The sequence below is a fragment of the Micromonospora sp. NPDC049047 genome, from assembly GCF_040649135.1.
Lineage (GTDB): Bacteria > Actinomycetota > Actinomycetes > Mycobacteriales > Micromonosporaceae > Micromonospora.
Window position 1 is genome coordinate 171,730 of the sequence record NZ_JBEZEY010000005.1, and the last position, 57,671, is coordinate 229,400.

The window sequence follows — 57,671 nt, forward strand, 5'->3', positions numbered from 1 at the left end:
CGTGGGGATGCCGGTCCAGTGCGAGTGGATCGGCGGGATGTCGGCCACCGCCCCGATGTCCAGTGCCTTCGCGCGGAAGGCTTCCAGGGTCTGTGGACCGCCGCTGATGTTCGCCCACTGCACCTCGAAGGTCAGCTTCTCCGCCTCGCCGGAGAACTCGATCGCCTTCTGGTGCTCCTTGTCTCCGATGACGAGCGTGGTGCCCTTCGGTACGGCCTGCGGCAGCGGCGCACCGGCGGCCAGGGCGACGGCGGGCGTCTGGTCGCCGGCGCAGGCGGTCAGGCCCAGCGTGACGACGCCGAGGGTGGCGGACAGGATGGCCCGGCGATCCAGGAGGGGTGGTGATGTCATGTGCGACTCCTTCGTAGCTGGTGGCATGACGGGACCGCGCCCCACGGGGTCGAGCGCGGTGCCGTCGCCGTGACTGCGGATCAGCGGCTCGGCGAGCGAGATCGCGTGCTGGCCGCCGGGCACCCGTCGGGTGGTCCGGCGGTGGGCTCGGCGCGCATCTGTTGATCGGTGCGAGCGGGCGGCTGCCGGTCGTCGTCGAGCCGGCAACGCGCGGGTGGCAGAGGTGGGTGGCGCGGGCTCAGCGGCAGCAGCCGCAGGCGGCGGTCCAACCGCGGCAGCATCCCCGCGACACCGCGATGGCGGTGCCCCGAAGCAGGGTGTGCTGGCTGGTCATGGATACGACGCTAACCCACATATCCTATGTGTCAACTAGGATTTCACGCGCTGGGACGTGCGCGGGCGAAAATGTATCGACATGCGTGTATGTTTGCGTGAGGGGTGCGCCGACGCCGGCCCGGACCCGAGGGAGCCAGTGCCATGACCATGCCACGTCGAGGACGCGTGCCTGCCCCGGTCCGCTCGCTCCTCGCCGCAGTGACCCTCCTCGCGGCGGGGGTGCTCGCCACCCCCGGTCCGGTCCGCGCCGCCGATCCGCCACCGCGGGTGGACAACCCGTACGCCGGAGCCCGGGTCTACGTCGATCCCGAGTGGGCCGCGCACGCCGGTGCCGAGCCCGGCGGCGCAGCGGTCGCCGGCCAGCCGACCGCGGTCTGGCTGGACCGGATCGCCCGGATCGAGGGCACGGCCGGGAGGTTGGGCCTGCGCGAGCACCTGGATTCGGCCCTGGCACAGCGGGCCGACCTCGTCCAGTTGACCCTCTACAACCTGCCCGCCCGTGACTGCGGGCGGCAGGCCCCACAGGGTGAGCTGTCGATCGAGGACATCGGCCGGTACCAGACCGAGTTCATCGACCCGATCGTCGAGATCCTCGCCGCTCCGCGCTACGCCGGGCTGCGGATCGTCGTCTTCGTCGAGCCGAACTCCCTGCCCGACCTCGTCGCCAACACCGGCAACTGGCCCGGCGCCACAGCGGCCTGCGACGAGGTGCTGGCGCGCGGCACCTACCTGGACGCGATCGGGTACGCCCTGGCCCGGCTCGGCACCGTACCCAACGCCTACCCGTACCTGGACATCAGTCACCACGGCGAGGTCGGCTGGCCGGAGGACTCCGCGACGCTGGCGGCGCTGCTACACCGGGCCGCGACCGCCGCCGGCAGCACTGTGGCAAACGTGCACGGCTTCGTCGCCAACACCGCCAACTACTCGGTCCTGCACGAGGAATACTTCCGCGCCGACGATGTCATTAACGGCCAGTCGGTGTACCAGTCGAGGTGGGTCGACTGGAACCCCTTCGTCGACGAGCTGCCCTACGTGCGACACCTGCGTGCGCTGCTGACCGGGGTGGGCTTCGCCCCGGCGGCGGGTGTCGTGGTGGACACTTCGCGCAACGGGTGGGGTGGTCCGGGCCGACCCACCGGGCCGGCGGCCGCCAGCGACGTGAACAGTTACGTCGACGGCAGCCGGATCGACCGGCGGGCCTTCGTCCGGAACTGGTGCAACCAGGACGGTGCCGGCCTCGGCCCGCGGCCCATCGCCGAACCGGAGCCGGGCATCGACGCGTACGCGTGGGTCAAGCCGCCCGGCGAGTCCGACGGCACCGCCGGGAGCCCGAACCCCGATGAGCCGTACGAGCCGTTGTGCGACGCGTACTACGTCCCGCCGCGCGCTTCCCCGTACGACACCGGGGCGCTGCCGGCCGCCCCGCCGGCCGGCGAGTGGTTCCCGGCACACTTCCGTCAGCTGCTGACAAACGCCTGGCCGCCGGTGTGACAGTCGGTCCGGATCGAGGACCAGCATCGGATTCACTAACCTGGCCGACGTGACGGCATTCGACTGGACCACCCTGTCGGCGGCGAGGAACGCGAAACTGGACGCGGTTCCAGAGATGATCAATCACGCGTTGCGGTTTCTGGAGGACCTTCTCGAAGAAACCAACCACGTGTGCACCTTCACGCTCACCGACGGACCGCTGCTGGGCGACGTGACCACCGCCGTGAACGCGCTGCTGCCGAGCGACTGCGGGGTCGCCCGGCTGACGCCGGTCAGCTCCTGGTCCGAGCTGGTCCACGCGGCGCTACCCGGGTTGTTCCTGCCCGGGCGGCCGGCGTACGTGTGGGCCGAGAAGATGCCGGCCCGGCAGTTGGCCGAGGCGGTCACCGGCTGGGTCGTGGCGCTGCTGCGCCGGATCTGGCCCGGCTCCGTCGAATCCTGGGAACTCACCGTCGACACCAGCCACTGGTACGAAGCCGTCTACGTCGACCTCGTCGTTCGGGTGGACGCCCGGGTGTGGCTGCTGCACCTCGGTCTCAGCGACTGACCGCACCCGGCCTCGCGGAACTGGCCGACCAGGTGGCGGTGAGCCCCGCGACGGGGCGCGGCATAGGCTTCGGCGATGAGTGGCGTGTTGAGCGGTACCCGAGACTCGATGAATCCCCTTCGCCAGCTCACCATCGATCAGCTCCGCGAACGGACCAGCCTCAAGTGGCGGGAGTACCCAGACGACGTGCTGCCGCTCTGGGTCGCGGAGATGGACGTGCCGCTTGCCGAGCCGGTCGTGCGGGCGGTCACCGACGCCCTCGCGCGGGGCGACACCGGCTACCCCGCCGGGACGGCGTACCCGCAGGCGCTTGCCGAGTTCGCCCGGCGGCGGTGGGGGTGGGACGGGCTGGCGGTACAGCGCACCGCGCTGGTGCCCGACGTGATGCACGGTGTCGTCGAGGCGTTGCGGCTGGTCACCGGGCCGGGCGACGCGGTGGTCGTCAACTGCCCGGTCTACCCGCCGTTCTACGAGTTCGTGGGGCACGCCGGTCGCCGGATCGTGGAGGCACCGCTCGGCGCCGACCTGCGGCTCGACCTCGGCGCCTTGGAGGAGGCGTTCCACCGGGCGCGGGCCGGTGGCCGGCCGGCGGCGTACCTGCTGTGCAGCCCGCACAACCCGACCGGTGTCCTGCACACAGCGGACGAGTTGGCGGCCGTCGCCAGCTTGGCCGGGCGGCACGGGGTGCGGGTGGTCGCCGACGAGATCCACGCCCCGGTGGTGGTCGGGGGAGAGCGCTTCGTGCCGTACCTCTCGGTGCCCGGCGCGGAGAACGGCCTGTCGCTGATGTCCGCCTCGAAGGGGTGGAACCTGGCCGGCCTGCGCGCCGCGCTGCTCATCGCCGGCCCGGCGGCGGCCGCGGACCTCGCCCGCGTTCCGTTCGAGGCCAGCGTCAGCACCAGCCATATCGGTGTCATCGCCCACACCGCGGCCTTCCGCGACGGTGAAGAGTGGCTCGACGCCCTGGTGGCCGGCCTGGACGACAACCGTCGGCTCCTCGCCGCGCTGCTCGGTGAGCACCTGCCGGCCATCGGTTACCAACCGGGTCAGGCCACCTATCTCGCCTGGCTCGACTGCCGCCCCCTGGGCCTCGGCGACGATCCCGCGGCGGTGTTCCTCGACAGTGGGCGGGTGGCGCTCAACCCGGGTTCGGCGTTCGGCACCGGCGGCGGCGGGCACGTTCGGCTGAATCTGGCCACCGCGCCGGAGGTGATCGCCGAGGCGGTAAGCCGGATGGCGAGCGCGGTGACCGGATAGGCCAGGTCAACCTCGGTCACCGTGGTGACGAGCGGGTCGCCAGCGAGAGCGTGGCGGGGCGGCGACAATCGACAGCGTGCCACCTGCCTTCGTGCTGCACCACCACCGCAAGCCACGACCGCACTTCGACCTGCGGCTTGAGGAGGCCGGTGTGCTGCGTTCCTGGGCGGTACCCCGCGGCCTGCCGGACGACCCTCGCGGCAACCGGCTCGCGATCGCCGTGGCGGACCACCACCTTGACCACCTCACCTACGAGGACGCCGACAAGTCGATCGCCGACATCGGCACCTGGGAGGAGCACGACCGCGACGAACGCCGCCTGCTGTTCACGCTGCACGGCCGCGCGGGCCGACGACGGTACGCGCTCATCCGCACGAGCGAGGGGTGGTTGCTGCACCTGACGAAGGAGCAACCCTCGGACGAGTGAGAGCACCGGATGTTTCGCTCTCGCGTGACGGGTAATCAGGCGCACCGGCGCGGCCGTGGGTGCAACAGTGTCACGGAGTGAGGGAGTGCGTGCTATGTCTGATCCGCAGCCCACCATCGTTCTCGTACACGGGGCGTTCGCCGAGTCGGCGAGCTGGAACGGCGTGATCGAGCGGTTGGGCGCCGCGTACAACGTGGTCGCCGCCGCCAACCCGCTGCGCGAGCTCGCCGGCGACGCCGCCTACCTGCGGGACGTGGTACGCGGGATCGGCGGCCCGGTCGTCCTGGTCGGACACTCCTACGCTGGCATGGTGATCACGCAGGCCGCCGCCGGCGAGACACTGGTGCGGGCCCTCGTGTACGTGAACGCCTTCAGCCCGGACACCGGTGAGTCGGCGCTGTCGCTGTCCGGGATGTTTCCCGGCAGCACGCTCGCCGACACGCTCGTGCAGTACCCACTGTCGACCGGCGGCAACGAGGTGGCGATCGGCCAGGACACCTTCCACAAGCAGTTCGTCGCGGACGTGTCGGCGGACACCGCCGCGCTGATGGCCCGGACCCAGCGGCCGATCACCGAGAAGGCCCTGGGTGACGGGCTCACCGGCGACCCGGCCTGGCGATCGCTGCCCAGTTGGTTCGTGTTCGGCGACGCCGACAACAACATCCCGGTCGCCGCACACCGGTTCATGGCCGAGCGGGCCCAACCGCGGGGCCAGCGTGAGATCGCCGGTGGTTCGCACGCCATGGTGGTGGCCCGGCCGGGCGAGGTCGCCGAGACGATCATCGAGGCGGTCCGGGGCGTGGGCGGCTGACGTCCGCTCCCGGCGCTGACGAGGATCCGGGACTACGCGGGCGGTTCGACCGCCTCGACGAGGACCTGGAGCACGTGCCGGTACGGCTGCCCGGTGGCCCGGCTCATGCCCATCTCGCAGGTCCGGTTGCAGGAGGCGTACGCGTCGTGGTCACGCTCGTTGATCTCAGCGGCCTGCGCCGCGGTGGCCCCGGCGGTCACCTCGGGGTGCAGCAGCCCCCGGTCGCCGGCGAAGGCGCAGCAGCCCCAGCTGTCCGGCACGGTCACCGTGTCGGCGACCGCGCCGGCCACCGTGCGCAGGTCGTCGACGCCGTCGAGGTGCACTGTGGAGCAGGTGGGGTGCAGGGCCAGTGAGCCCAGCCGCCGGGGCTCCGGCAGCGCCGGCAGCAGGTGCTCGGCGGTGAACGTGACGCTGTCGACGAAGCGCAGGTCGCGGTAGCGCGCCCGGTCCTCCTCGGCGAGCGCGGCGGTCAGCTGGGTCAGCCCGTGGGTGCAGGACGACGCGTCGCACACGACGGGCAGCCGGCCCTGGTCGCTGGCCGCCCAGAGCGTGGCGAGGGTCCGCTCGGCCATCTCGCGGTGCCCGGCCGGGTACCCCTTTGACTGCCAGGGCGTTCCGCAGCACAGACCCGACGTGCCGGCCGGTACGACGACCGGCACCCCGGCCAGCTCGCACAGGCGCAGGAACGCCGCCGCCGCGCCGCCGGCCGGGCCGTCCTGGGGGGCGAAGAGGCTGCCGACGCAGGCCGCGAAGAACACCGCCCGGGCGTCCGGCGCGTTGCGGGGTGCGGGGCGGGGCGCGCCGGCGCGCGGCATGTCGTCGCTCCACTCCGGTACGAGTTCGGTGCCGCCGAGCCCACGGAGCACCCCGGTGGCGGCGCGGGTCAGCGGTGCCGGTACGGCGTGCGCGGCGGTCAGGCCCACCCGGACACCTGTCACGGCGGCCTGCCAGTGCCGGGCGGCGGTGCGGGCGGTGCGCTGGGCGCGCGGGCTGTGCCGCTCGGCGCGCAGCCGCTTCATCGCCACCCCGGTGTCGATGCCGACCGGGCAGGCGGTGACGCAGAGGCTGTCCGCGGCGCAACTGTCCACCGCGGCGTACGCGTAGTCGGCGCTCAGTTCGCGGCGGCGCTCCTCGTCACCGGCGGCGGTGGCCAGGGCGATCTGCCGTTGCAGGACGATGCGCTGCCGGGGGGTGGTGGTGACGTCGGCGGTGGGGCAGACCGGCTCGCAGTAACCGCACTCCACGCAGGCGTCCAACTCGGGGTCGACAGTCGGGACGGCCTTGAGCTGGCGCAGGTGCACTGTCGGGTCGTCGTTGAGCAGCACGCCGGGGTTGAGCAGGCCGCTCGGATCGCACAACCGCTTGAGCTCGCGCATCACGTCGTACAGTTCGTCGCCGTACTGGCGGCGGACGAAGGGGGCCATGGCCCGTCCGGTGCCGTGCTCGGCCTTGAGGGTGCCCCCTTCGGCAAGCACGAGGTCGACCATGTCGTCGGTGAACCGGGCGTAGCGGTCGATCTCGGCCGCCGTGTCGAAGGACTGGGTCAACATGAAGTGCAGGTTGCCGTCGCGGGCGTGTCCGAAGATCACCGCGTCCGGATAGCCGTGCCGCTCGAACAGGCGGATCAGCCCATCACAGGTGCCGGTCAGCCGTGGCATCGGCACCGCGATGTCCTCGAGCAGGGCCGTGGTGCCGGGCGCGCGGGCACCGGCGACCGCCGTGTAGAGGCCCTTGCGCAGGTGCCAGAGCCTGGCCCGTTCGCGCGGGTCGTGGGTCAGCCCGGTGCCGGTGACGGCGGGCAGCCGGTCGAGCACGGGCTGGGCGTCGGCGAGCGTGGCGGCCAGCCGTTCCGCGCTGTCCTCGGCGAACTCCACGAGCAGCGCGGCGTGCCCGCTCACCGTCAGCCCACGCAGGGCCGGGCTCGCGTCCGGGTCGCGCTGGCTGACCCGCAACGCGGCCGCGTCGAGCAGTTCGGCGGTACGCGCACCGACGGCCAGCAGGGCGGGCAGCGCGTCGGTGGCGGCGCTGAGGCCGGGCAGGATCAGCAGTCCGGTGGCGGCGTGTTTGTGGATCTCGACGGTCCGGAAGACGGCCCCGGCCACGAAGCCGAGGGTGCCCTCGCTGCCGATCATCAGGTGGGCGAGCATGTCGACCGGGCTGTCGTGGTCGAGCAGGGAGTTCAGCCCGTACCCCATTGTGTTCTTCATCGCGAACAGCCGCTCGATGGTGGCGCGTGCGCCGGGTGCCGAGCGCACCCGGTCACGCAGCCGCAGCAGCCCGGCGTGCAGCTCGGGTTCGTCGGCGCGCAGCCGGTCGTCGGCGTCGCGGACGGCGGAGTCGACAACGGTGCCGGACGGCAGCACGAAGCGCAGCGACTCCATGGTGCGGTACGCGTTGTCGGTGGTCCCGCAGGTCATTCCGCTGGAGTTGTTGGCCACCATGCCGCCCACCGTGCAGGCGGCCTCGCTGGCCGGGTCGGGGCCGAGCCGGCGGCCGTAGCGGGCCAGCCGGGCGTTGGCCTGCCGGATGGTCAGGCCCGGCTGGAGCCGGATGCGGCGGCCGTCGTCGAGCACCTCGGCGTGCCGCCAGTCGGTCCGGACGTCGACAAGCACCCCCGCGCCGCCGGCCTGCCCGGCGAGGCTGGTGCCGCCGCCGCGCAGGGTCAGCGGGACGCCGGCCTCCCGGGCGCCGGCCATCAACGCACCCACCTCGGCCGCCGTGGCGGCGCGCACCACGGCCTGCGGCTCGAACAGGTACGGCGAGGCGTCGTGCGCCGCGGCTAGCCTCCGGGGCAGCTCGGCGCTGGCCCGGGTCGGATCGGCGAGGCGCGCGCGCAGCAAGTCGGCGACCTCGCGGGCGCGGACGCCGGCGGCGCTCGGCGCGGGAACGACTGTGCTCATTTGCGGATCCTCCCGGAAGGGGTGGTCAGTCGGCGACGATCAGCAACCGCTCGGGCGCGGTGTCGGCCGGCGCCGGCAGCCGCAGCGGCTGGCGACCGGGGGTGATGCTGCCGAGCACGGAGGCGTGCCGCGCCCCGGTGCCCGAGGGCAGGGTGCCCGGCAGCCCGTGCACTGTCAGATAGCCGAGCAGCGCGAAGGCCAGCGCCTCCTTGGCGTCCGAGGCGACACCGACCTCGTCGCTCGACGTCAGGTAGACGTCGGGCAGCTCGTCGACGAGCAGGCCCATCAGGGTCGGGTTGTGTGCCCCGCCGCCGGAGACGACGAGCCGGGTGACGCCGTGCGCCCGGCAGGCGTCGGCCACCGTGACCGCCGTCAGCCGGGTGAGCGTGGCCAGCACGTCGTTCGGCTCCGGCGTGGGGGCGTCGGCGAGGGCGGCGAGCAGGTACGGCAGGTGGAACAGTTCCTTGCCGGTGCTCTTCGGGCTGGGCTGCCGGTAGTACGGCTCGTCGAGCAGCCGCCGCAGCAGCACCTGGTTCACCTGCCCGGCCGCGGCCCCGCGCCCGTCCCGGTCGTACTCCTCGGCGCCGCCGCTGAAGTGGCGCGCGGCGGCGTCGAGGAGCGCGTTTGCCGGCCCGGTGTCGAACGCGAGCGGGTCCGCGTCCGGCGCGACGACAGTGATGTTGGCGATGCCGCCGAGGTTGAGCGCGGCGGGGACGCCGGGCAGGCCCCGCAGCAGCAGCGCGTCGAAGAGGGCGACCAGGGGCGCGCCCTGGCCGCCCGCGGCGACGTCGCGGCTGCGCAGGTCGGCCACCACCGGCAGGCCGGTGGCCTCCGCGATCCAGGCCGGCTGCCCCAGTTGCAGGGTGCCCCGCACCACCGGGCCGTCGACCCAGTGGTGCATGGTCTGCCCGTGCGACACGACCAGGTCGGCGTCGTTGCCGCACAGCTGCGCGAGTGCCCGCACGCCGGCCTCGGCGAAGGCCTGGCCGATGCCGGTGTCCAGCACGCAGATCGCCTCGGTGCTTGTCGACGCGGGCGGCAACGCGGCGGCGATGTGGGTGCGCAGCCGCTCCGGGTACGGGTGGCTGAGTCGGCCCAGCGGCCGCATCCGCAGGGTGTCACCGCTGAGGTCGAACTCGGCGGCGGCGGCTTCGATGCCGTCGTAGGAGGTGCCGGACATCAGGCCGATCACGCGCATCACGGTCTCCTTCACGCCCGGCCGGCGGGCTCTGCCGCCGGGTCGTCGGCCTCGTCGGCCCGCCGGTGGTCGTAGGGCGCTGCCGGGGCCGCGTGGAAGCGGCTGGACACCGCGCCGACCAGCAGGGTGATCAGGACTCCGATCGGCACCAGCCACTGCGCGGCGATGGCGGTGGGGACGGTGTTCCCCGCCGTCGTGACGTCGATCTTGACATAGCGGACGATGTAGGTCATCACCGCCACCGTGACGAGGAAGGCGACGAACGCGTCGACCTGGTTGGCCCGGCTGACCAGGCGACCGAGCAGGAAGGCGCCGAGCAGCGCTCCGTAGGTGTAGCCCGCGATGGTCAGACCGGTCAGGTAGACGTTTCCGGTGCTGGAACTGAACGCGCAGGCGAAGACCGCCATCAGCACCGCCCAGACGAGGGTCATCACCCGGGCCAGCCGGAGCATCACGTCGTCCGACGGGGTCTTCCGGAAGAAGCTGTGGATGAAGTCGGCGACAGTGGAGTTCGACATCGAGTTCAGCGCCGACGACAGCGAGCCCATCGCGGCACCGAGGATGCCGGCCACCAGCAGACCCGAGATGCCCACCGGCAGGGCGTGCAGGATGAAGCTCGGGTACAGGTTGTCGCTGCTGGCCAGGCCGAGTTCCTTGAAGGTCTGACCCTTGTTGTACGACCACAGCAGCGCGCCGACCAGGGAGAACGCCGCGAACTGGATGACCACGAAGATGCCCGAGGAGATCATCGCCTGCTGCCCCTCGCGCAGCGTCCGGGTGGACAGGATGCGCTGGACGATCAGCTGGTCCGACCCGTGGCTGGCCATCGCGAAGATCGCGCCACCGATGATCGCGGTCGGCAGGGCGAACGGGCTGGTGAGCACGTGCGCGAGGTCGAAGTTGGTGTCGAAGAGCTGGAACTTGCCGGCGTCGAGCGCCTGCGAGTAGCCGTCGAAGCCGACGGCGTGGCTGAGCACCGCGATGGCCAGGATCGCCCCACCGAGGTAGAGCCCCATCTGGATCGCGTCGGTCCAGATCACCGCCTTGATGCCACCGAGATAGGTGTAAACCACAGTGATGAGGGTCAGAACGATGATAATGGCCTGGTAGCCGACATTCAGCCCGAACTCGTCGAGGAGCAGCTTGATCGGGATGGCCGACGCGAACAGCCGTACGCCCTCGGCGAGCAGACGGGTGAAGACGAAGGTGACCGACGCCAGACCCTGGAGCTTCAGGCCGAACCGCTCACCGAGGTACTGGTAGGCACTGACGAAGCCACCACGCTTGTAGAGCGGGATGAGCACCGCGGCCACGACGACGCGACCGATCACGTAGCCCAGCGCCAGCTCGACGTTGCCGAACCCCTGCCCGCTGTAGGCGCCACCGGGAACGCTGATCACGGTCAGCACGCTGGTTTCGGTGGCGACCACCGAGAACGAGACGGTCCACCAGGGCAGTCGCCCCTCGCCCACGAAGTAGTCCTTGGCGGACTTCTGCCTACCGGACAGGCGTAGTCCGACGTAGGCGATCACCACGAGGTACAGCACGATCACGACAAGGTCGAGTTGACGCACGGCTCGCTCCCTACCAGGGGTTGTCAATAAGTGACGCTGGTCTACCGTAGCGCGAAACTTTTTGCCACCACCGCTCCGGGCTGGCTACGCTGTGCTCCCAGCCTGCTGGTATGGGGGCACGGTGGCCCGCCGGGGTCGCCACCCATCCGCCACCGCGCCTCAGCCTCATCGCGGCGAGTCGCGAGCACGCGCCAGACGTCGACCGCACCGGCGCGCGATCGCCCGCCGGCTGGCGACTGAACACCAGCGAGAGGAACGAACACCCCGTGGACCTCAGCACCCTCGGCACCGAGACCCGCAACGACAAGACCACCGACCTCGACCGGATGTCTCCCACCGAGTTGCTCCTCGCCATGAACGACGAGGACCACACTGTCGCGCAGGCCGTCCGCCGGGCCGTGCCGGACATCGCGGCCGCCGTCGACGTCGTCGTGGCGTCGCTGCGCCAGGGCGGGCGACTGATCTACCTCGGCGCCGGCACCAGCGGCCGGATCGGCATGCTCGACGCCGTCGAGATCCCGCCGACCTTCGGTACCTCGCCCGACCAGGTCGTCGGCCTGCTCGCCGGCGGGGCGGGAGCCTTCACTGTCGCCGTCGAGGGCGCGGAGGACAGCCCGGCCGGTGCCGTCGCCGACCTCGACGCCCTCGGCCTGACCTCCCGCGACACAGTCGTCGGGCTCGCCGCCAGCGGCCGTACCCCGTACGTGGTCGGCGGGTTGGCGCACGCCCGCGCGCTCGGCGCGTCGACCGTCTCGGTGGCCTGCAACACCGACGCGGTGATCAGCCGGTACGCCGATGTCGCAGTCGAGGTGCCCACCGGCCCCGAGGTGCTCACCGGCTCGACCCGGCTCAAGGCCGGCACCGCCGAGAAGCTCGTCTGCAACATGCTCTCGACCGCCGCGATGGCCCGGCTCGGCAAGGTCTACGGCAATCTGATGGTGGACATGAACGCCACGAACGAGAAGCTCGTCGACCGGGCGCGACGGATCGTCGCCGAGGCCGCCGACACCGACCTCGACACCGCCAGCCGGGCGCTGGACCAGGCGCACGGACACGCGAAGACGGCCATCGTGCTGCTGCTTGCGGGTTGCACCGCGGAGGAGGCCGCCGCGCGGCTGCGCGCCGCCGACGACGACGTCCGGGCGGCCGTCGCGGCCTGACCCACAGCCGTCGCCCCCCGACGCTTCGGCGCGGGGGTGGACCGCCACGAAGCGCCCCGTCCAACCTGGACGGGGCGCTTCGTCAGATCAGCCGACCTGTGGGTCGGTCACGGTGCGGTCCGGGTCACCATCGAGGCCGGGCGGGGTGGCCACCTCGATCCGAGGTGACCGATCCGGCGGGAGGTGGGCGAGGTCGGCGATCACGACGACATCCACGTCTCCGTCGATCATCGTCTGCTCGACGGTCTCCCACGGTGCGCGGACGATTCCCGCCAATCGGTAGGAGTGCCGGTCGAGGTGCGCAAGGCACCTCGTGACGGCGGGCTCGGACGGCTCGACGGTGGCGGGGACCCAGATGACTGCGATTTCCATGTGACTCTCCTGATCAGTGTCGTGGCTGCGACTGGGTGATCAGAAGGTGCTGTGGTGGCGGGGGACCCCGCTCCACCGGTCGGCCGGTAGCGCGCCGGTCGACGGCGGCGACTGTGGCACCCGGTCGTAGCGGTGCGGTGAACAGCGAAGCTTCCGCAGTCGACGAGGGAGGATCGACACCGCCGGTGCCGGTGCCGGCCGGTGCCGACGAGAATGCCAGCGCGAACACCGGTAGGCCTGAGCGGGGACGCGCGGGCGGACCGGGCGTCGGTTCCGCGGCGACGGTCGCCGCCGGCCGCGGCCGATCCGGTGCCCGGTCGGCAGACGTTTCCTGGACGCCACCGAAAGAGACCGTCGCCGTCGACGGGGGTGGCGACGGCTGCGGGGCAACGTGTGCGGCCGGCGAATCCGCGGCCGAGCTATCCGCGGTGGGCGGGGCGGCTGTGGTCGACGGGAGGGCTGCGGTCGACGGTGGGACATCGGACAGCCGGGTCGGCGTGCCGGTGGGGATCGCGGTCGGCGCGGGCAGGGAGACGGCCGAGGGCAGCGGCAGTGGGATCGCGGTCGGCAGCGGCAGGGAGGCGGCCGACGGCAGTGGGATCGCGCTCGGCAGCGGCAGGGAGGCGGCCGACGGCAGCGGCAGGGGGACGGTCAGCTGGGCCTCGACCACGGCGGGCACCTCGACAGTGATGGTCTGTGGCGCGGAGGCCCCGTCCACCGGCGGCACGGCGGTTGGCAGCGGCAGCGGCGTGTCGGCGTGGGCGGGGTTGGCACCCAGGGCCGCGCCGAGCGCGACCGCGCCGAGCGCGACCGCGGGAAGGCTGTGCCGTGCCCGCATCAGACGGAGGCTGCCGAGGACCGTGTGGTGCGCGTCGGCCGGTCAGATCCGCCAGCCCGGTGCCGCTGGCCGATCGGTAGCCTCTCGCCCCGTGCCGTTCCCTCCACGTGTGGTTCTTGCCCCGAGACACCTGGGACTACACCTGCTGTCGATGTCTGCGCCGGCAATACGACTGAATGCGCCAACGGCTCGCCACGACGGGGCGGCGGTGGGCGGTGGCGATGGCGTCGCGCGGACATACCGTTTCGCGGAGGCCGACGGCGTCCGCGAAACGGCCTGTCCTGCTCACTCCGCGATCCGGGTCCGCATGGTCCAGTGGAACTCCGGCACCTGTCGCTCGTCGTCGTCGGGCTGGTCGTCGGCTCGTTCGAAGTGCTCGTAGCCACCGAGATGCGGAACCTTGACGCGGGTCGCGTCCGCCACGATGGCGGCCGCGCGAGCCTCGGGTGGCAGGTCTGCCGGGCCGCCGATGAGCATCCCGTCGAATCTCGGTGCGGGAGGGGCTTCCGTCAGGTCGTCCATCCGTTGCCTCCATGGCTGATTCGCCGGCTGGGTCTTCTCCATCGTGGCGGTAACACCGGAGGTCCGGATACCCGTAAGTGACCCCTATCGAGCGGCGGCGGCCCTACGAGCGCCCGGACACCGAGGAGTCCGAGCCGGCCACGGACCGGAGGTTCATCGCCGCGGCCGTGGACGCCGGTTGCCAGCTGATCTCGGCGGCGTTACGTTGAGATCTCATCGACGAACGTCTACTCCGCACGCTACGGGGGCCGCATGTCCACGTCTGTCACGCGTCGCACCGTCCTGGCCGGTGGGGCCGGTGCCGCCATCGGCCTGGCCCTGCCCGGTCACGCCGCCCACGCCGGTGACCACCATCCGACAAGCGTGCGCTTCACCCTCGACGCGACAACGCTCGACGGCGGTGAGCAGGTCACCTCGGTCACCCTCGACACCAGCCGGCTCGGGCCGATCGACCCGGCCGGGCTGACCCCCGCCACGTTCAGCGTGCACGCCAAGGCCACCAGCCCGATCCCGATCGCCCCCGGCGATCAGATCTTCAGCGAGTACGACCTGGACCGTACGGTGACCGCGGCCCGGCTCGACCGGCACGGCAACATCGTGCTTGAGCTGAGCCACGCCGAAGGTCAACCCGGCGGTGGCACCCTCGGCTACATCCTGAGCAAGGGCCGCAACGTCCGGTTGGACCTCGTCTACACCATCACGCAGCACACCCCGATCGCCCGACGCCACGGCTCGCCGGTCACCATCACCCGCTTCGTGCAGGGCCGGCTGTCGAATCCCGAGGTGGACGCCTTCAGCTACCACGTCTGCGGCTCGGGCCTGAAGTACCGGCTGTATTCCCCCGACCACTCGGCCCGGCCCGGTCGGCGACCGCTGATCGTCTGGCTGCACGGCGCCGGCGAGGGTGCGTCGCTGCCCGACGACTACTACGACAACGAGACCACGCTGCGTGCCAACCGGGGGGCGCTGGGCTTCGCCACGCCGCAGGCGCAGCGGATCTTCTCCGGCGCGTACGTGGTGGCCCCGCAGAGCACGTCCTACTGGATGGAGGACGGCCCCCGGTTCGCCCCGCTGATCCGTGAGATCGTCCGGGACCTCGTCCGCCGCAAGCGCGTCGACCCCGATCGGATCTACGTGGTCGGGTGCAGCAACGGTGGCTACATGTCCCTGGAGATGACAGTGGCCTATCCCGACCTGTTCGCCGCGTCGGTGCCGATCTGCGGCGTCGTCGAGCCGCTCGACGGGGTGGGCCCGCCGCTTGTCACCGACGCGGAGCTGGCGGCGATCCGCACCCCGACCTGGTTGGTCACCTCGCGCGACGACGACACCGTGCCGCCCGAGACCAACACGATCCACGCCCACGACCTCATCCCGGGATCGTTGATCAGCCTGTACGACCACGTCGTCTGGAACGGCTACCAGTTCCCCGGCCACTGGTCCTGGATCTACGTGGCCCGTAACGACCCGAGCCGCAACGGCACCCACATCTGGCAGTGGATGGCCCGCCGCCGTCGGTGATCGGCGGGTCCCGGGTCGAACAGGTGCGTCGAGCCCACCGCCAGCGCCACGATCCGGGCCCGGCCGTGACCGGGGGCGGCCGACCGAATCCGGTCGGCCGCCCCCTGCTCAGATCAACACCAGGTAAGTGTCGAGTTGACCCGCGTGACGTTGCTGATCGTGTTGTTGGCCCCGCCGCACGGGCTCTGGGTGATGTTGGTGCCGCTGACTGTCAGGTTCTGGAACCGGATGCCCGACGAGATCGGGAACTCGGTCCGCGCCGCGATCCGTACCTCGCCACCGCCGGTCACCGTCCCGGAAACACCGGCGATGACGACGTTGTAGCAGTTCTCCACCAGGATCGCGTTGTTTCCGGTGTTCGAGATCGTCACCCGGTCGATGACCGCGCCACCGGACTCCGACACGCAGAAGATCCCACGTCCGCCCCCGGATGCGAGCACGGTGCCGACCCGGATGTTCGTCGGATACGAGTTGCCCACCCGGCCGTTGCGGTTGGCCATCCGGAACGCCGCGTACCCGGTGCCGGTCCCGGCGCCCTGCGCGTCGACAGTGCCCACCGTGGCGTTGATCGTGTCGTTGAGCAGCAGACCGGAGTCCCGGGTGTTGCGCGCGGTGACCGTGCCGATGGTCAGACCGTCCACGCCGTACGTCTCCACCCCGTGCGTACCGGTCCCCGAGACGTACACGTTGTCGATGCGGACGTTGCGCACCTTGACCGCCCGGTCGCCACCGTGGTTGTCGATGCGGACCCCGAGGCCCGCCGACAGCCGCATGTCGATCTGCCCGAGGGTCAGGTTGTTCACGTTGCGCATGAAGATCCCGTACAACGGCGAACCGGTGAGCGTGAGGTTCTGCACCTCGACGTCAGTGGTTCCCCGCGAGTACACCGGTGCCTGGTCGCCAGAGCCCGACCCGGTCACGTTGATCGTGCCGCACACGGCGAGTGTGGTGTACGACGGCAGTGACAGCCGCGAGCCCGCACTCATCGAGCCGGAGCCACGAACCACCACCCGCTGCTTCGACGTCCGGCCCGAGGACAGTGAGTTGACCGCCGCCTGCATCGCCGCGAGCATGTCCGCTCCCGAGTAGACAGTCGACGAGCCGTTGCGGGCCGTCCAGGTGCTGCCGCTCAGCACGGCCTCGGCGTTTGTCGACCCGCTGCCACAGCCGGTGGCGGGTGGGGTGCCGACACCGCCGACCGCGACCAGTTGCCACTGCTGGTTGGTGCCGTTGACATCGGCGTACTGACTGATCCGACCGCCGTCGGCGGTGGACCGCTCCCAGACCTCGAGTGCCTTGGCGGAGTGGCGGTTGATCAGCCGGACGTGGCCGCTGTCGGAGTCGAGCACCTGGAACTGCTGGTTGGTGCCGTTGACATCCGACCACTGGCGGTAGTCGGCGCCGTCGGCGGTGTTCCACTCCCAGAGGTCGACGACCTTCCCGCTGTGCCGGGCCTTGAGGCGGTAGTAGCCGCCGCCGGAGGAGACGAACTGGAACTGCTGCCACGCGCCGTCGTTGCGGGACCACTGCTGGATCACCGCGCCGTCAGCCGTGGAGGTGTCCCGGACGTCGAGCACCTTGCCGCTGTTTCGGTTGACCAGGACGTAGTAGGCGTTGGTGTCGATGGTCGCCGCCGCTGCCGGTGGTGCGCCGACCAGAACGGCAGCTGCGGCGCCGACAAGCGCGGTGACCATGGCCAGCGCCGCACCCCTACGCCCGACCCGACGGGCCGTCGGTCTTCTCATGATGGTGCGGGGCATCTGTCCTCCTGGCGGGATCGGCTCCGGAGCGAAGCTGGACGGGTGTGGACGGCCGCGGGCGCCGCGGCCGGTGGCGGCTACTCCAGGTGGAAGGTGGCCGAGGCGCGGTCGGCGCTCGTGCTGACCGCCTCCACGTAGAACAGCCCGTCGCGGTGGCGCACATATCGGCCCGCGTAGTTCTGCGACTCCAGGGAGATCGCGGCGCTGTCGGCGAGGCCGGACTGGCGGCGGAAGCTGGCGTCGCTGCCGAAGAGCGCCGAGCCGTCGTTCTTCTCGACGTAGAGGGCGAAGCCCCGGTGGCGCAGGTAGTACCCGGGGAAGTTCGTCGACTCCAACGACACCGAGCCGCCGCCGGCGAGGCCGTTGACGATCCGGAACTGCGAGTCGGCCAGGTTCGTCACGTTCGGTTCGAGTCGGGCCCGGTAGTCGTAGTGCCGCAGGTAGCTGGTGGCCTGGTCGTGTGACCGCAGCCGAACCGGGGTGGCCCCGTCGGGTACCGGGATGCCGAAGTTGGGGGTGCCGTCGGCGTTCCAGTACACCTTCTGCAGCCGGGTCCGCCGGTTCGGGTCGTTGAGCGGATCGCCGCTGATGTCGCGGTAGTTGCGGTCGTGATAGACCAGGATGTCGGTCTGCCCGTCCTCGGAGACGGTGAACGAGTTGTGGCCGGGACCGTACTGGCTGGTGGCCGCGTTGCTGACGAACACCGGGGTGGGACTCTTGCTCCACGAGGCCGCGTCGAGCAGGTTCGCGGTGCTGGAGGCGCTCAGCATGCCCAGGCAGTAGTTGGCGTCGGTGGCGCTCGCCGAGTAGGTAAGGAAGATGCGGCCGTTGCGCTGGATGACCGCCGGTCCCTCGGCGACCCGGTAGCCGCGGGTCTCCCAGTCGTACGTCGGCACGACGAGGCGGGTCACGGTGCCGGTGATCTGCCAGGGGTTGGCACCCATCCGAGCGAGGTAGACGTTCGAGTTGTTTGACATTCCCGGTTCCTGCTGGGCCCAGGTCAGGTAGCGCACCCCGTTCGCCACGAAGGTCGACGCGTCCAGGCTGAAGGTGTCCCAGGGCGTGGTGATCCGTCCGCGTTCGGTCCACGAACCGGTGAGCGGGTTGGCGCTGGCGTTCTCCAGCGCGTACATCCGGATCCGCCACACGTCATCGGTCCGGCCCGCGGCAAAGTAGACGTACCACCTGTTGTTTATGAAGTGGATCTCTGGTGCCCAGATGTGGGCGCCCATCTCGCCGCTGGTGTGGCGGCTCCAGATCGTCGACTCCGGTGCCGTCGCCAGCCCCTGCAGGGTGGTCGCCCGTCGCAGCACGATCCGGTCGTACTGCGGCACGGTTGCCGTCAGGTAGTAGTAGCCGTCGGTGTGCCGGAAGATGTGCGGGTCGGCCCGCTGGTTCACAAGTGGGTTCGTGTAGTTGACCGCCGGTGCGGCCTGCGCCGGCCCCGCCGCCGGCAGCCCGGCGGAGACGGCGAGCACCGCCAGCACGGCGGCGACCACCGATCGTGCGCGCCGACGACCGGGGACGCGGCCGGTTGGGTCGGTGCGGGGGAGTGGCAGCGGCATCTGTCCTCCGTGCGGTTCGTGAGCGACCCGTCCGTCGGTGCGGCAGTGCCGGCCGACGCGTCGGGGCCGATCCGGTTGATCGCCGCGCGGCGAGTGCGAACCGATTGGATCGCGCCTGGTCGTGACGCCACCGCGGGCGGCCGGCCTGCGGCACTCCGCCGAAGGAGAGACGTGCACGGGACGGGAACATGACGGCGGTGTTGCGCCCAGGTAGCGGTCATAATGTTGGCGTTAACATCGACGTGTGTCAAGGAAACCTGGCCGGTGACCTGCGTGGTCAGATCCCACTGGGACCGCGTCGAAGATCGACCATCGTGCCGGGCGGATCACTCCGCGCCGAGGCGGCCCTTCTGCACCTTGCCGAGCGCGTTGCGGGGCAGGGCCTCGACCAGCCGTACCTGTCGGGGACGCTTGTGCGTCGACAGTTGTCGGGCCACGAACTCGATCAGTTGCGCCGCGTCGATCCCGTCACCCACCACGTACGCCGTCACCTGCTGGCCGAGGTCGGGGTGCGGGGTGCCCACCACCGCGGCCTCGCGGACACCCGGATGCGCCAGCAACGCGTCCTCCACCTCGCCGGCGCCGATCCGGTAACCGCCGCTCTTGATCAGGTCGGTGGCGGCCCGCCCGACGATGCGATGCCAGCCGTCCGGACCGATGGTGGCCACGTCGCCGGTACGGAACCAGCCGTCCGCGGTACGGGCGGCGGCGTCCGCGTCGGGCCGGTTCAGGTACCCGTCGAAGAGGGTCGGGCCAGACACCTCCAGCTCGCCCATCGCCACCCCGTCGGTGGGCACCGGGTGGCCCTGCTCGTCCACGACCCGGGTGCGTACCCCCGGCAGGGGCAGACCGACGGCGCCGGGGCGGCGGGGTCGGTCGGCGGTGGCGCTCACCGTGATCAACGTTTCGGTCATCCCGTAGCGCTCGACGATCTGGTGGCCGGTGAGCCCGGTCAGGTCGGCGAAGACCGTCGGCGGCAGCGCGGCGCTGCCCGACACCAGTAGCCGCGCGGCGCGGAGAGCACGGGCCGAGGTCTCGTCGGCGGCGATCCGGGACCAGATGGTGGGGACACCGAAATAGAGGGAGCCGGCCGCCGCCGCGTACCGCTGGGGGCGGGGTTGGCCCACGTGGTGCAGCCGGCCGCCCACCCGCAGGGGGCCGAGCACGCCGAGCACCAGGCCGTGCACGTGGAACAGCGGCAGGCCGTGTACGAGCAGGTCGTCCGGCGTCCACTGCCAGGCCGTTGCGAGCCCGTCGAGGCAGGCGGCGATGGCTCGGCGGGAGAGTGTCACGCCCTTCGGTGCGCCGGTCGTGCCGCTGGTGTAGAGAATCAGCGCGGTGTCCGCCGGATCGGGCTCCGGGTGGCGGGTGTCCGACCCGCGTTCCAGGTCGATCGGAATTGTCGGTATGCCGGCGGGAGGTTCCCGGCGCTCGCCGCGAGCCGGTACGAGCATCGCCCCGGGCGCCGAGTCCCGCAGAATGTGCCCACGTTCCATCGGTCCGGCGTCGGGCGGGACAGGTATCATCGCGGACCCGGCGAGCAGCGCGCCGACGACACCGACCACAGTGTGCAGGCTGGCGGTCGCGTCGACGGCGACCCGGTCCACACCGCGCAGGTCGTCGGCCACGGCGGCGGCGAACCGTCGCAACTGGACCCACGAGGTCGCCTGGTCGTCGATCCGGATCGCGTCCGGACGTTCGTCTGTCGACGAGAGCAGCCAGCTCAGCAGCACAGGCACGGCACCCTTCTCGTCGTACCCGACCCGGGTCGTCGGGGTGGCCGGCGGACACCTGCCCGACGGTCCGAACCTAGTCGGGCCCACCGGAGGGGACCACCCCTATCGACAGCGTCACGGGTGGCACCGGGCGGGGTGGCGTCGTGGGTCAGCCGAGGTGTTGCCAGGTGGACGTGATGGCGGTTTCCAGTTCGGCGCGGACCCGCTGCGGGTCGGCGGCCATCCGGGCGGCCACCTCGGCATCGGAGTAGAGCATGGTGATCGCGCCGACCAGGGTGCCGACCATGGCACCGACAAGTGCCGAGGCGGCTACCGGATCAAGCGTGCCGGGAAAGGCGTCGAGCAACGCCCGGACGATCTCCCGTTGGCCCTCCAACACCTTGCGCACCGCACCGGCCTGTAGTGCCGGTGTCTGGAGGATCAGGTTGGCGCGGATGCGCTCGGACTGGCCCATGGGGTCGGTGTCCGCGTGCAGCACCGAGTGGAACGCCCGGAGCAGCAGCTGCGCGGGGGTCTCATCCGGGCCCGGGTGCGCCAGCACGGCGGTGAAGAGCTCCAGCTTGAGTGGCGGATCGTCGAAGAGCACGTCCTCTTTGCTGGCGAAGTGGACGAAGAAGGTGCGGGGCGAGACTTCGGCGGCGGCCGTCACGTCGGCGATTGTCGTCTCGTCGTAGCCCTTGCTGGCGAACAGGGCGATCGCCGCGTCGACGAGCGCCTGTCTGGTGCGCGCCTTCTTCCGCTCGCGAAGGCCCATGGTGCCGCTCATCGCTGCATCCTACAATCCTAGACGTTGCAGCCATTGCAAAATTACAACCACTGCACTTAACGTGGGGGCATGGAGAGAACCCTTGAGCGGTTGGGGCGTACCACCGCCCGGCACCCCTGGCTGACGATCGCGGCCTGGGTGGTGAGCGTGCTGGCGTTGCTCGGTGTGGCGCAGGTCGGCGGCGGCGCCTTCGTCAACGAGTTCCGGATCCCCGGCGCCGAGTCGCAGCGCGCCGTCGACCTCACCCAGCGGCACTTCGGCGAACTGGGCGCCGCCAGCGCCGACGTCGTCTGGCACAGCGACAGCGGCCCGCTCCGCGATCCGGCCCACGCCGCCGCCATCCACGCGGTGGTCGCGGACTTCGCCGGGCAGCCGGACGTCCGGTCGGCCGCCGACCCGCTCGCCGAGGGAGGCGGTCAGCTCAGCGCCGACGGCCGCACCGCGATCAGCTCCGTGCAGTACGACAAGGAGCTCGGCGACCTCACCGCCGAGCAGAGCGAACGGCTCGACGTCGCGGCCGACAGGGCGCGTGCCGCCGGGCTGACCGTGGAGTTCCGCGGTCTGGTGGTGGATCTGGCCGCTACCCCGGAGACCAGCGGTTCCGAGCTGATCGGCGTCGGGACGGCGCTGCTCGTCCTGTTGTTCGCGTTCGGGTCGGTGGTGGCCGCCGGCCTGCCCGTGCTGGTCGCCGTGCTCGGGCTGATGGCCGGCACCGCGCTTGTGTTGATCGTCGGCACCGGCCTGGACATCCCGGCCATCGCCCCGATCGTGGCGGTGATGCTCGGGCTCGGTGCGGGCGTCGACTACGCCCTGTTCGTGATCACCAGATTCCGGCACTACCTCTCGACCGGCATGCCGACCGCCGACGCCGTCGGCCGGGCGCTCGCCACGGCGGGCCACGCGGTGCTGTTCGCCGGCGCCACAGTGGTGGCGGCGATCCTCGGGTTGCTGCTCACCGGCATCCCGTTCATCGGGGGCATGGGCGTGGCCGCGGCATTGACCGTCAGCATGACGATGCTCGCCGCGCTGACCCTGCTGCCGGCGGTGCTCGGACTGCTGGGTCCGGCGGTCAACGCCCTGCGTATCGGCCGTCGGCACCCGAGCGCGCCGGTCGTCGGGGAGCCCGGCGCGCGGCGGGCGATCGGCGGCTGGGGGCGGTGGGCGAGCCGGGTGGCGCGGCACCGCTACCCGTACGCGGCCGGGGCTCTGCTGGTCCTCGTCGCGCTCGCGATCCCGATGTTCAGCCTTCGGCTGGGCACACCGGACGACGGCAACGCACCGGCGAGCTTCACCCAGCGCAGGGCGTACGACAGGGTCGCCGCGGAGTTCGGGGCCGGCTGGAACGCACCGTTTCTGATCGTCGCCGACCTGCCCAGCGGCGGCCAGGGCGACGCCGTGCTGGCGAAGTTGAGCAGTGGCCTCGCGGCCGATCCGGAGGTGTCGGTGGTGACTCCGGCCCAGCCGAGCCGGGACGGCGGCTTCGCGTTGCTCACCGTGGTGCCTCGACACTCGCCGCAGGACGCCGAGGTCAGTGACCTGCTGCATCGCATCCGTGCCGACCTGGCGCCGGCGGCCGAGCGGGGCACCGACTGCCGCATCTATGTCGGCGGTCCCACCGCCTTCGTCACCGACCTGTCCGACGCGGTCGGCGCGCGGCTGCCCTGGATGGTGCTCGCCGTGCTGGTCGTGGCGGCGCTCCTGCTGATCGCGATGTTCCGGGCGCCAGTGCTCGCCATCAAGGCGGCGGTGTCGGCGCTGCTGTCGATCGGCGCGGCGTTCGGCGTGCTGGTGGCCATCTTCCAGTGGGGCTGGGGCCTGTCGTTGATCGGCATCGACGAACCCGTGCCGATCATGTCGATGGTGCCGATGCTGTTGTTCGCCGTCCTCTTCGGACTCTCGATGGACTACGAGGTGTTCCTGCTCTCGGCGGTCAAGGAGGAGTACGACAGTGGCCGCGACGCGCAGCGCGCCATCCTGGTCGGAGTGGACAGCACCGGGCGGCTGATCACCGCCGCCGCGGCGATCATGACTGTGGTGTTCCTGTCCTTCGTGCCGATCCAGGACACCAGCATCAAGATGATCGGCATCGGCCTGGCGACCGCGGTGATCATCGACGTCACCATCATCCGACTGGTGCTCGGACCGGCGGTGCTGAGCATCCTCGGGTCGGCCGCCTGGCGTCGATGGCCGAAGGGGCGCCGCCAGGACCCGTCGGCAGCGCGGCGTGCGCCGCTCGTCCCCGGCAGCCACTGACCCGGTCGAAGGCTCCCGGCCGGCGACGGACGCGCCAACGCAAAAGGCAGGGAGATCAGACTCCCTGCCACCTCTAACTTATAGCGTACCGGGGGGCTTGCGGCAAGACCCCGGTCGTGCCGCAGAATCGGCGGCCGGACTCGGCACCGACAGAAAACGGGGGGCACGACGTGGGTGTGTTGTCGTGGTGCGGGGAGCGCGGCTGCCGCGATCCGCGGTTGGGGGCGGCGGTGCCGTCGTGGGCGTCCGCGCTGGGTGCGGTGCGCCGGAGCGCGGCTGCCGGAGGGGTGGGGCGATGAGCGAGCAGTACGTCGTGGATCTTCGAGAGGTCGACCAGACCCAGGTCGCACTCGTTGGCGGCAAGGGCGCGAACCTGGGCGGGCTGTCCCGGATCGACGGCATCCCCGTGCCGCCCGGCTTCTGCGTCACAACCGCCGCCTTCCGGCGGGTGGTGGCGGACGGGCCGGCGGTCGGCGAGCTGCTCGATCAGCTGTCGCGCCTGAGCCCGGACGACCGGGAGGCGATCCGGGTGCTCAGCGCCGAGGTCCGCCGGCGCATCGAAGGGATCGCCATCCCTGACGATCTCGCGGCGGCGATCACCCACACGCTCCTCGTGCACGGCGAGCGGTCCGCCTACGCCGTGCGTTCCAGCGCGACGGCGGAGGACACGCCGACTGCCTCCTTCGCGGGCCAGCAGGACACCTACCTGAACATCCTGGGGCCGGCGGCGATCCTGGCGCACGTCAGCCGGTGTTGGGCGTCGCTGTTCACCGAGCGGGCCGTGACCTACCGCCTCCGCAACGGCTTCGACCACCGGGCGGTCAGCATGGCCGTGGTCGTGCAGCAGATGGTCTTCCCGCGGTCGGCCGGCATCCTGTTCACGGCCGACCCGGTCACCGGCAACCGGAAGGTCGCCACCGTGGACGCCAGCTTCGGCCTCGGCGAGGCCCTGGTCTCCGGCCGGGTCAACCCGGACGTCTTCACGGTGCGCGAAGGTGTCGTCGTCGCCCGGGCGGTGGCCGCCAAACAGGTAGCCGTGCACGCGCGGCCCGGTGGCGGGACCCACGAGGTGGCGGTCGACCCGCAGCGGCAGGATCAGCCGGCGCTGACGGAGGCGCAGGTCCTCCGGCTGGTGCGACTCGGACGACTGATCGAGGCGCGGTTCGGCGGCCCGCAGGACATCGAGTGGTGCCTGGTCGACGATGACTTCCAGATCGTGCAGAGCCGGCCGATCACCACGCTCTTCCCCCTCCCCACGGCCCGCGACCAGGAGAACCACGTCTATCTCTCGGTCGGCCACCAGCAGATGATGACCGACGCGATGAAGCCGCTCGGGCTCTCCATGTGGCAGTTGACGGCCATGGCGCCGATGCACGAGGCCGGCGGTCGACTGTTCGTCGACGCGACCCGGATGCTTGGCGCACCGGCCAGCCGCGACCGCTTCCTGGAGATGGCCGGCCGGATCGATCCGTTGACCAGGGACGCGCTACAGACCGTCCTCGACCGTCCCGGCTTCGTCCCGGCGCTGCCGGACAGCGGGCCCGGCGGGCCGCCGCTCGCCGGTGCGTCCGCCGCGATCGAGACGGACCCGGCCGTCGTCACCGAACTGATCGAGCGCAGCGAAGGGTCGATCGCCGCCCTGCGGCGGGACATCGCGACGTTCACCGGACCGGCGCTGTTCGACTTCCTGCTGGAGGCCTTTGGCGAGCACAAGCGCAATCTCGGCGACCCGGTGAGCATGCAGGCGATCATGGCGGGGATGGAGGCCACCTGGTGGCTCAACGACCGGCTGGGGGAATGGCTGGGCGAGAGGGACGCCGCCGACACCCTCACGCTGTCCGCCCCCGGTAACGTCACCTCGGAGATGGGGCTCGCGCTGCTCGACGTCGCGGACGCGATCCGTCCGCATCCGGAGGTGGTGGCGTACCTGCGGGGCGTCGAGGACGACAGCTTCCTGGACGAGCTGCCGAAGCTCGCGGGCGGGACCGAGGCGCGCGACGCCATCGAGGCCTACCTCGACCGGTACGGCATGCGCTGCGTCGGCGAGATCGACATCACCAGACCGCGTTGGCGGGAACGGCCGGCGACCCTGCTGCCCGTGCTCCTCGACCACGTGGCGAACTTCCCGCCGGGTGCGGCCCAGCGACGCTTCGAGCAGGGGCGACAGGAGGCGCGGCGCAAGGCGCAGGAGGTGTTGACGCGCCTGCGGGCCCTGCCGGACGGGGAGCTGAAGGCCGCCGAGACCGAGCGGATGATCGACCGGGTCCGCACCTTCGCCGGCTACCGGGAGTACCCGAAGTACGGCATCATCAGCCGCTACTTCATCTACAAGCAGGCCCTGCTCGGCGAAATCGAGCGCCTCGTGCGGGCCAACGTGCTCCGCGAGCCGGCGGACGCCTTCTACCTCACCTTCCAGGAGTTGCACGAGGTCGTGCGCTCGCACCAGGTGGACGACACGCTGATCCGGCAACGGAAGGACGCCTTCCGGTCGTACCAGGCGCTCCGGCCGCCCCGGGTGCTGACCTCCGACGGGGAGGCGCTCACCGGGGCGTACCGCCGCGACGACGTGCCGGCCGGCGCTCTGGTCGGCCAGCCGGTGTCGGCCGGGACCGTCGAAGGGCGCGCCCGCGTCATCCTGGACCTGGCCCAGGCTCGTCTGGAACCGGGCGACATCCTCGTCACGGCGCACACGGATCCGAGTTGGACGCCCCTCTTCGTTGCCATCGCGGGCCTGGTGACGGAGGTCGGAGGTTTGATGACGCACGGCGCGGTGATCGCGCGGGAGTACGGCCTGCCGGCCGTGGTCAGCGTGGTGGATGCCACCCGGCTGATCTCCGACGGGCAGCGGATCCGCGTACACGGCAGTGACGGGTACGTCGAGATCCTGTCGTGACCGACCCCGCCGGCCGCGCCGACACAACCGGTCCCGACGCCGCGAGACCCGCTCCGGGGGCGCCGCGACATCCGCTCTAGGGTGGAGCGATGTCACAGGTCAGGCAGGTCCAGGTCACCTTCGACTGTGCGGAGCCGGAGCGGGTCGCCCGGTTCTGGTGCGCGGTGTTGGGATACGTCGTACCGCCGCCCCCGCCGGGGTTCGACAGCTGGGACGACTTCGAGTCGACCCGACCGGTCGAGCAACGGGGCTCGGCGTTCGCCTGTGCTGATCCCTCCGGGGTGGGTCCACGACTGTATTTCCAGCGCGTCCCCGAGGGAAAGGTCGTCAAGAATCGGCTGCACCTTGACGTGCGGGTTGGCACCGGGCTGGTGGGCGACGAGCGGCTGGCCGCGCTTGAGGCCGAGTGCACGCGGTTGGTCGCGCTCGGCGCGGTACGCGTGCGGCTGCTGACCGCCGACGAGGAGAACGAGTCGTGCCTCGTGATGCAGGACGTCGAGGGCAACGAGTTCTGTCTCGACTGAGGGGCCGCGGCGGCACCGCCGTCAGCGGTGTGGCTGGATCGGGAACCGGCCCCGGTGCCAGCGCCAGTGGCGGCCGGCCGTCAGGTGGTCGACGACCGCACGCTGGAGCACTGTGTCGCGCGGCAGCTTGTCGAGTGGTGTGGTCAGGGTGCGGAACACGAATCGCCGCACCTCGACATCGGCGTCCAGCCCTTCGGGTTCCTCGTAGGGCTCCAACTCGAAGCGCTGTTGGAACCGGATGATGTTGGAATCCGCTGGCAGGTATTCCCGCAGCTGCGGGTCGAGCAGCCAGGAGCCGCAGGCGAACGCGGTGTAGTGCTCGTCGGGGAAGTGGCGTGCGAAGAAGACGCGGGCCGCGTCGAGCGATGCCGCGACGGCCGCCGGGGTCAGCGGACCCGCCTCGGGGATGTGCAGGTCGATGGTGGTGCCGCCGCGCTGGTGCTGCAACCGGCCCAGCTCGTAGAGGCCGCCGCGGGCGTGCAGCGTCAGCCAGCTCTGCATGACCGGCCAACCCTCGCCGTGCATCCGCCTGTCGATCGCGAGGTTGCGGCCCAGGTCGGCGAGGGTCGTCCAGGACACCTCATCGGTGATGCCGTGGTCGCGGTGGTAGCCCCGGACGACGTCGACGAGCGCCAGGTACGCGTACACGTAGAGGTGTCGCCAGGCGGGACCTCGGTCGCGCGGCAGTTCCGGACCGGGCGACAGCCAGCCGTGGCCTCCGAGGTCGGCCAGGACCAGAGCTGTCGTGCGGTCGAGCAGCCAGCGCAGCTCCGGGGTCCACAGTGCTGAGTCGGGATCGGGCCAGCCGGCCATGATCTCCGCGGCGTCGTCCGGTCGTACCGCGAGCCGGTCGAGGATCGCGGGCGCGTCGGCCCTGGCGGGCAGCGGAGCCGACGGCCGGTCGGCGGCGAGGCGGTGCACGCGGTCGATGTCCTCGACGGGGACCCCGAGTCGGGCGGCGATGGCGTCCGGATCCACGTGGCGGATCGTACCGCCAGCAGGTTTGGGTTGGGAGCAGCGGTGCGCTCCTGGCGCTTTCCGCCGTCCTGCGCCGTTTGTCGGCATTGGCTCCCTGTCGGCCGTGCGTCGGCGTCGGCGTGTCCGGGGTCCGGTGGCAACCGCTCGCTGCCGTTGCTAGAGTCAGATTGTTGCTGCCGCAAATTTATCGTCGGCAACTACTTCGACGAAAGGACCCCTCCGATGGCCAAGCTCGCCGTCATCTACTACTCCTCGACCGGCACCGTGCACGCCATGGCCAAGCGGCTCGCCGAGGCCGGCGAGAAGGCCGGCGCCGAGGTGCGGCTGCGCCAGGTGCCGGAACTCGCCCCGCAGGAGGCCATCGCCTCCAACGCCGCCTGGAGCCAGCACTTCGACGCCACCAAGAGCGAGCCGAAGGCGACCGCCGACGACGTCGTCTGGGCCGACGCGGTGCTCTTCGGCACCCCCACCCGGTACGGCAACGTCTCCAGCCAGCTCAAGCAGTTCATCGACACCCTCGGCCCGCAGTGGGGGCAGGGCCTGCTGGCCGACAAGGTGTACGCCGGTTTCACCGCCTCCATGACCGCCCACGGTGGGCAGGAGTCGACGCTGCTGGCGCTCTACAACACGATCCACCACTTCGGCGGCCTGGTTGTGGCCCCCGGCTACACCGACCCGACGAAGTTCGCCGACGGCAACCCGTACGGCGTCTCGCACGTCACCGGCGGCAGCAACGACGCACCGCTGGGCGACGCGCAGCTCAACGCCCTCGACCACATGGCTCAGCGGGTGGTCACGATCGCCGGCAAGCTCACCGCCTGAACACCCGCCCGGGCCGCAACCCGGCCGAGCGGACGAACTACCTGCCTGGGGCCGGTTTCCCGACTGTGGAGACCGGCCCCAGGCAGGCTCACCCGGCCCGCGGCCCGGCGGCGCAACAAGGTGGCGCCGACCGCCGGTCGGGCCAGGAACAACGAGGAGGATTCGATCAGCACCAGCGCCGATCGGATGGCGGCGTCGTACGCCGATGCCATCAAGGCTCTCTGTGCGGTCACCCCGAAGGGCTGGTACGCCGAGCGGGGCACCGCCCGAGCGGCGGTGACCCAGGCGGAGGTGGCGTCGCTGAACGTGGCCTACGACCTGACGCGGGAGCCGGATCTCGGCTCCCTCGACCGGCTGGCGACCGAGGTCCGCCGGCAGGCCGCGCACTGGTCGATCATGGTGCGGAGTGCGGCGGACGACGCGGTCCGCGATCTCGCCGCCCGGCACGAGCTGCTCAACAGCAGCGAGCTGCCCCTGCTGGCCTGCACCGCGGCTGACGTGGTCTACCGGGCCGACGCGCCGCGGCACGAGGTGATCCGCCAGGTCCGCGCGGCCGAGTCTGACCGGTACACCGAGACCCTCACCCGCAGCTTCGAAGCTCCGGACGGCGCCTTCGGTGCCCTGGTGGGCGGCGGTGTGCTCGACGCCGACCAGGTGAGTGGCTATCTGGCCGAGGAGTCCGGCCGACCCGTCGGCACCGGGCTCGGGTTGCGGACCGCAGGCGTGCTCGGCGTGTTCAACATCGCCGTGGTGCCGTCCGCACGAGGTCGTGGGCTGGGCCGAGCGATCACCGAGGCCGTCCTGCGCGACGGCGTCGCGGCCGGCACGGAGGCCGCGTACCTGCAGTCGAGCGAGATGGGCCGACCGCTCTACGAGACGATGGGCTTCCGCCTCGTGGAGAACTGGACCCTCTTTCACGCCTGAGGGCTGAGAGTGCGGTCCGCAACGAGAGGGAGAACAGAAGTGGGTTTCAGCGACGATGTTCGCGCGGCCTTCCGCCGGGGCGAGACCGACGCGGTGGTGCGAATGAGCCAGGCCGAGATCGACAGGGCGCGGACGGCCGGAGATCCGGCGGGGGAGGTGGAGGCCCGGTACAGCCTCGCCCGGGTCGCCATCCGTGGTGGTGACCTCCCGGCTGGCGAGGCGCGTGCTCGGGAAGCGCTGGCGGTCGCCCTGCGCTCCGGTGATCGGAGTCTGGAGGAGCGACCCCGCCATGTCCTGGCCGCCGTGGCCCGGATGTCCGGCGACCTGACCCGGGCCCGGCAGCTCTACCGGGAGAGCATCGCGCTCAACGAGGTTCTGGGGCAGCCCGAACTCGTCAACTCGGAGACCCACAACCTCGGGTTCTGCGAGTTGGGTCTCGGCAATCTCGACGCGGCGGGAGCGTTGTTCGCCGCGAGCCGTGAGCGGGTCTTCCGGAACGGCTGGGTGGACTTCGTCCCGTACGTCTGCCTGGCGGGCGCCGCGCTCGCGTCAGCCCACGGTGACCACCAGCGGGCCGCTCGGATGGTCGCCGTCACGGACGCCGCGTTCGCGGCGCTGGGCCAGGTGCCCGATCCCGACGACGCGGCGGACCTGGCGGCCGTGCGGGCGGCCGCGGTCGAGGCGCTCGGCGCGACCGGCTTCGCCGAGGAGTACGCCCGGGGCCAGCGTCTCGAACCGCGTGCGGCGTTCGTGGAGGAGACCGACTGACCCGACCGCCACCCGTCGCGCCGACGGTGACGGCTGTCCGGCCTGCCGCTACTGCGTGACAGCCGCGATGACGGCGACTGGCCGCCTGTCGCCTTCGCCGGGCCGCCGTTGGCGTTCGACCTCCCGGAAGCCGGCCCGGCTGAGCCGCTGCGACACCTCGTCCGGGGGCCAGCGGTAGGCGGTCACCACCTTGTGCTCGAAGGGACCGATCTCGTCGGCGTCGAAGAAGCCCAGCACCAGCCGCCCACCCGGGGCCAGTGCCCGCCGGAACTCAGTGAGCACGTCGTCGAACTCCGGTGGCGGCAGATGGATGAATGAGTACCAGGCCAGGATGCCGTCGATGGAGCCGTCGGCGACGTCGAGGTGTTCGAACGACCCGAGGTGGTACTCGACGCCCGGGTGGGTCGCCCGCGCATGGGTGACGAATTCGGGGACCAGGTCGATCCCCCTGGCGTCGACGCCGAGCGAACAGAGGTAATCGGTCAGATGGCCGGGGCCGCAGCCCAGGTCGAGCACCGTGCCGGGCTGAGCTGTCAGGTGCCGGCCGATGAGGTCGAGGTCGTCGGGGTCGACCTGTTGGCGCGTGCCGAACAGGTCGATGTAGAGGTTTGCGATCGAGCCGTACGCCTGCCGAACGTTCTCCCGCTGCACAGCCGGAACTATACGAGGACCGGTGTCGCCACGCTGCTCGGCTCGCGCTCCGGCCGGGGTGGGGTGGGCGGTGAGGGTCGGGCGACGGTCCGAGCCGTCGGCCCCGCCGTGCGACGATTCCCGGCATGACAGACACCGCGTCGGCACTGGCCGACATCCGCGCCCAGATCGACGAGTTGGACGCCGCGCTCGTCGGGCTGCTCGCCCGGCGGGAGGCACTGGTCCGGCGGGCGGCCCCGCTCAAGAGCGACAAGCAGGCGGTCCGCGCGCCGGACCGGGTGGCGCAGGTGGTGGCGCGGGTCCGCGTGCTGGCGGAGGACTCCGGCGCGGACCCGGACCTGGTCGAGCGGATCTACCGCGACATGATCCGGGCCTTCATCGACATGGAGAGCGACGAGCATCATCGGCTCGGCGGCGCCTGACTGCCCCGGCGCGACCCCGGATGCGCAGGCGCTCACCCGTCGATCGGTCGGCCGTCCTCCGACCCGTCCGGGCCCGGGCCGGCCGGCGTGTAACCGAGTTCGCACGAGATCCGGTTCGCGGTCTCCAGCAGGCGCGGCAGGTTGCTCCTCAGTTGCTCGAGGTTGGCGATGACCTCGATCGCCGTGATCGATGCGGCGGCGATGACCTGGCCCCGGGAATCCCTGATCGGCGCGGCGACACACATCACGTAGGCGTCGTGCTCGCCGTTGTCGGTGGCCCAGCCGTTCTCGCGGATGCGGACGAGTTCGGCTTCGAGGGACTCGTGGTCGGCGAAGGTGGTGTCGGTGAATCTCTCGAAGACGACATGGGAGAGCAGGCGGTCGCGTTCCTCCGCCGGCAGGTAGGCGAGGATCGTCTTGCCGACGGCGCTGGCGTAGATCGACACGGCCCGTCCCACCCGGGACGGCAGCTTGACGGCATCGAACGCCGGGCTGTCGACCTTGTCGATGTAGATGATCTCATCGCCGGTCAGTTGTGCCAGGTGCACGGTGTGGCTGGTCTCGCGCTGTAGTGCGCGCAGGTGCGCGGCCGCGAACTGACGAAGGTCCATCGAGCCGAGGGCAAGCTCGGACAGCTCGATCAGCCCGCTGCCGAGCACGTAGGTGCCCGCACCGGTCCGGCGGACGAAGCGCGCGGACTCCAGGGTCTGCAGGATCCGCAGCGCCGTGGACTTGTGTACGTCGAGCACGTCCGCCGCCTCGGTGAGCGACAGCGGGTGCTCCGCCGAGCGACGGATGAGGTCGATCGCGCGGCGAATCGATTGGGCCAAGGCTATGCCTCCCCTCGAAGCGATGGGCCCCGCCCATCGCTTGCGTTGCAATATGTGCAATGTAGACGACGCAGTGCGCAACCGCCACTTGACACCGTTGCGCATGGCGCTACGATCGTTGCAATTTCATCCCGAAGACTCTGACTCGTAACACTGGAGTAACGATGGGTAACCAGCGCGCTCGTTTCGGCATCATTGGGGCGACATGTGCCCTCGGCTTGGTCGCCACTCTCCTGACCGGCTGCGGCTCTGACGGCGACTCGGGCAACGGGGTCACCAAACTGACCTTCGCCGCCTCGACCTTCGGCGACCCGGGCCGCGGACCTCTGCTGACCAAGTGGCTCGATGAGTTCAACCAGAGCCAGACCAAGGTCCAGGTCTCTGCCGCCGCGGTCCCGTACCCGACCTTCGGTCAGACGGTGCTCACGCAGATGGGCAGTGGTAAGGGCCCCGACCTGATCCGCTTCGACATGCCCGAGTTCGAGGCCGCCTCGGACGCCGGCCTCGTCGCACCGCTCGACAAGGTGGTCGACGCCAGCAAGTACGACCTGCTCAAGCAGCCCGACCAGTTCATGGTCCACGACGGTGTCCGGCACGGCGTCATCTTCGAAGCGTCGAACTACGCGATGTTCTACAACGCGGACCTGATCCCCACGCCGCCGTCGACCTACGAGCAGTTCGCCGCCACCGCCAAGTCGCTCACCAAGGGCGACGTCTTCGGCCTGGCGTTCCGCCAGACGGAGGCCGAGGAGGCCGGCGTCTGGCAGGACATCTTCAACTACGTCTACGGCTTCGGCGGCGCGTGGTCCGACGGCAAGAACCTGACGATCAACTCGCCGGAGAACCTCAAGGGTCTGCAGGCGTTCAAGGACCTGTACGACGCGAACGTGATCCCGCGCGGAGCGGACGCGGCGACGTTCCGGCGGATGTTCGCCGAGGGCAAGGTCGGGATGGAGCTCAACAACGGCGGATACGTGACCGCCACCCGGGGTCAGAACGCGAAGCTGAACTTCAGCGTCGCGCCCATCCCGTTCCCGGTGCGTAAGCAGGGCACGATCCTCGCGCCGATCGTGATCAACGAGGCGAGCGAGAGCAAGGACGAGGCCGGCACCTTCATCAAGTGGGCGTTGGAGCCGCAGAACCAGGTCAAGCTGCAGGAGATCCTCGGCGCGAGCAGCGTTGCCACCACCACGCAGCGCAGCGCGGAGAAGCTCAAGGAGACCCCGTTCCTGCCCGTCTTCGACGGGCTCACCGAGACCAGCCTGCCGCAGATCGTCCTCGGGTTCGAAGCCAAGACGCCGGACATCCGCAAGGTGGTAGTGCAGAACGTGGTCGCGGCACTGCAGGGTAAGACCGACCTGAAGTCGGCACTTGACCGCGCCCAGCAGCAGGCGACCGACCTGGTCCGCTGACAGCTCGACCCGGCGACGCTGCCGGCGCGACGGACCATGCGCCGGCAGCGTCCTTCCTCAGAAGGATCGAACCCGATGACTGTGGTCGAGCAGACCGGAGCACCGAAGACAACACCCCGAACCCGGCGTCGGCCCAGCCCGCTGGGGAGCAAGTGGACGCCGTACCTGTTCCTGGCACCCGCCGCACTGTTCATCCTCGTCTTCCAGGCGGTGCCGCTCGTCCAGGAGGTGTACCTCAGCTTCACCCGGACGAGACTGCTCAACCCGACCAAGAGCGAGTGGGTTGGCCTCGACAACTTCAACCGGATCTTCGGTGACCCGGAGTTCCACCACACCCTGCTGATCACCGTCGTCTACGTGGTCACCTGCGTCGTCGTCGCGATCGGCGCCGGCCTCGTCGTCGCGCTCCTGCTCAACCGGAAGTTCCGGGGTCGCGGTGTGGCGCGGGCACTTGTGACCGTCCCCTGGGCCGCGCCCGGCATCGCTGTCGCGCTCATCGCCACCTGGATGCTCAACGCCCAGTACGGGATCGTGAACCGGATGCTCGACGCGGTGGGGCTGGGTGTGCCGGGCGGCGCGATTCTGGACAGCCCGCGTTACGCGCTGCCGGCGGTGCTCGCGACGACCATCTGGCAGCTGTTCCCGTTCACCTCGGTGGTGCTGCTCTCCGCGCTGCAATCCGTTCCGCAGGACCTCAACGAGGCAGCGACAGTCGACGGCGCGGGACGCTGGGCCACCTTCCGGGCCGTCACGTGGCAGGTCATCAAGCCCACAGTGGGACTCCTGGCGCTGCTGATGACGATCTGGTCGCTGCGGCGGTTCGAGTTGATCTGGCTGATGACCAAGGGTGGGCCGGTCGGCGCCACCGAGACGCTCGTCATCGACCTCTACTCGCAGGCGTTCGACTCGAAGGAACTCGGATCGGCGGCGGCCATCGGGATGGTCGGCGTCGTCATCTCACTCATCGTCATCATCGGCAGCCGGCTGGTCGCCCGTGCCGTGGAGAAGGAGCACGCCCGATGAGGCGCTTCCGTTTCGGTGTCACCGCACGGATCGTCGCCGTGCTCGTCGTACTCGGCATCGCGGTGTTCCCGCTGTACTGGATGTTCGTCACGGCGCTGTCGAGCAACAGCGACCTCTTCGCCGACCAGCCCCGGCTCACGCCGGACCTCGGTCAGTTCGGGGTGTTCGTCGACGCGCTCGCCGAAGGCAAGGCGGCCGGGTGGCTGCTGAACAGCCTGATCATCGCCGTGGGCACGATGGTCGTCTCGGTCGGCCTGGGTATCCCGCTCGGTTACGCGCTGTCCCGGTTCTCGTTCGGGGGCAAGGCCGTGCTGACCGTCGTGCTGCTGTTCACGCAGATGCTCCCCGAGGCGCTCATGGTCGTGCCGTTGTTCGCGCTGTTCCGTCGCTTCGAGCTGCTCGACTCGCTCACCGGCCTCGTCCTGGTCAACTCCGCCTTCGTCCTGCCGATCGTCGCGTTGATCCTCAAGGGTGCGATCGACGGCATCCCGAAGGAGTTGGAGGAGGCCGCGCGTGCCGACGGCGCCCGGCCCTTCACCACCCTGACCCGCATCAACGTGCCGCTGATCGCGCCGTCGATCGCGGCGACCGCGGTCATCGCGTTCTTCCACGCCTGGAACGAGTACGTGTTCGCGGTGACCTTCATCTTCAATCCGGACCTGCAACCGGCGTCCGTTGGCATCGCGAACTTCATCGGGGAGCTGGGCACGCCGATCCAGACCGTGATGGCCGTCGCCTTCCTGTTCACGCTGCCCGCCGTCGCGTTCTACCTGCTGGTGCAGAAGTACGTGGTGTCCGGCATGACCGCCGGCGCGGTGAAGGGTTGAGCCGAAGAATGAAGATCGTCTCCGTCGACACACTTGTCGTCGACTTCTACCGCACGAACCTCGTCATCGTGCGCGTGCACACCGACGCGGGGATCGTCGGGCTCGGCGAGGCCACCCTGGAGGGCAAGGAACGGGCCGTCCAGGGTGCCATCGCCGAGCTGGCCGAGGCGGTCGTGGGCCTGGACCCCACACGCATCTCGAAGATCCTCTACGACCTGGCGCGCGACTGGTACTGGCGTGGCGGCCCGGTGATCATGACCGCGTTGAGTTCGCTGGAGATGGCCCTGTGGGACATCTCGGCGCGCGACCTCGGTGTTCCGGTCTCCCGGCTGCTCGGCGGTGCGACCCGTGACCGGGTGCGCGCATACGCGAACGGTTGGTTCTCCGGTGCCGTCACCCCCGAGGACTACGCGGCGGCCGCCCGCCGGACTGTGGCGTCCGGCTTCCGCGGCCTCAAATGGGACCCGTTCGAGAACTACGACCTCACCATCACCACAGCGCAGTTGGACCGGGTGCTCGCCCAGATCGACGCGGTCCGGGCCGCGGTGGGCCGCGAGGTCGAGCTGTTCGTCGAGGGGCACGGTCGCTTCGACGTCCGCCACGCGATCAAGGTCGCCAGGGAGATCGCCCAGTTCGACCCGGTGTGGTTCGAGGAGCCGTGCCCGCCGGACAACCTCGACGCGCTCGTGGACATCCGCCGCGCGTCGCCGGTGCCGATCGCGGCGGGGGAGCGGTGGTACGGCCGGCAGGGCTTCGCTCCCGCGCTCGCCCGCCAGGCAGTCGACTTCGTCCAACCCGATGTGACCCACGCCGGCGGGATCGCCGAGCTGGCCTTCATCGCGACGCTCGCGTCCACCAGCTACGTCGGTTTCGCGCCGCACAACCCGAGCGGCCCGCTCAGCACCGCGGCGACGCTGCAACTCGGGGCGACGCTGCCGAATTTCCGGTACCTGGAGATCATGGCGACGGACGTGCCGTGGCGACCCGAGATCACCAACGAACGGCTGGTGCTGACCGCCGACGGCGACGTGCTCATCCCGACCGCTGTCGGACTGGGCATCGAGTTGGACCTCGCCGCGATCGAGCGGCACCCGTTCACACCGCATCCACTCCGGATGTTCCAGGACGCCGTCTACGACATCCGTCCGCGCGACGAGCGGTCCTTCTTCAACCTGGAGGGCGGCTCATGACGGTGCCACAGCCCCGGCAACAGCCCGACGGCGCGGACTGGTTCGGCACCGCCGCCGAGGCGCTGCCGGACGACGCCGACGACAGCGTCCTCATCGGCCGGATCTGGGACCCGGCCGGCGACGGACCCTCACCCGTGACCGTCCGGGACGGGCAGGTCATCGACCTCAGTCAGCGGTTCCCCACCATCCGGGACATCTGCGAACTGCCCGACCCGGCCGCGACGGTCGCCGGGCTCGACGGGCCGAGGCTCGGCGACTTCGGCGAGATGCTGGCCAACACGGCGGCAGTGACCCGCGATCACACCCGACCCTGGTTGCTCGCCCCGGTCGACCTGCAGGCACTCAAGGCCGCCGGCGTCACCTTCGCCGTCTCGATGATCGAACGCGTCATCGAGGAACGGGCCCGCGGCGACCTGGCGCTCGCGGCGGACATCCGGCAGCGGATGCTCGCCGACATCGGTGCCGACCTGCACAGCCTGACGCCGGGCTCGCCCGAGGCAGACCGGCTCAAGAGCCTGCTGGTCGCCGAGGGCATCTGGAGTCAGTACCTGGAGGTGGGCATCGGGCCGGACGCCGAGATCTTCACAAAGGGCCAGGTGCTCTCCGCCGTCGGCACCGCGGTGCCGGTGGGGGTGCTCGCCGCGTCGACCTGGAACAACCCGGAACCCGAGATCACGCTGATCATCCAGTCCAGCGGCCGGATCGTCGGCGCCACCCTCGGCAACGACGTGAACCTGCGGGACATCGAGGGCCGCTCGGCGCTGCTGCTTCCGCTGGCCAAGGACAACAACGCCTCGTGCGCCCTCGGTCCCCTGATCCGGCTCTTCGACGACCGGTTCAACCTGGACCGGGTGCGCGAGCTTGAGGTGAGCCTGGACATCCGGGGCGTGGACGGCTTCCACCTGGAGGCGGTCTCGGAGATGACCCGGATGTCGCGCGACCCGGCCGAGCTGGTGCGGCAGCTGATCGGCCCGCAGCACCGCTATCCCGACGGTGCCGCCCTGATGCTCGGCACGATGTTCGCGCCCACCCAGGACCGGGACCGCCCCGGCGAGGGCTTCACCCACAAGATCGACGACGTGGTACGGATCGGCTGTCCGGCTCTCGGCACCCTTGTCAACCGGGTGCGGCACGCCCAGGAGTGTGAGCCCTGGCAGTTCGGCGTCCGGGATCTGATGGGCAATCTGGTAAGGAGAGGACTGCTGTGAACATGGTCAGCACTGTCGACCCGCGCGACGGCCGAACCCGCACGACGGAGCTCAGCGAGACCGACGAGGCTGGGCTGGAGGCGATCACCAGCCAGGCGCCCCAGGCGGGGCAGTGGCTGTCCGGCCTGGGCAGACTCGGCCGGGCGGACCTGCTCGACGCGATCGCCGCGTCCCTGGAGGCCCGTCGGGTCGAGCTGATCGCGGCGGCGGAGGCGGAGACCGGTCTGAGCCACGCCCGGCTCGACCAGGAACTCACCCGGGCGGCGATCCAGTTCCGGATGTTCGGTGACGTGCTGCGCGACGGGGGCTACCTCGAAGCAGCCATCGACCACGCCGCCGACACCCCGCTGGGCCGCGGCCCGGACCTGCGGCGGATGCTCGTACCCCTGGGACCGGTGGCCGTCTTCGGTGCCAGCAACTTCCCGTTCGCCTTCTCGGTCGCGGGCGGGGACACCGCCGCCGCGCTCGCCGCCGGCTGCCCCACGGTCCTGAAGGCCCACCCGTCGCACCCGTTGACCTCGCACGCCTCGGCCGAGGCCATCGCGGCGGCCGTCCGCGAGCGGGGCGGGCCCGACGGTGTGATCGCTACCGTGTACGGCGAGCCGGCCGGCCGCTCCCTGGTGCGCCACCCCACGATCCGCGCGGCCGCGCTCACCGGCTCCGTCGGCGCCGCCCGTGCCATCCAGGCGGCAATCGACGAACGCCCGGATCCCATTCCCCTCTACGCCGAACTGAGCAGCGTGAACCCGATCGTCGTGCTGCCCGGCGCGGCCGCCGACCGGGGCGAGCAGATCGCCGAAGGGCTCTTCGCCTCCTTCACCAGCTCGGGCGGTCAGCTGTGCACCAAGCCCGGGCTGGCGTTCATCCCGGCGGATCCGAGCGGTGCGCGGATTGTCGACGCGCTGCGGGAGAAGGTCTCGGCCACCGGCGGTGCGATACTGCTCAACGACCGCATCCGGGCCGCGTACGAGCAGCAGGCGACGGCGTTCGAGCAGGCCGGCGCTCGCGTCTCGGCCCGACCCCGGATCGACGCCGAGGTGGGTTTCCAGGTCGCGCCGACGCTCCTGGAGGTTGAGCTGGCGGGCCTCACCGCCGAGATCGCCGACGAGTGCTTCGGCCCGCTCCTGGTCGTGGTGCGCTACGACGACGTCGCCGCGCTCGACGCGGCGCTGGCGACCGTCCCACCGTCGCTGACCGGCTCGATCCACAGTGCGCCGAGCGACGACGCGGCTGTGGTACGCCGGCTTGTCGACCTGTTCGCCGACCGGTCGGGTCGGATCGTCTTCGACGGTTATCCCACCGGCGTCCGGGTGTCGTGGGCCCAGCACCACGGCGGCCCCTGGCCGTCGACCAACACCGTGCACACCTCCGTCGGCGCCACCTCGATCCGGCGCTTCCTGCGTCCGCTTGCCTGGCAGGACGCCCCGGTCTGGATCCTTCCCGAGGAACTACAGGACGGCTATACCGCCATTCCCCGGCGAGTCGACGGGAGGTTGGAGTCAGCGGTGGCATAGCCGCGCCGGTATCCGTTCACCACGCCCGTCGAAACGTCGGTCGGCCGCGCACCGCGGCCGGCCACACGCCGAAGAGGGAGTAGGAACATGCCCGTCGCAGTCCCCCGTCCCCTGCCGCCGCCGTCACGGCGTCGGCTGCTGCTCGCCCTGCTCACCGCCGTCGCCGTCGCGGCCACCACCGCCGTCGCCCCGGCGGCGTCGGCCGCGCCACCCGCGCGGCTGGGGCCGACCGTCACCCGCACCGACACACCCCCGACCGGGTACGAGGTCACCTTCCGGTACCGGGCACCCGAGGACGTCGAACAGGTCCACATCTACGGCGACTGGTTCTACTCCCGGCCGGAGACCATCTCCTGCCAGGACTGCGGCGACGCCCGGCCACCCGCCCAGTGGCAGCCCGGCGACGTCGCGGCCACCCCGTGGCACATCCTGCCGATGAGCAAGGGCCCGGACGGGGTGTGGACCATCACCACCCCGCTGCCCGCGGGCACGTTCCGCTACGCGTTCACCCACGACTGCGCCAACGACCTGGCCACCGGCTGCACGCTGCACGACGACCCGGCGAACAGGTGGCAGATCCAGCCGCAGTACCCGGGCGCGCCCGGCGCGGTACGCAGCACGATCTACGTCCCGGCCAGCCGGAAGTTCCCGACGTACGACACCGGCTACCAGGCGCCGGTGGCCAGGACCGGGCGGCTGGAGTCCCGGCGGTACGCCTCGCCGCTGTCGACGAACCCGGCCGGGGTGCACGACATCGTCGTCTACCTGCCGCACGGCTACGACCCCCACCGGGCCACGCCGTACCCGACCCTCTACCTCAGTCACGGCAGTGGTGACCACTCGACCGCCTGGACGATGCAGGGGGTGGCCCACCTGATCCTGGAGAACGCGATAGCCGACCGGGCGGTGCAGCCGATGGTGATCGTGTCCACCGACTTCAACGGCCTGCCCGGCGGCAACGAGGGCTACGTGAACGAGCTGCGGAACAACATCTTCCCGTTCGTCGAGCAGAACTATCACGTCTCCACCCGCCCGCAGGACCGCGCCTTCGCCGGCTTCTCCGCCGGTGGCAGTCGGGCGTACACCCTGATGTACGACCACACCGATCTGTTCGGCTACCACGCGGCCTGGAGTGCGGGTGGCCCGGCCGCCACCCCGGCGCAGCTCGACAGCATGAAGGCGGTGGCCGGCGGCATCATGATCGGCACCGGGCTCCAGGACCGGTTGGGCAACATCGCCGAGAACTCCCAGCGCAACGCGGCCGCCCTGCGGGCCGCCGGGGTCGAACTCGACGAGTTCAACGTGCCGGGCGTGCACACCTGGCACGTCTGGCGCCCGCTGCTCGACCACTACCTGCGGACCCTGACGTTCCGCGCCACCACTACCGGTCTCGACGTCACCGTCGCCCCGGTGGGCGCCGCGCACCGCAGCAGGGTCACCGCCACCGCGACTGTCGACGCCGTCAGCGCCAGCACCACGGACCCGGCCGGCCGGGTCGACTTCTACGCGGGTGACACCCTGCTCGGGTCGGCCCCGGTGCACAACGGCGTGGCCCGGCTCACGAAAACCGTCCACGGTGGACTGAACGCTCCGGTGGTCGCCCACTACCGGGGTGACAAGCTCTTAAACGCTTCGTCGAGCGCACCGGTCGACGCCCGGTAGCACCGGGCTCGACATCCTCCCCGGTGCGGTGGGGAAAAGCCCGGCCGCCACCCCTGCTGACAGGGGTGGCGGCCGGGGCGCTCCGGCTCAGCAGGTCACGCTGTAGCTTCCGTGGCCCGCATCCGCAGCATGGTCCAGGACGCGGGCGGCAGCGTCAGCCGGACGGTGGCGTCGGCCTGCCGCGCGGTGTCGTTGGGGCGCGGGGCGGCGTGGTCCGGGCCGTCGGCGGTGTTCTTCGCGGCCAGGTCGGTGCCGCCGAGCGTGACGCACTCGATGATCCCGGTCAGCTGGGCGCCGCTGACGTCGACAGTCACCTCGGCCGGGGTGTCGGTGACGCGATTGACGAGGAACACAGCCATCTCACCGGTGCTGTCGTCCCAGGTGGATACCGCGTCCACCGCCGCCACCGCACCGAAGCGGTCGGTGCTCGTCGTACTGCCGTGGCGGAGCACGTCGAGCACCGCGCCCCGGGCGTGCCGGGCGGTGCGGGCGAAGGGGTGGAAGATGGTCTGCCGCCACGCCGGGCCGTCGGGTTCGGTCATGATCGGCGCGATGACGTTCACCAGCTGGGCCTGGCAGGCCGCCGTCACCCGGTCGCTGTGCCGGAGCAGGCTGATCAGCAGGCCACCGACCACGACGGCGTCCGCCACGCTGTAGTGGTCCTCCAACAGCCGGGGCGCTACCGGCCAGTCGTCACCGCTCGGCGGGGTGGACGGGGTGGCGGACTGGTACCAGACGTTCCACTCGTCGAACGCGATCATGATTTTCTTGGTGGACCGGCGGATCGCCCCGACCGAGTCGGCGATCGCGGTGACGGCGTCGATGTACCTGTCCATGTCCTCGGCGGAGGCGAGGAAACTGGGTAGGTCGTCGTCGACCGGTTGGTAGTAGGCGTGCAGGGAGATCAGGTCCACGTCGTCGTACGCCTCGGTGAGCACGTCGCGTTCCCAGCTGCCGAACGTGGGCATGCCCAGGTGTGACGAGCCGCAGGCGACGAGTTCGAGATCGGGATCGAAGCGGCGCATGGCCTTCGCGGTCTGCGCGGCGAGGCGCCCGTACTCGGTGGCGCTGCGCTGGCCCACCTGCCACGGGCCGTCCATCTCGTTGCCCAGACACCAGAGCCGGATGCCGTACGGGTCGGCCGCGCCGTTTGCGCGCCGCTGGTCGGCGAGGTGGCTGCCACCGCGGTGATTGGCGTACTCGAGTAGGTCGACCGCCTCGGCGGTGCCGCGGGTGCCCAGGTTGACCGCCATGATCGGTTCGACCTCGGCCTTGCCGAGCCAGCGCATGAACTCGTCGAGACCGAACGCGTTGGTCTCCAGGCTGTGCCAGGCGAGGTCGAGCCGGGCCGGTCGCTTGTCGACCGGCCCGACGCCGTCCTCCCACCGGTAGGAGGAGACGAAGTTGCCACCCGGGTAGCGGATCGTGGTCACGCCCAGCTCCCGCACGAGCGCCAGGACGTCGCCCCGGAAGCCGTCGGCGTCGGCCGTTGGGTGGCCCGGCTCGTAGATGCCGGTGTAGACGGCGCGACCCAGGTGCTCCACGAACGAGCCGAAGAGCCGACGCGGCACCGGCGCCACGCGCCGACGGGGGTCCAGGCTCAACCGGGCGGTGTTCACGATGCCTCCCGGGTGCCCGGCGGGGTGGTTCCGACCGGCCGGTCCGGCAGCGGCTCGGGGTGGTGGGGGAGTGGACATCCGGTGCCGGCCAGGTACGCCGACGCCGTGTCGAGGTGGGGGTTCAGGACGGGCTCCCTTCGTGCGAGGTCCCGACGCCGGGATCGCTGCCGCGGCGCGGAACCGGGGGTGGTGGGGTCCGTGTGAGGTCTGGACATCGCGGTGGCGGTGGGCTACGTTCTCGATCAATGTAAACGTTACCGAGAACGTTTACGGTAGGGAACAGCGCCAAGCGGTAAATGTTCGGCGACCCGGGCGACCACTGTCGAGCCGGAGTCCGGCGACGTTTGACCGCCGCGCCTAACCGGGCCGGATTGTTCCGCTGTCCGCATTCCGTGCGGCCCCGCGAAATGGAATCTCGCGGCCCTGGCGCGCCGTTCTCGCCGGGCTGGGGAACTGCGGAACCACACTCCCCGCCAGCCACCGAGAGTGACCTCTGTCAGCATTTCTGTGACCGGCCCCGGCGCGTCGTCATGGCCTGGTCCGAGTCCTGGTAGGACGGTGTGCCAGCGCTCGGGTAAGGAGCGCGGAGGTCTTGTGCTCGTAACCCCTGTCGGTTACGTTGGCAACACCCTGGAAACGTAACCGATAACGATTGCAGTCCAGAGGAAGCGGCATGATTGAGGTCAATGCGCCGGCCACAATGAGTGATGTCGCGCGGGTTGCCGGCGTTTCGACAGCCACCGTCTCGCGGGTGGTCAACGGGCATTACGGCGTCAGTGCCCGCACTATCGCTCAGGTCCGTTCGGCAATCGAGCAGCTCGGCTACGAGTCGAGCCTGGTGGCCACCAGTCTGCGGCGCAGCCGCACGAACGTCCTGGGCCTGGTGACGCACAGCTTCCAGTCGTACACGGCCGAGGTGCTCAAGGGAGCGATGAAGGCGCTGAGCCGCTCCGGCTTCGACCTGATCATCTATGCCAACAGTGACCTCTACGGGTCCTATTCGGAGGGCTGGGAGAAGCGGCACATCGCCCGGCTGTCCGGCACCCTCACCGACGGGTGCATCGTCGTCACCCCCTGGGGTGAGGTGCAGAGCCGGACCCCGATCGTGGCCATCGACCCGGTGCGCGGCTCGACGGCGCCCTCGGTGACCGCCGACAACCTCGCCGGCGCCACCACGGCGGTCGAGCACCTGCTGAGCCTGGGTCACCGGCGGATCGGGTTCATCGCGGGCCGCTCCAGCCTGGCGTCGGCGTGGTCGCGGGAGGAGGGCTACCGCGCGGCGCTGACGAGCGCCGACATCCCGGTCGACCCGACGTTGATCGGCGAAGGGGACTTCAACCCCGAGTCGGCGACACCGTTGGCGCGTGCGCTGTTGCGACGGACCGACCCACCCACGGCGATCTTCGCGGCGAGCGACGGGATGGCCCTCAAGGTGTTGGAGGTCGCCGCGGAGCTGGGGCTCTCGGTCCCCGGCGACCTGTCGGTCGTCGGGTTCGACAACATCCCGGAGTCAGCCCTGACCGAGCCGGGGCTGACCACTGTGGATCAGTCGATGTACCAGCTCGGCTACGAGGCCGCGCGCATGTTGAAGTCGCTGGTGACCGACGAGTGGGAGGGGCCGCGCCAGGTAGTGCTCCCGACCAGCCTCGTCGTCCGCGGCTCGAGCGCGCCACCACGAAGCACGGCACGAGGGTGACCCACGCCCGTGGTGGACCGCGAGGGAGGTGTGCAGGTAGACCCACGGCGAGATCCACCGATGAGTTGAGCCGGCCCGGCGGGTCGCATCCGTCGCCGGCGCAGGAAAGGAGTGGAGCGTGACAACCGCAACGTATCACCGGCGCCTACGCCGATCGGGCGTGCGCCGGCTGTCGGCGGTGCTCACCGCCGGAGTCATCGCGGCCGCGGCCGTGCTGTTCACGCCGCAGCCCGCGGCTGCGGCGGAAACACCCTGGCTGACGGTCTCCCCGGATCGCTACGCCTCGTTCACCGTTCCGGCCGCGTACGTCCAGGAGCAGTTGGGCACGGTGTCGCAGGTGGTCGTCGAGGGCAACATCGGCCCCTCGGCGGCCTGGGCGGAGTTCGGGTTGACCCGGCGCGGCGACGTCTGGTCGGGCATCCTCGGCCCGCTCAAGCCGGGGCTCTACCACTACCAGCTCACCGCCGACGACACCAAGCACATCAAGGATCCGACGAACAGCACCACTGTGGCGTCCAGTCCGCTCCTGAGTACCTTCCTCGTTCCGGGTGACTCGGCGCGGTGGCTGGCAGACGCACCGGCGGGCACCGGCGGCACGGTCGGGACCCTGACCTACCGCACCAGGAGCGGGCAGCGGTCGGCCCTGGTGTGGACCCCACCGGGGTACGCGGCCCAGGGCCCGAAGGCCTATCCGGTGCTCTACCTGCAGTCGGGTGCCACCCAGGCAGCTACCGACTGGCTCGACCTCGGCCGGTCCAAGCAGATCCTCGACAACCTCTCGGCCGCCGGTGCCATGAAACCGATGGTGGTCGTGATCAACGACGCCAACGGCGCGGACGGCCGGGAGTTGAAGGATCTCGGAAAGGCGGTCGCCGACAGCTACCGGGTGCTGCGCGACCCGGCGCACCAGGCGATCGCGGGTGTCTCCGACGGCGCGACGACGGCGGTCCGGGCCGCGCTGGCCAAGCCGGGTCAGTTCGGCTACGTCGGCTGGTTCTCCGGCCAGTCGGTCCCGCAGGTCGATCGGAAGGACGCCAAGACGGTCAACCGCACAGTGCGGGTGTTGCGCCTCTACACGGGGAACAAGACCGATCCGGCGTACAACCCCACCTATCGACTGATGAAGGCGTTCGACCGGGCCGACGTCAGGTTCGAGTTCGACGGGGTCAACCCGGACGGCGGCGCGAACTGGACCACCTGGCAGGAGAATCTCGTCGACTTCGCGCCGCGGCTGTTCCAGCACGTGTCGGGCAGCGGCCCGAGCGCGGGGCACCGGCCGCTGACGGGGGAGTTCGCACCGCCGCCGGTCGGCACCACCCCGACGCCCTTCGTCACCGAGGACGGGTTCGTCACGTTCGAGACCGGCCCGGACTTCACGGACGCCCAGCACGTCACTGTGTGGGCGAACATCGCGCCGGGCGGCAGTTGGCTGCGCGTGCCGCTGAACCGCGACGGTGACCGGTGGCGGGCGACAGTGGGCCCGCTGAAGCCCTGGTTCTACTACTACCGGCTGATCGTGGACCGGGTCGCGGTCAAGGACACCTCGAACCCGACGACTGTGACCACCGAACCGACCTGGAGCACCTTCCTCATCCCCGGTCCGGCTGCCCGCCTGCTGACGGACGTCCCCGCCGGCCAGGGCGGGAAGGTCGAGAGCATGACCTATGCCAGCACGGTGGCCGGCCAGGACCGCACGGCGCTGGTGTGGACTCCGCCCGGGTACGACCCGGGCCGGGCCGAGCCGTACCCGGTCCTCTACCTCCAGCACGGCGGGGGCCAGAACTACACGGACTGGGTCGAGATGGGACGCGCCAAGCAGATCCTCGACCACCAGTTCCTCGACGGTGACCTCACCCCGATGGTCGTCGTGATGGGCAACGGCAACTCGTCGAACTTCAACCGGGAACTGTTGGAGAACATCGTGCCGACGGCCCGCGCCCGCTACCACATCTCCACCGAGTCGTCCCAACAGGCGATCGCCGGCCTGTCCATGGGTGGCGGGCAGGCGCTGGGGGTGCTGCGGGCCTACCCGGGCGAGTTCGCCTACGTCGCGGCGCTGTCCGCCGGCTTCGGCAGCGGCACCGGCGTCGACGTCGAGGCGATCAACAACGGCACGAAGATGCTGCGCCTGTACGTCGGTGACCAGACCGACTTCGTCTACCCGAGCTTCATGGCGTCCCTGGCCACGCTCGACAGCCTCGGCATCCGCTACGAGTTCGACGGGGTGACCCCCGGGCCGCATGGCTGGGACGTGTGGCAGAAGAACCTCATCGACCTGGCGCCGCGCCTGTTCAAGCGCTAGGAGCACGACCACGGCGGCGCTACCGGGGCAGGACTTCCTGCCCCGGTAGTGCCCGCCGAGCAGGAAACTGTCGCACCGCGATCCCCGAAGGGAAGCACGTCAATGAAGACGAAACGAATACTCGCCACGGTAACCATGCTCGCGGCCGGGGCCGGGCTCGTCGGCTGTTCCTCCGACGAGGGGGGAAGCGACGCGAGCAACTGCACGAACACCATCACCAAGAAGGACGCGCCGGTCGTGACGATGTGGGGCTGGTACCCCAACACGCAGCTCGTCGTCGACAACTTCAACAAGCTGCACGACGACGTGCAGGTCTGCTGGACCAACGTCGGGCAGGGCGGTGACGAGTACGACAAGTTCCAGACGGCCATCTCGGCGGGCACCGGCGCACCCGACGTGATCATGGTCGAGGCGGACCGGATCCCGACGTTCCAGATCCAGGGCGCGCTCGTCGACATCAAGAAGTACGGCTACGACGCGGTCAAGGCCAACTACGGCGAGGGCGCCTGGAAGGACGTGTCGGTGGGCGACGCGGTCTACGGCGTCCCGGTCGACGGTGGCCCGATGGGCATGATCTACCGCAAGGACATCTTCGACAAGTACAAGATCACCCCTCCGAAGACCTGGGCCGAGTACGAGCAGGCCGCGCAGAAGGTGAAGGACGCCGGTGGCCCGCTCTTCGGGGACCTCGGCGCGAACGTCCCGGCGGTGCTGATGGCGCTGCAGATCCAGAAGGGCGCCTCGCCGTTCACCCTCGATCCGGCGCAGCCGAAGTCGATCGGCGTGAAGCTCAACGACCAGGCGTCCAAGGACGTGCTCGACTACTGGGGTGGCCTCGCCAAGAAGGGCCTTGTCGGTACGCAGGACCAGTTCACCCCGGAGTACATCTCCGGCGTGATCAACGGCAACTACGCGACGTACATCTCGGCGGCCTGGGCGCCCGGCTACCTCACCGGCGCGGGCGTCGGTAAGGGACAGGACACCGGCAAGTTCGCGGTGGCGCCGCTGCCGCAGTGGGATGCGAACAATCCGGTGCAGGTCAACTGGGGCGGGTCGGCGTTCTCGGTGACCAAGCAGGCCAAGAAGCCGGAGTTGGCGGCGAAGGTCGCCTACGGGCTCTACGCCGACAAGGAGTCACTCACCGACGGCTGGACCAACCAGATCATCTTCCCGCTGAACCTCACCGCACTCAAGGACCCGGCGTTCGTCGACCTGAAGGTGGCGTTCTTCGACGGCCAGCAGGCGAACAAGGAGGTCTACCTGCCCGCCGCCGAAGCCTACAAGGGTGTCGCCTACGCCCCCTTCGGTCAGTACTACCTCGACGCCATGACCAAGCAGGTCAGCGAGATCATCAAGGGCTCCGTCAGCGGGTCGCAGGCCGCCGACAAACTCCAGGACGACGTGGCGAAGTACGCCAAGGAACAGGGCTTCACCGTTCAGTGACCGAATGGGTGGGCCGTGCCGCCGCTCGACGGCCGGCCCACCCACGACCCCGCAGCGTCCACGTCCCGGAGAGCAAAGATGACACTCCTGACCGAGCAGCGCACACCGCGTACCCGCACCGGGACGCGCAAGATCCGTGGCAAGGTGCACCTCCGCGAACACCTGATGGGATGGTTCTTCGTCGGGCCGTTCGCGGCTGTCTTCCTGGCGTTCCTCATCGCGCCGCTGGGGTACGCGCTGTATCTCAGTCTCTTTCAGAAGAAGCTGATCGGCGGCACGAGCTTCGTCCTCTTCGACAACTACGTGAAGGCGTTCACCGACCCGAGCTTCCTGTCCGGGGTGTGGTTCGTCATCCGGTTCTCGCTCGTCGCCATCCCGGTGCAGATCGCCATCGCGTTGGCGATGGCGCTCATCCTGGACGCGGTGACGTCAGTGTTCGCGCGCTTCTCCCGCCTCATGATCTTCCTGCCCTACGCGATTCCGACAGTCATCGGGGCGGTGATGTGGGGATTCCTCTACAGCAAGGGGTTCGGCCCGCTCACCGACATCTTCGGGATGTTCGGGGCCACCGCACCCGACTTCCTGAGCAGCAACCTGATCTTCTATGGCCTGCTCAATGTCGTCACCTGGCAGTGGGTCGGCTATTACATGATCATCCTGTACGCGGCGTTGCAGGGCGTCGACCCGACGCTCTACGAGGCCGCCCGGATGGACGGCGCCGGGCGGTGGCAGATCGCGTCGCGGATCAAGATCCCGCTGATCGCACCAGCGCTGATCCTCATCCTGGTCTTCGCGCTCATCGGCACCCTGCAGTTCTTCAACGAACCGCAGATTCTGCGGTATCTCGCCGCCGGCACGATCGGGACGGACTTCACCCCCAACATGTACGCGTACCAGCAGGCGTTCGCTCTCGCCAACTTCAACTACGGGTCGGCGATCTCGTTCGCCCTCGGCGGCGTCGTGTTCATCTGCGTGTACGCGTTCCTGTTCCTCACCCGCAAGCGGAGGAGCTTCCTCTGATGGCCAACCGCACAAGCGTCAGCGCCGGGCCCCGCCGACCGCAACGCTATCTACCGCTGCAGATCCTCCTCGGCTTCATGGTGATCTACTTCCTCGTACCGTTCTGGTGGGTCATCGTCAACAGTTCCAAGGACGCACCGGGACTGTTCGGCGGAGGCAACACCCTGTGGTTCTCCGACCAGATCGACTACGTCGGTAACCTCCGGCAGCTCTTCACCTACGACGGTGGCATCTACCTGCGGTGGATCCTCAACTCCACGCTCTACGCGATAGCCGGCGGAGTCGGCGCCACGGTGCTGTCGGTGATGGCCGGCTACGGCTTCGCCAAGTACCGGTTCGCCGCCCGGCGCTTCAGCTTCGCCGTCGTGCTCGGCGCGCTGATGGTGCCCGCCACCGCCCTGGTCATCCCGACCTTCATCATGTTCGCCCGGCTGGGCCTGACCAACACGGTCTGGGCGGTGATCCTCCCGTCGCTGCTCAACCCGTTCGGTGTCTACCTGATGCACGTGTACGCCCGCGACGCCGTGCCCGACGAACTGCTGGACGCGGCCCGGGTCGACGGCGCTGGCGAGCTGCGCACCTTCGTCCAGATCGCCCTGCCGATGATGCGCCCCGCGGTGGTCACCGTGCTGCTGCTGTCCGCGGTGGCGTCCTGGAACAACTACTTCCTGCCGTTGGCCATGCTCTCCGACAACCGGCTCTTCCCGGTGACCGTCGGCCTCGGCCTCTGGCAGGGCATCGCGTCGGCGAACAACTCGGGCGGCACCTCGCTGTGGAGCCTGATCATCCTGGGCTCGCTGGTGTCCGTGATCCCACTGATCATCGCGTTCTTCAGCCTGCAACGACACTGGCGCGGCGGGTTGTCCGTCGGCGGCCTCCGGTAGGTACCACCCCTTGATCGCCGCGTACTCACGCGGCCGCACGGATGACGGAGAGGTGTGCTGATGTCGACGACGGATCGTCCGCTGCGCAGCGGGCAGTGGTTCGGTGCGGAGGGCCGCAACGGGTTCATCCACCGGTCCTGGATGCGCAACCAGGGTTTCGCCGACGACGTCTTCGACGGTCGCCCGGTGATCGGCATCGCCACCACCTGGTCGGAGCTGACCCCCTGCAACGCCCATCTGCGGGACCTGGCCGAGTCGGTGAAGCGGGGCGTGTGGGAGAGCGGCGGCCTGCCGCTGGAGTTCCCCGCCATGAGCCTGGGTGAGCCCCTGATGCGGCCCACGACGATGCTCTACCGCAACCTGCTGGCCATGGAGTTGGAGGAGTCGGTCCGCGCCAACCCGCTCGACGGGGTGGTGCTGCTGTCCGGCTGTGACAAGACCACCCCCGGCCTGCTGATGGGCGCGGCGAGCGTCGACCTGCCCACTCTGATGATCACCGGTGGTCCGATGCTCAACGGCAAGTTCCGGGGCCAGGACATCGGCTCGGGCACCGTCGTCTGGCGCTTCACCGAGGAGCAGCGCGCCGGCCGGATGACAGCGGCCGACTGCGCGGAGGCGGAGGTCGGCATGTCCCGCAGCCGGGGCCACTGCATGACCATGGGCACCGCTTCCACGATGGCCTGCGTGACCGAGGCGCTGGGCGTGCAACTGCCGGGTGCCGCCGCCGTGCCCGCTGTCGACTCCCGCAGGTACGCGCTCGCCCAGGCCGCCGGCCGTCGGATCGTCGCGATGGTCGGGCAGGACCAGCGGCTGTCCACCGTGCTGACGCGCGAGGCGTTCGAGAATGCCATCCGGGTCAACGCCGCGATCGGCGGTTCCACGAACGCCGTCGTGCACCTGCTGGCGATCGCCGGACGCCTCGGCGTGCCGCTGTCCCTCGAGGACTTCGACACCCTCACCGCCGACGTGCCCATGCTTGTCAACCTGATGCCGTCCGGGGCATACCTGATGGAGGACTTCGCCTACGCCGGGGGCGTTCCGGCGGTGATGAACGAGATCGCCGCCCTGCTCCACCTGGACCACGTCACTGTCAGCGGCCAGAGCGTCGCCGACAACATCAGCGGCGTGCAGTGCTGGAACCGTGAGGTCATCGGCACCATGGCGGAGCCGTTCCAGCCCGCCGGCTCGGGCACCGTGGTGCTCCGCGGGTCGCTCGCGCCGTCCGGTGCCGTGCTGAAGGTCTCCGCCGCCTCCGCGGACCTGCTCCGGCACACCGGGCCGGCGCTCGTCTTCGACCGGATCGAGGACTACGTCGTCGCCGCCGACGACCCGGACCTCGACGTCACCCCGGACACGGTGATCGTGGTCCGCAACGCCGGTCCACGCGGCTATCCCGGCTTCCCGGAGGTGGGCAACGTGCCCATGCCACGACGGCTGCTGGCTGCCGGCATCACGGACATGGTGCGGATCTCCGACGCCCGGATGAGCGGCACCGGGTACGGCACCTGCGTCCTGCACGTCGCCCCGGAAGCCGCAGTGGGTGGCCCACTCGCGCTTGTGCGCACCGGCGACCTGATCCGGGTCGACGTCCCGACGCGACGCCTGGACCTCCTGGTCGACGAGGCGACACTCACCAGGCGCCGCGCCGACTGGCAACCGGCACCGCCGACCGCCGACCGGGGCTGGGCACGCCTGTACAGCGAGCACGTGCTCCAGGCCGACCAGGGCGCGGACCTCGACTTTCTCGTCGGCGGCAGCGGCAGCGCCGTACCCCGGCACTCGCACTGACCGGCACGGACACCCGGCAGAAGCGGGAGCCCCAGCGCCCGGCTGGGGCTCCCGTCACCGTCCGCAGGCCGCACACGCGGTGCGGGTACGCAGGTGGTAGTCGCTTGACGCCGCGAGCAGACCGAGCCCCAGCAGGGAGTACGCCGACATCGCCACCCAGAGGAACGCGTCGGAGAACTCGCTCACCGAGCCGGACAGCAACTGCGCCAGCCCCATGCCGAAGTACGCCACGATGCCCACCCCGAGCCCGAAACCGGGCACCAGCAACAGCAGGCGGGGGACCGGGCGGCCGGCGAGCAGCGGCACCCAGCCCGGCCAGACCTCACCCCAGCCGTGCACGAGCGCCAGCGGCAACAGCACCCCCGCCAGCAGCAGGCCGACCTCCAGCCCGATCACGGCGGCGTCCTGGGCGAGGCTGCCGAGCCCCACCGCGGCCTGGGCCGCGAAGCGCACGACGAGGCCGGCCACCGCGACGTACGCGGCCCAGCGCGCCCACCGTGCGGGGACCACGCGTCGGTGACCGGGTCGGATGGTCCGGCAGCAGTCCGGGCAGTCGCCCCGGGTGCGCCGCTGGTAGCCGGCGGTGGCCAGGGCGAGCAGAGCCGCTCCGGTCACGCACCCCAGCCGGCTGGCGAACGCCGTCGGCTCGAAGTGCGGGCCGACCGTGAACAGCAGGAAACCCACAAGCTCCGGCAGCAGGATCGCGGCGGCGGCGACCAGCGCCCCGGTGACCGCCCAGGCGACCCCCGCGAGCACCGGCCGCCATGTCGGCATCCGGTCCAGCGCAACCGCCAGGGCGGCCGCGGTCAGACACAACGCCACCGACCACCAGCCGGTGAACCCCAGCAGGTCCGACCCGAACTGCCGGAACTCCGGGTTCCCGCCGACGGTCCACGCCAGACGCACACCCCCGTACGCCACGGCCCAGCCGAGCACCGCGTACGTCAGGCAGTGGCCCGTCCTGCGAGCGATTGATGTCGCCATGCGTCCGATCCTTCCGCTGTCCCGGCGCGGGCGAACCCCGCCGACAGGGGAGGTGCTCCCTCGCCGGAGGGAGTCGCTCGGGACGCCGGGGCCAGCGCCGGTGCTACGGTCGCGGGCGCTGACCTGGCCGTGTCGGAGACCGCGGCGGGCGGGGGCCGGGTCAGCGGTGAGGCCTCAGCCTCGGCGCCGACCCGGGTGTCAGGCCGTTGTCGACACTCGCCCGGAGGGCGCCCGGTGCGTCAGGCCGGGGCGGAAGCGGACGACCAGCAGCACGGCCAACAGCCGCACCTGCATCGGCGTGCCGAGGGCCAGCCGTTCCCCCGCGGGAGACCACACCTCGACCGGCCCGAGCAGGTGGTAGCGCATCGCCGGCCTCCCCCCGTCACGCTGCACCATCACCCCACCGTACGGCCTGACCGCGTACCGCTGCGGTACGGGAGGGACCTCAGGCGCTCGGTCCGGATTCGTGCTCCCGCGTGTTGCCGGTGATCCCGGCGGCCCGGTCGCGGGCCTGACTCACTATCGTCTCCGCCTCCTGTCGGGCGGCGGCCAGCATCTGCTCGCATTCGAGCTGCACTTCGGCGCGGTGCTCCTTGGCCTGCCCCTCGGCGAGTCTGAGGATCTGTTCGACCCGAGGACCCAAACCGCTGAGCGTGGGTCGTTGGTAAAGCTCTCGCAGCCGCTCGACCGCGGTGTCGTCGTTCGCGGCGACGCGGTCGACCAGGTCGGCTTCCACCAGATCGGCCTCGCTCGTGCCGAGCAGGGAGAGGCCGACCCCGAGCGCGGCGACCGCGACTCCGGACCACAGTGCGGCCGGACCGAGAGACGGCCCGACGCACACACCGACGCCGAGCCCGAAGAGGAGGGTCGCGGTCTTGACCGGCTTTCGCATGGCTCATCTCCCGGGCTCGGCAAGTCGGGCTGCTGGTTCCAGCATGCGAAGCCAGTCAACCCGCGGCCGGCCCGCGCCGCCCCGGAATGCGTGGGTGAACAATCGAGTTGTGGAGCATACGATCTGTTTGACAGATCGTATGTTGGCACTACGACTACGGAGATGTTGACGTCATGGCTGATTACGGTCACGAGATCCAGTTCGGGACGTTCCTGACGCCCAGCGCACAGGACCCGGATCACGTGGTGCGGCTCGCCGAGCTGACCGAGGCGGCCGGCCTGGACCTGACCACCTTCCAGGACCACCCCTACAACTCCGACTACCTCGACACCTGGACCCTGCTGAGCTGGGTCGCCGCGCGTACCGAACGGTTGCGGATCTCGGGAAACGTCCTCAGCCTCCCGCTGCGCCCGCCGGCCGTTCTGGCCAGGGCTGCGGCGAGCCTGGACCGGCTGTCCCACGGCCGGTTCGAGCTGGGCCTCGGTGCTGGCGCGTTCTGGGACGGTGTCGAGGGCATGGGTGCCCGCCGGCTGACGGCCGGGCAGGGCGTCGAGGCGCTGCGCGAAGCGATCGACGTCCTGCGCGGGGTGTGGGACGAGACCGCACCCGGCCCGCTGCGCCACGACGGGACCTACTACCCGGTCCCCGGCATGCGGCGCGGTCCCGCGCCGGCACACGACATCGACATCTGGCTCGGCGCCTACCAGCCGAAGATGCTGGCATTGACAGGTCAGCAGGCGAATGGCTGGTTGCCGACGCTCGAGTACCTGCGCTCCCCGGACCGGGTGACGGCCAACCGGCTGATCGACGAGGCGGCGGTCGCGGCAGGACGCGACCCACGGCAGATCCGCCGGCTGCTCAACCTGTTCACCGTCGACGTCTCGTCGCGCAGTCGTGGCTTCCTGCAGGGCCCACCGCGACAGTGGGTCGAGCAACTCCTCCCGCTTGTCGTGGAGGAGGGGTTCAGCACCTTCCTGGTCGGCCGTGACGACCCGCGACTGATCCAGACCCTCGGGCAGGAGATCGCCCCGGCGCTGCGGGAGGCGGTGGCCAAGGAGCGCGCGACGAGCGGCTCGGACACCGGACCGACCGGTGCGCTCGCCGCCCGGCCCGACGCTCGCCCCGGTCCGGACCGCGCGGCGCTGCCGGCGTCGCTCGCCGCCCGGGCCGTCCAACCCGGCGACCGGGAGTACGAGGATGTGCGGCACAGCTACAGCTGGCCGGGGGCGCCGGCCCTGGTGATCCGCCCGCAGACCGCCGCCGAGGTGGCCGCTGCCGTGTCGTACGCGCGGACCCAGGACGTCCCCCTGTCCGTGCGCAGTGGCGGGCACGGCATCAGCGGCCGGTCGACGAACGACGGCGGAATCGTCATCGACATGTCGAGGATGAACAGGGTCGAGGTGCTCGACCGGGCGACCCGCCGGATCCGGTTGGAGCCGGGCGCCCGGTGGGGGCAGGTGGCCCAGGCCCTCGCCCCGTACGGCCTCGCGATGAGCGCGGGCGACTACGGTGATGTGGGCGTCGGTGGCCTCGCCACCACCGCCGGCATCGGGTACCTGGCGCGCAAGCACGGCCTGACCGTCGACCACGTCGTCGCCGTCGAGATCGTGACCGCCGATGGCCGCCTGCTCCGCGTCGACGCCGAGCACCATCCCGACCTGTTCTGGGCCGTTCGTGGCGCCGGCGGCAACTTCGGCGTCGTCACCGCTATCGAGTTGGACGCGTACGAGGTCGACAAGGTGGTCTACGCCCACCTCGTCGTGGACGCGACAGACACCGCGCCCCTGCTGCACCGCTGGGGCCAACTCGTCGAGGACGCACCGCGGGATCTGACCAGCTTCCTGTCCCTCTTCCCGGGTCGACGGGGTAACCCGCCGGTGGCCCAGGTCACCCTGGTGTACGCCGGTGACGACGTCGAGGCGGCCCAGTCTGCCCTGAGCCCGTTCCTGGAGATCGGCCCGATTCTCGACACGCAGGCGCAGTTGGTGCCCTATCCGGCGATCGTCGCACCGTCCGGAAACAAGCATCGGGGTCAGGGCCTCAACGACACCCGCAGCGGACTCTTGCACCACATCACGCCGCAGGCGGCGGATCTCGCGGCGACGATGATGGCGTCCGGTCAGGTGATGATCATGCAGTTCCGATCCGTCGGCGCGGCCGTCAACGACGTCGCCGCCGACGCGACCGCCTACCCGCACCGGACGCAGAACTTCTCCGTGATCGCCGCTACCGTGCCGGAGCGCAGAGCCCAGCTCGACGAGCTGTGGGCCGAGCTGTATCCGCAGCTGGACGGTCTGTACCTCAGCTTCGAGAGCGACACCGATCCGGCGCGACTGTCGGACGCCTGGCCCGAGCCCACCCTCAGCCGGCTGCGCGCCATCAAGGCCACCTACGACCCGACAAACGTCTTCAACCGAAACTTCCCCATCCCGCCGGCGAGCGACACCGACGACGAGGGAGCGGATTCCCGCGACGACGACGCGGGGTGAGCGCGTCACCTTCGACGGTGGTCCTCCGATCGTCGCTGGTTCGGCGCGTAGCCCACCGGACCCGTGCTGATAGCGAGATTGCCCGGTCGGATGACCACCTCGCCGGTGGGACCCGCAGTGATCTGACCCAACCCTGCCTGGAGGTCGGCTTCGAAGCCGGGCAGCTTCAGACGGATGAGCGACGGCAGGAGCACGGCGACGGCGACGAGCCCGACCAGGACGGGCGTGATGGTGGTGATCATGACGGTGGTGACGCGGTCCGACACGAAGAACGCGGTCCACATCACCGCCAGCAGGCCCAACGCCACTGTCGCGATGGTGGCCGTGCCGAGCGCCGCGGTGCGGGCGGCTCCTCTCTCGCGTTCGAGCAACTGCACCAGCCGTTGCGCATCCACATGTTCGCGCTCGACGCCCAGACAGCGACGTAGGTGTCGCAGTGCGACGCGACGGGCGGGAGCATCGCCCAGGGCACCCACCGTCGCTGTTCCACCCAGCCGTACCTGACACACCGCGGCAACGTAGTAGGGGTCGGCCTCGCCGGCAGGAGCGGCTGCGATCGCCTCAACCGCTTCGGCGTACGCCTCGGCGAAGACATCGTCGTTCTGCGTCGCGTCGGCCTGATGGAACAGCAGCCGGGCCAGGGCCAGGTGCAGCCGCCACGGTACGGCGGCCGTCCGTAGCCCTTCTCGCAACACGTCCTCCGCCTCACGCGATCGGCCCAGTGCGGTAAACGCCTCGGCCAATCCGAGTGCCGCTACCTGCACCGACGGGTCCACTCGCAGAACGCCCCGAAACAGGCGGACGGCCTCCTGCGGCTGATCCGTGAGCAGCCGCAGGTGCCCCAGCTCGACCTGTGCGGAAGTGGCGTACGGATCCTGCGTGATCGCGACGTTCAGGTGTGCCTCGGCCTCCTCGTACCGGCCCAACTGTGTGTACAGCGACGCGAGGTCGGTATGGCTGCCCTTGTAGGGGTCGACCTTCAGCGCCTTCCCCAGGTGGTATTCCGCAGCCGGCAACCGGCCGAGCCGATAGTCGATCACGCCCAGGCACACAAGGACTGCCGCATCCTGATGCTCGGCGAGCGCCGCGAGGCAGAGCTGCTCGGCCTCCTCCCACTGGCGACGTTCGTCCTGCCGGACCAGCGCCCAGGCTCGGGCCAGCCGATACTCGCGGTCATGCGGCATCAGCTCGACCGATCGACGGAAGTGGTCTTCGGCTGACACGTAGTCGCCGCAGGTGAAGTCGACCCAGCCGAGTCCCGCGACCGACGCGGCCCGTTCTCCGTCCGACAGTGCCGCGCGCTCCAGCCGGGTGAAGGTCGCCCGCGCCTCAGCGAGCCGTTCCGAGTCGTGCTGGATCCACGCCAGCTCCTCCGTCAGAGCGCGTAGGTGCGGCTTCTCACGCGCCAGCGGCGAAATCAGTCCGTCCGCCTCTGCGTAGCTGTGCAAGGTGCGCAGAGCCGCTGACCTGCCCACCAGACCACGAGGGTTGTGCGGGTTGCACCGCGCGGCGGCCTCATAA

General features: G+C 70.5%; 48 protein-coding genes (2 of these 48 only partly in view). 29 read left to right on the top strand and 19 right to left on the bottom strand.

What is annotated here, in order from left to right:
* Positions 1-351: the start of an ABC transporter substrate-binding protein gene (locus AB0B86_RS10675; protein WP_357417404.1), read on the bottom strand. 714 nt of this gene lie to the left of the window's left edge; the window shows 351 of its 1,065 coding nt (coding positions 1-351); its start codon is at positions 349-351; the stop codon falls past the left edge of the window.
* Positions 352-828: 477 nt separating this feature from the next.
* On the opposite strand from AB0B86_RS10675, the gene AB0B86_RS10680 reads away from it, so the two are divergent.
* The 5 genes from AB0B86_RS10680 (at position 829) to AB0B86_RS10700 (ending at position 5,223) form a co-directional block, all read left to right on the top strand.
* Positions 829-2,181 carry a glycoside hydrolase family 6 protein gene (locus AB0B86_RS10680; protein ID WP_357417406.1) on the top strand — a complete coding sequence of 451 codons (1,353 nt, stop codon included), beginning with the start codon at positions 829-831 and terminating at the stop codon, positions 2,179-2,181.
* Between the two features lie 49 nt (positions 2,182-2,230).
* Positions 2,231-2,728: a hypothetical protein gene (locus AB0B86_RS10685; protein WP_357417408.1), complete on the top strand. Its 498-nt coding sequence runs from the start codon at positions 2,231-2,233 to the stop codon at positions 2,726-2,728.
* Between the two features lie 75 nt (positions 2,729-2,803).
* The gene (locus AB0B86_RS10690; RefSeq protein ID WP_357417410.1) at positions 2,804-3,985 is read left to right on the top strand and encodes an aminotransferase class I/II-fold pyridoxal phosphate-dependent enzyme; all 1,182 of its coding nucleotides are present in this window, start codon (positions 2,804-2,806) and stop codon (positions 3,983-3,985) included.
* Positions 3,986-4,061: 76 nt separating this feature from the next.
* Positions 4,062-4,412, top strand: a complete 351-nt coding sequence (locus AB0B86_RS10695) for a DNA polymerase ligase N-terminal domain-containing protein (RefSeq protein WP_357402069.1) — start codon at positions 4,062-4,064, stop codon at positions 4,410-4,412.
* 94 nt (positions 4,413-4,506) lie between these two features.
* The gene (locus tag AB0B86_RS10700) at positions 4,507-5,223 is read left to right on the top strand and encodes an alpha/beta hydrolase (RefSeq protein ID WP_357402067.1); all 717 of its coding nucleotides are present in this window, start codon (positions 4,507-4,509) and stop codon (positions 5,221-5,223) included.
* Between the two features lie 32 nt (positions 5,224-5,255).
* On the opposite strand, the gene AB0B86_RS10705 is transcribed toward AB0B86_RS10700, so the two are convergent.
* Genes AB0B86_RS10705 through AB0B86_RS10715 form a run of 3 tightly spaced genes read right to left on the bottom strand, consistent with a single transcriptional unit; the run spans position 5,256 to position 10,895 of the window.
* Positions 5,256-8,123 (bottom strand): FAD-binding and (Fe-S)-binding domain-containing protein, encoded by a 2,868-nt coding sequence (locus AB0B86_RS10705; RefSeq protein WP_357402065.1) that lies wholly within the window; start codon positions 8,121-8,123, stop codon positions 5,256-5,258.
* Positions 8,124-8,148: 25 nt separating this feature from the next.
* Positions 8,149-9,321: an anhydro-N-acetylmuramic acid kinase gene (locus AB0B86_RS10710; protein ID WP_357402063.1), complete on the bottom strand. Its 1,173-nt coding sequence runs from the start codon at positions 9,319-9,321 to the stop codon at positions 8,149-8,151.
* A gap of 11 nt (positions 9,322-9,332) precedes the next feature.
* Positions 9,333-10,895: a sodium:solute symporter gene (locus tag AB0B86_RS10715; RefSeq protein WP_357402061.1), complete on the bottom strand. Its 1,563-nt coding sequence runs from the start codon at positions 10,893-10,895 to the stop codon at positions 9,333-9,335.
* Between the two features lie 266 nt (positions 10,896-11,161).
* Between AB0B86_RS10715 and murQ the strand changes: the two genes are divergently transcribed.
* Positions 11,162-12,055, top strand: a complete 894-nt coding sequence (murQ, locus tag AB0B86_RS10720) for an N-acetylmuramic acid 6-phosphate etherase (RefSeq protein WP_357417417.1) — start codon at positions 11,162-11,164, stop codon at positions 12,053-12,055.
* 87 nt (positions 12,056-12,142) lie between these two features.
* Here the strand turns inward: murQ and AB0B86_RS10725 are convergent, their stop codons facing one another.
* From AB0B86_RS10725 to AB0B86_RS10735, 3 genes are all read right to left on the bottom strand, one after another.
* Entirely contained in the window at positions 12,143-12,427 is a 285-nt protein-coding gene (locus AB0B86_RS10725) for a hypothetical protein (RefSeq protein ID WP_357402057.1), read from the bottom strand.
* Between the two features lie 13 nt (positions 12,428-12,440).
* Positions 12,441-13,265, bottom strand: a complete 825-nt coding sequence (locus AB0B86_RS10730; protein ID WP_357402055.1) for a hypothetical protein — start codon at positions 13,263-13,265, stop codon at positions 12,441-12,443.
* A gap of 285 nt (positions 13,266-13,550) precedes the next feature.
* Positions 13,551-13,787, bottom strand: a complete 237-nt coding sequence (locus AB0B86_RS10735) for a DUF5988 family protein (RefSeq protein WP_357402053.1) — start codon at positions 13,785-13,787, stop codon at positions 13,551-13,553.
* Positions 13,788-13,864: 77 nt separating this feature from the next.
* On the opposite strand from AB0B86_RS10735, the gene AB0B86_RS10740 reads away from it, so the two are divergent.
* Positions 13,865-13,996, top strand: a complete 132-nt coding sequence (locus AB0B86_RS10740) for a hypothetical protein (protein ID WP_357402051.1) — start codon at positions 13,865-13,867, stop codon at positions 13,994-13,996.
* Between the two features lie 43 nt (positions 13,997-14,039).
* Entirely contained in the window at positions 14,040-15,305 is a 1,266-nt protein-coding gene (locus AB0B86_RS10745) for a PHB depolymerase family esterase (RefSeq protein WP_357402049.1), read from the top strand.
* 113 nt (positions 15,306-15,418) lie between these two features.
* Here the strand turns inward: AB0B86_RS10745 and AB0B86_RS10750 are convergent, their stop codons facing one another.
* The 4 genes from AB0B86_RS10750 to AB0B86_RS10765 all read right to left on the bottom strand — a co-directional run bounded on the left by AB0B86_RS10750 (position 15,419) and on the right by AB0B86_RS10765 (position 21,132).
* On the bottom strand, positions 15,419-16,999 hold the full coding sequence (locus AB0B86_RS10750) for an RICIN domain-containing protein (RefSeq protein ID WP_357402402.1): 1,581 nt from the start codon (positions 16,997-16,999) through the stop codon (positions 15,419-15,421).
* A gap of 143 nt (positions 17,000-17,142) precedes the next feature.
* Positions 17,143-18,630 carry a family 43 glycosylhydrolase gene (locus AB0B86_RS10755; RefSeq protein ID WP_357402047.1) on the bottom strand — a complete coding sequence of 496 codons (1,488 nt, stop codon included), beginning with the start codon at positions 18,628-18,630 and terminating at the stop codon, positions 17,143-17,145.
* Between the two features lie 326 nt (positions 18,631-18,956).
* Positions 18,957-20,369, bottom strand: coding sequence for an acyl-CoA synthetase (locus tag AB0B86_RS10760; protein WP_357402045.1), 1,413 nt, complete (start codon positions 20,367-20,369; stop codon positions 18,957-18,959).
* A gap of 145 nt (positions 20,370-20,514) precedes the next feature.
* The gene (locus AB0B86_RS10765; RefSeq protein ID WP_357402043.1) at positions 20,515-21,132 is read right to left on the bottom strand and encodes a TetR/AcrR family transcriptional regulator; all 618 of its coding nucleotides are present in this window, start codon (positions 21,130-21,132) and stop codon (positions 20,515-20,517) included.
* Between the two features lie 69 nt (positions 21,133-21,201).
* Between AB0B86_RS10765 and AB0B86_RS10770 the strand changes: the two genes are divergently transcribed.
* From AB0B86_RS10770 to AB0B86_RS10780, 3 genes are all read left to right on the top strand, one after another.
* Positions 21,202-23,385, top strand: coding sequence for an MMPL family transporter (locus tag AB0B86_RS10770; RefSeq protein WP_357402041.1), 2,184 nt, complete (start codon positions 21,202-21,204; stop codon positions 23,383-23,385).
* 295 nt (positions 23,386-23,680) lie between these two features.
* A complete protein-coding gene (gene rph, locus AB0B86_RS10775; RefSeq protein ID WP_357417422.1) occupies positions 23,681-26,278 on the top strand; it encodes a rifamycin-inactivating phosphotransferase in 2,598 nt (865 codons plus the stop codon).
* A gap of 89 nt (positions 26,279-26,367) precedes the next feature.
* Complete coding sequence (locus AB0B86_RS10780; protein WP_357417424.1) at positions 26,368-26,802, top strand: VOC family protein; 435 nt, start codon at positions 26,368-26,370, stop codon at positions 26,800-26,802.
* A 21-nt stretch (positions 26,803-26,823) separates the two neighbouring features.
* Here AB0B86_RS10780 and AB0B86_RS10785 read toward each other — a convergent pair whose 3' ends face one another.
* Complete coding sequence (locus AB0B86_RS10785; RefSeq protein ID WP_357417426.1) at positions 26,824-27,780, bottom strand: acyltransferase domain-containing protein; 957 nt, start codon at positions 27,778-27,780, stop codon at positions 26,824-26,826.
* A gap of 222 nt (positions 27,781-28,002) precedes the next feature.
* On the opposite strand from AB0B86_RS10785, the gene wrbA reads away from it, so the two are divergent.
* The 3 genes from wrbA to AB0B86_RS10800 all read left to right on the top strand — a co-directional run bounded on the left by wrbA (position 28,003) and on the right by AB0B86_RS10800 (position 30,294).
* Positions 28,003-28,602: an NAD(P)H:quinone oxidoreductase gene (wrbA, locus tag AB0B86_RS10790; protein ID WP_357402033.1), complete on the top strand. Its 600-nt coding sequence runs from the start codon at positions 28,003-28,005 to the stop codon at positions 28,600-28,602.
* Positions 28,603-28,722: 120 nt separating this feature from the next.
* A complete protein-coding gene (locus AB0B86_RS10795; RefSeq protein ID WP_357402031.1) occupies positions 28,723-29,526 on the top strand; it encodes a GNAT family N-acetyltransferase in 804 nt (267 codons plus the stop codon).
* 39 nt (positions 29,527-29,565) lie between these two features.
* Entirely contained in the window at positions 29,566-30,294 is a 729-nt protein-coding gene (locus AB0B86_RS10800) for a tetratricopeptide repeat protein (protein WP_357402029.1), read from the top strand.
* 48 nt (positions 30,295-30,342) lie between these two features.
* Here AB0B86_RS10800 and AB0B86_RS10805 read toward each other — a convergent pair whose 3' ends face one another.
* Positions 30,343-30,945: a methyltransferase domain-containing protein gene (locus AB0B86_RS10805; protein WP_357402027.1), complete on the bottom strand. Its 603-nt coding sequence runs from the start codon at positions 30,943-30,945 to the stop codon at positions 30,343-30,345.
* A gap of 125 nt (positions 30,946-31,070) precedes the next feature.
* Here AB0B86_RS10805 and AB0B86_RS10810 point away from each other — a divergent pair, with 125 nt between their 5' ends.
* Positions 31,071-31,367 (top strand): chorismate mutase, encoded by a 297-nt coding sequence (locus AB0B86_RS10810; protein WP_357402025.1) that lies wholly within the window; start codon positions 31,071-31,073, stop codon positions 31,365-31,367.
* Positions 31,368-31,399: 32 nt separating this feature from the next.
* Here AB0B86_RS10810 and AB0B86_RS10815 read toward each other — a convergent pair whose 3' ends face one another.
* Positions 31,400-32,302 (bottom strand): IclR family transcriptional regulator, encoded by a 903-nt coding sequence (locus AB0B86_RS10815; protein WP_357417429.1) that lies wholly within the window; start codon positions 32,300-32,302, stop codon positions 31,400-31,402.
* Between the two features lie 113 nt (positions 32,303-32,415).
* Between AB0B86_RS10815 and AB0B86_RS10820 the strand changes: the two genes are divergently transcribed.
* The 7 genes from AB0B86_RS10820 (at position 32,416) to AB0B86_RS10850 (ending at position 41,033) form a co-directional block, all read left to right on the top strand.
* On the top strand, positions 32,416-33,609 hold the full coding sequence (locus tag AB0B86_RS10820; protein WP_357417432.1) for a sugar ABC transporter substrate-binding protein: 1,194 nt from the start codon (positions 32,416-32,418) through the stop codon (positions 33,607-33,609).
* 75 nt (positions 33,610-33,684) lie between these two features.
* On the top strand, positions 33,685-34,632 hold the full coding sequence (locus tag AB0B86_RS10825) for a sugar ABC transporter permease (protein WP_357402019.1): 948 nt from the start codon (positions 33,685-33,687) through the stop codon (positions 34,630-34,632).
* Positions 34,629-35,459: a carbohydrate ABC transporter permease gene (locus AB0B86_RS10830; RefSeq protein WP_357402017.1), complete on the top strand. Its 831-nt coding sequence runs from the start codon at positions 34,629-34,631 to the stop codon at positions 35,457-35,459. The genes AB0B86_RS10825 and AB0B86_RS10830 overlap by 4 nt, the downstream gene beginning before the upstream one ends.
* 8 nt (positions 35,460-35,467) lie before the next feature.
* Positions 35,468-36,649, top strand: coding sequence for a mandelate racemase/muconate lactonizing enzyme family protein (locus AB0B86_RS10835; protein WP_357417436.1), 1,182 nt, complete (start codon positions 35,468-35,470; stop codon positions 36,647-36,649).
* A complete protein-coding gene (locus AB0B86_RS10840; protein ID WP_357417438.1) occupies positions 36,646-37,857 on the top strand; it encodes a fumarylacetoacetate hydrolase family protein in 1,212 nt (403 codons plus the stop codon). Before AB0B86_RS10835 ends, AB0B86_RS10840 begins: the two co-directional genes overlap by 4 nt.
* 2 nt (positions 37,858-37,859) lie before the next feature.
* A complete protein-coding gene (locus tag AB0B86_RS10845) occupies positions 37,860-39,371 on the top strand; it encodes an aldehyde dehydrogenase family protein (RefSeq protein ID WP_357417610.1) in 1,512 nt (503 codons plus the stop codon).
* An 87-nt stretch (positions 39,372-39,458) separates the two neighbouring features.
* A complete protein-coding gene (locus AB0B86_RS10850) occupies positions 39,459-41,033 on the top strand; it encodes an alpha/beta hydrolase-fold protein (RefSeq protein WP_357417441.1) in 1,575 nt (524 codons plus the stop codon).
* 95 nt (positions 41,034-41,128) lie between these two features.
* Here the strand turns inward: AB0B86_RS10850 and AB0B86_RS10855 are convergent, their stop codons facing one another.
* A complete protein-coding gene (locus AB0B86_RS10855) occupies positions 41,129-42,652 on the bottom strand; it encodes an alpha-N-arabinofuranosidase (RefSeq protein ID WP_357417443.1) in 1,524 nt (507 codons plus the stop codon).
* A gap of 673 nt (positions 42,653-43,325) precedes the next feature.
* Between AB0B86_RS10855 and AB0B86_RS10860 the strand changes: the two genes are divergently transcribed.
* The 6 genes from AB0B86_RS10860 to AB0B86_RS10885 all read left to right on the top strand — a co-directional run bounded on the left by AB0B86_RS10860 (position 43,326) and on the right by AB0B86_RS10885 (position 51,785).
* Complete coding sequence (locus AB0B86_RS10860; protein WP_357402007.1) at positions 43,326-44,348, top strand: LacI family DNA-binding transcriptional regulator; 1,023 nt, start codon at positions 43,326-43,328, stop codon at positions 44,346-44,348.
* Positions 44,349-44,466: 118 nt separating this feature from the next.
* On the top strand, positions 44,467-46,650 hold the full coding sequence (locus tag AB0B86_RS10865; RefSeq protein ID WP_357417446.1) for an alpha/beta hydrolase-fold protein: 2,184 nt from the start codon (positions 44,467-44,469) through the stop codon (positions 46,648-46,650).
* A gap of 102 nt (positions 46,651-46,752) precedes the next feature.
* Complete coding sequence (locus AB0B86_RS10870) at positions 46,753-48,093, top strand: extracellular solute-binding protein (protein WP_357417448.1); 1,341 nt, start codon at positions 46,753-46,755, stop codon at positions 48,091-48,093.
* A gap of 78 nt (positions 48,094-48,171) precedes the next feature.
* Positions 48,172-49,113 (top strand): sugar ABC transporter permease, encoded by a 942-nt coding sequence (locus AB0B86_RS10875; RefSeq protein ID WP_357417451.1) that lies wholly within the window; start codon positions 48,172-48,174, stop codon positions 49,111-49,113.
* Positions 49,113-49,997: a carbohydrate ABC transporter permease gene (locus AB0B86_RS10880; RefSeq protein WP_357401999.1), complete on the top strand. Its 885-nt coding sequence runs from the start codon at positions 49,113-49,115 to the stop codon at positions 49,995-49,997. Before AB0B86_RS10875 ends, AB0B86_RS10880 begins: the two co-directional genes overlap by 1 nt.
* Positions 49,998-50,057: 60 nt before the next feature.
* Positions 50,058-51,785, top strand: coding sequence for an IlvD/Edd family dehydratase (locus AB0B86_RS10885; RefSeq protein ID WP_357417453.1), 1,728 nt, complete (start codon positions 50,058-50,060; stop codon positions 51,783-51,785).
* 54 nt (positions 51,786-51,839) lie between these two features.
* Here AB0B86_RS10885 and AB0B86_RS10890 read toward each other — a convergent pair whose 3' ends face one another.
* The 3 genes from AB0B86_RS10890 to AB0B86_RS10900 form a co-directional block, all read right to left on the bottom strand.
* Entirely contained in the window at positions 51,840-52,769 is a 930-nt protein-coding gene (locus AB0B86_RS10890) for a hypothetical protein (RefSeq protein WP_357417455.1), read from the bottom strand.
* 198 nt (positions 52,770-52,967) lie between these two features.
* Positions 52,968-53,165, bottom strand: a complete 198-nt coding sequence (locus tag AB0B86_RS10895) for a hypothetical protein (protein WP_357401993.1) — start codon at positions 53,163-53,165, stop codon at positions 52,968-52,970.
* A gap of 49 nt (positions 53,166-53,214) precedes the next feature.
* On the bottom strand, positions 53,215-53,661 hold the full coding sequence (locus AB0B86_RS10900; RefSeq protein ID WP_357417458.1) for a hypothetical protein: 447 nt from the start codon (positions 53,659-53,661) through the stop codon (positions 53,215-53,217).
* Between the two features lie 173 nt (positions 53,662-53,834).
* Here AB0B86_RS10900 and AB0B86_RS10905 point away from each other — a divergent pair, with 173 nt between their 5' ends.
* Positions 53,835-56,150 (top strand): LLM class flavin-dependent oxidoreductase, encoded by a 2,316-nt coding sequence (locus AB0B86_RS10905; protein WP_357417460.1) that lies wholly within the window; start codon positions 53,835-53,837, stop codon positions 56,148-56,150.
* A gap of 5 nt (positions 56,151-56,155) precedes the next feature.
* Here AB0B86_RS10905 and AB0B86_RS10910 read toward each other — a convergent pair.
* The coding region annotated (locus AB0B86_RS10910) for a tetratricopeptide repeat protein (protein WP_357417462.1) crosses the window boundary (this coding region is incomplete at its 5' end): on the bottom strand, positions 56,156-57,671 show 1,516 of its 3,264 nt. 1,748 nt of the annotated region lie beyond the right edge of the window.

Bases quoted from the DNA above. Each gene is read 5' to 3' on its own strand.
- AB0B86_RS10835 (WP_357417436.1), top strand. From the start codon at position 35,468: ATGAAGATCGTCTCCGTCGACACACTTGTCGTCGACTTCTACCGCACG.
- AB0B86_RS10765 (WP_357402043.1), bottom strand. From the start codon at position 21,132: ATGAGCGGCACCATGGGCCTTCGCGAGCGGAAGAAGGCGCGCACCAGA.
- AB0B86_RS10725 (WP_357402057.1), bottom strand. From the start codon at position 12,427: ATGGAAATCGCAGTCATCTGGGTCCCCGCCACCGTCGAGCCGTCCGAG.
- AB0B86_RS10825 (WP_357402019.1), top strand. From the start codon at position 33,685: ATGACTGTGGTCGAGCAGACCGGAGCACCGAAGACAACACCCCGAACC.
- AB0B86_RS10735 (WP_357402053.1), bottom strand. From the start codon at position 13,787: ATGGACGACCTGACGGAAGCCCCTCCCGCACCGAGATTCGACGGGATG.
- rph (WP_357417422.1), top strand. From the start codon at position 23,681: ATGAGCGAGCAGTACGTCGTGGATCTTCGAGAGGTCGACCAGACCCAG.
- AB0B86_RS10700 (WP_357402067.1), top strand. From the start codon at position 4,507: ATGTCTGATCCGCAGCCCACCATCGTTCTCGTACACGGGGCGTTCGCC.
- AB0B86_RS10900 (WP_357417458.1), bottom strand. From the start codon at position 53,661: ATGCGAAAGCCGGTCAAGACCGCGACCCTCCTCTTCGGGCTCGGCGTC.
- AB0B86_RS10875 (WP_357417451.1), top strand. From the start codon at position 48,172: ATGACACTCCTGACCGAGCAGCGCACACCGCGTACCCGCACCGGGACG.
- AB0B86_RS10810 (WP_357402025.1), top strand. From the start codon at position 31,071: ATGACAGACACCGCGTCGGCACTGGCCGACATCCGCGCCCAGATCGAC.
- AB0B86_RS10770 (WP_357402041.1), top strand. From the start codon at position 21,202: ATGGAGAGAACCCTTGAGCGGTTGGGGCGTACCACCGCCCGGCACCCC.
- AB0B86_RS10815 (WP_357417429.1), bottom strand. From the start codon at position 32,302: ATGCGCAACGGTGTCAAGTGGCGGTTGCGCACTGCGTCGTCTACATTG.
- AB0B86_RS10905 (WP_357417460.1), top strand. From the start codon at position 53,835: ATGGCTGATTACGGTCACGAGATCCAGTTCGGGACGTTCCTGACGCCC.
- AB0B86_RS10710 (WP_357402063.1), bottom strand. From the start codon at position 9,321: ATGCGCGTGATCGGCCTGATGTCCGGCACCTCCTACGACGGCATCGAA.
- AB0B86_RS10890 (WP_357417455.1), bottom strand. From the start codon at position 52,769: ATGGCGACATCAATCGCTCGCAGGACGGGCCACTGCCTGACGTACGCG.
- AB0B86_RS10680 (WP_357417406.1), top strand. From the start codon at position 829: ATGACCATGCCACGTCGAGGACGCGTGCCTGCCCCGGTCCGCTCGCTC.
- AB0B86_RS10870 (WP_357417448.1), top strand. From the start codon at position 46,753: ATGAAGACGAAACGAATACTCGCCACGGTAACCATGCTCGCGGCCGGG.
- AB0B86_RS10885 (WP_357417453.1), top strand. From the start codon at position 50,058: ATGTCGACGACGGATCGTCCGCTGCGCAGCGGGCAGTGGTTCGGTGCG.
- AB0B86_RS10830 (WP_357402017.1), top strand. From the start codon at position 34,629: ATGAGGCGCTTCCGTTTCGGTGTCACCGCACGGATCGTCGCCGTGCTC.
- AB0B86_RS10860 (WP_357402007.1), top strand. From the start codon at position 43,326: ATGATTGAGGTCAATGCGCCGGCCACAATGAGTGATGTCGCGCGGGTT.
- AB0B86_RS10840 (WP_357417438.1), top strand. From the start codon at position 36,646: ATGACGGTGCCACAGCCCCGGCAACAGCCCGACGGCGCGGACTGGTTC.
- wrbA (WP_357402033.1), top strand. From the start codon at position 28,003: ATGGCCAAGCTCGCCGTCATCTACTACTCCTCGACCGGCACCGTGCAC.
- AB0B86_RS10730 (WP_357402055.1), bottom strand. From the start codon at position 13,265: ATGCGGGCACGGCACAGCCTTCCCGCGGTCGCGCTCGGCGCGGTCGCG.
- AB0B86_RS10755 (WP_357402047.1), bottom strand. From the start codon at position 18,630: ATGCCGCTGCCACTCCCCCGCACCGACCCAACCGGCCGCGTCCCCGGT.
- AB0B86_RS10690 (WP_357417410.1), top strand. From the start codon at position 2,804: ATGAGTGGCGTGTTGAGCGGTACCCGAGACTCGATGAATCCCCTTCGC.
- AB0B86_RS10745 (WP_357402049.1), top strand. From the start codon at position 14,040: ATGTCCACGTCTGTCACGCGTCGCACCGTCCTGGCCGGTGGGGCCGGT.
- AB0B86_RS10780 (WP_357417424.1), top strand. From the start codon at position 26,368: ATGTCACAGGTCAGGCAGGTCCAGGTCACCTTCGACTGTGCGGAGCCG.
- AB0B86_RS10705 (WP_357402065.1), bottom strand. From the start codon at position 8,123: ATGAGCACAGTCGTTCCCGCGCCGAGCGCCGCCGGCGTCCGCGCCCGC.
- AB0B86_RS10850 (WP_357417441.1), top strand. From the start codon at position 39,459: ATGCCCGTCGCAGTCCCCCGTCCCCTGCCGCCGCCGTCACGGCGTCGG.
- AB0B86_RS10880 (WP_357401999.1), top strand. From the start codon at position 49,113: ATGGCCAACCGCACAAGCGTCAGCGCCGGGCCCCGCCGACCGCAACGC.
- AB0B86_RS10750 (WP_357402402.1), bottom strand. From the start codon at position 16,999: ATGGTCACCGCGCTTGTCGGCGCCGCAGCTGCCGTTCTGGTCGGCGCA.
- AB0B86_RS10895 (WP_357401993.1), bottom strand. From the start codon at position 53,165: ATGGTGCAGCGTGACGGGGGGAGGCCGGCGATGCGCTACCACCTGCTC.
- AB0B86_RS10845 (WP_357417610.1), top strand. From the start codon at position 37,860: ATGGTCAGCACTGTCGACCCGCGCGACGGCCGAACCCGCACGACGGAG.